48 protein-coding genes and 1 pseudogene are annotated in these 57,671 nt (G+C 46.1%); 20 read left to right on the forward strand and 29 right to left on the reverse strand.

Translation table 11 applies throughout. From position 1 onward, the window contains the following. Positions 1-204: 204 nt before the first annotated feature. Positions 205-822, reverse strand: coding sequence for a uracil-DNA glycosylase family protein (locus ACQEXU_RS17830; RefSeq protein ID WP_427011794.1), 618 nt, complete (start codon positions 820-822; stop codon positions 205-207). Next, the gene (locus tag ACQEXU_RS17835) at positions 797-1,723 is read right to left on the reverse strand and encodes a D-2-hydroxyacid dehydrogenase (RefSeq protein ID WP_427011795.1); all 927 of its coding nucleotides are present in this window, start codon (positions 1,721-1,723) and stop codon (positions 797-799) included. The genes ACQEXU_RS17830 and ACQEXU_RS17835 overlap by 26 nt, the downstream gene beginning before the upstream one ends. A gap of 69 nt (positions 1,724-1,792) precedes the next feature. On the opposite strand from ACQEXU_RS17835, the gene ACQEXU_RS17840 reads away from it, so the two are divergent. Further along, the gene (locus ACQEXU_RS17840; protein ID WP_427011796.1) at positions 1,793-2,380 is read left to right on the forward strand and encodes a YjaG family protein; all 588 of its coding nucleotides are present in this window, start codon (positions 1,793-1,795) and stop codon (positions 2,378-2,380) included. Between the two features lie 30 nt (positions 2,381-2,410). On the opposite strand, the gene ACQEXU_RS17845 is transcribed toward ACQEXU_RS17840, so the two are convergent. After that, positions 2,411-3,505 (reverse strand): CNNM domain-containing protein, encoded by a 1,095-nt coding sequence (locus ACQEXU_RS17845; RefSeq protein WP_427011797.1) that lies wholly within the window; start codon positions 3,503-3,505, stop codon positions 2,411-2,413. Between the two features lie 349 nt (positions 3,506-3,854). Between ACQEXU_RS17845 and hupA the strand changes: the two genes are divergently transcribed. Continuing rightward, positions 3,855-4,127 (forward strand): nucleoid-associated protein HU-alpha, encoded by a 273-nt coding sequence (gene hupA / locus ACQEXU_RS17850; protein ID WP_367987515.1) that lies wholly within the window; start codon positions 3,855-3,857, stop codon positions 4,125-4,127. Positions 4,128-4,177: 50 nt separating this feature from the next. Next, positions 4,178-4,873, forward strand: a complete 696-nt coding sequence (locus tag ACQEXU_RS17855) for a DUF1481 domain-containing protein (RefSeq protein WP_427011838.1) — start codon at positions 4,178-4,180, stop codon at positions 4,871-4,873. Positions 4,874-4,925: 52 nt separating this feature from the next. On the opposite strand, the gene purD is transcribed toward ACQEXU_RS17855, so the two are convergent. Together purD and purH are read right to left on the reverse strand one after the other, a co-directional pair. Beyond that, positions 4,926-6,215, reverse strand: a complete 1,290-nt coding sequence (gene purD, locus ACQEXU_RS17860) for a phosphoribosylamine--glycine ligase (protein WP_427011798.1) — start codon at positions 6,213-6,215, stop codon at positions 4,926-4,928. A gap of 283 nt (positions 6,216-6,498) precedes the next feature. Beyond that, positions 6,499-8,091, reverse strand: coding sequence for a bifunctional phosphoribosylaminoimidazolecarboxamide formyltransferase/IMP cyclohydrolase (purH, locus tag ACQEXU_RS17865; protein ID WP_427011799.1), 1,593 nt, complete (start codon positions 8,089-8,091; stop codon positions 6,499-6,501). 270 nt (positions 8,092-8,361) lie between these two features. Between purH and zntR the strand changes: the two genes are divergently transcribed. The 10 genes and pseudogenes from zntR to ACQEXU_RS17915 all read left to right on the forward strand — a co-directional run bounded on the left by zntR (position 8,362) and on the right by ACQEXU_RS17915 (position 17,979). Further along, positions 8,362-8,760, forward strand: coding sequence for a Zn(2+)-responsive transcriptional regulator (zntR, locus tag ACQEXU_RS17870; RefSeq protein ID WP_427011800.1), 399 nt, complete (start codon positions 8,362-8,364; stop codon positions 8,758-8,760). A 167-nt stretch (positions 8,761-8,927) separates the two neighbouring features. Next, positions 8,928-10,502 carry a lysine decarboxylation/transport transcriptional activator CadC gene (gene cadC, locus ACQEXU_RS17875; protein ID WP_427011801.1) on the forward strand — a complete coding sequence of 525 codons (1,575 nt, stop codon included), beginning with the start codon at positions 8,928-8,930 and terminating at the stop codon, positions 10,500-10,502. Between the two features lie 400 nt (positions 10,503-10,902). Next, complete coding sequence (locus ACQEXU_RS17880) at positions 10,903-11,625, forward strand: trypsin-like peptidase domain-containing protein (protein WP_427011802.1); 723 nt, start codon at positions 10,903-10,905, stop codon at positions 11,623-11,625. A 128-nt stretch (positions 11,626-11,753) separates the two neighbouring features. Next, positions 11,754-12,335 (forward strand): acyl-homoserine-lactone synthase, encoded by a 582-nt coding sequence (locus ACQEXU_RS17885; RefSeq protein WP_427011803.1) that lies wholly within the window; start codon positions 11,754-11,756, stop codon positions 12,333-12,335. Positions 12,336-12,540: 205 nt separating this feature from the next. Beyond that, positions 12,541-13,287, forward strand: a complete 747-nt coding sequence (locus ACQEXU_RS17890) for a LuxR family transcriptional regulator (RefSeq protein WP_427011804.1) — start codon at positions 12,541-12,543, stop codon at positions 13,285-13,287. Between the two features lie 227 nt (positions 13,288-13,514). Then, the gene (locus tag ACQEXU_RS17895) at positions 13,515-14,471 is read left to right on the forward strand and encodes a hypothetical protein (protein ID WP_427011805.1); all 957 of its coding nucleotides are present in this window, start codon (positions 13,515-13,517) and stop codon (positions 14,469-14,471) included. A 143-nt stretch (positions 14,472-14,614) separates the two neighbouring features. Next, a complete protein-coding gene (locus ACQEXU_RS17900; RefSeq protein ID WP_427011806.1) occupies positions 14,615-15,289 on the forward strand; it encodes a phosphoribosylanthranilate isomerase in 675 nt (224 codons plus the stop codon). Between the two features lie 27 nt (positions 15,290-15,316). Beyond that, positions 15,317-15,966: pseudogene (gene upp / locus ACQEXU_RS17905) on the forward strand (uracil phosphoribosyltransferase). Further along, positions 15,963-16,877, forward strand: coding sequence for an EamA family transporter (locus tag ACQEXU_RS17910; RefSeq protein WP_427011807.1), 915 nt, complete (start codon positions 15,963-15,965; stop codon positions 16,875-16,877). The pseudogene upp and the gene ACQEXU_RS17910 overlap by 4 nt, the downstream one beginning before the upstream one ends. A 16-nt stretch (positions 16,878-16,893) precedes the next feature. Then, a complete protein-coding gene (locus tag ACQEXU_RS17915; protein WP_427011808.1) occupies positions 16,894-17,979 on the forward strand; it encodes an alkene reductase in 1,086 nt (361 codons plus the stop codon). A gap of 35 nt (positions 17,980-18,014) precedes the next feature. Here the strand turns inward: ACQEXU_RS17915 and ACQEXU_RS17920 are convergent, their stop codons facing one another. Further along, entirely contained in the window at positions 18,015-18,422 is a 408-nt protein-coding gene (locus ACQEXU_RS17920; RefSeq protein WP_427011809.1) for a GNAT family N-acetyltransferase, read from the reverse strand. Positions 18,423-18,742: 320 nt separating this feature from the next. On the opposite strand from ACQEXU_RS17920, the gene ACQEXU_RS17925 reads away from it, so the two are divergent. The 4 genes from ACQEXU_RS17925 to ACQEXU_RS17940 all read left to right on the forward strand — a co-directional run bounded on the left by ACQEXU_RS17925 (position 18,743) and on the right by ACQEXU_RS17940 (position 24,680). Continuing rightward, positions 18,743-22,609 carry an amino acid adenylation domain-containing protein gene (locus tag ACQEXU_RS17925; protein WP_427011810.1) on the forward strand — a complete coding sequence of 1,289 codons (3,867 nt, stop codon included), beginning with the start codon at positions 18,743-18,745 and terminating at the stop codon, positions 22,607-22,609. 9 nt (positions 22,610-22,618) lie between these two features. Then, positions 22,619-22,855 carry a hypothetical protein gene (locus tag ACQEXU_RS17930; RefSeq protein WP_427011811.1) on the forward strand — a complete coding sequence of 79 codons (237 nt, stop codon included), beginning with the start codon at positions 22,619-22,621 and terminating at the stop codon, positions 22,853-22,855. Positions 22,856-22,857: 2 nt separating this feature from the next. Continuing rightward, positions 22,858-23,799, forward strand: coding sequence for a pseudouridine-5'-phosphate glycosidase (locus tag ACQEXU_RS17935; protein ID WP_427011812.1), 942 nt, complete (start codon positions 22,858-22,860; stop codon positions 23,797-23,799). A 92-nt stretch (positions 23,800-23,891) separates the two neighbouring features. After that, a complete protein-coding gene (locus ACQEXU_RS17940) occupies positions 23,892-24,680 on the forward strand; it encodes a 4'-phosphopantetheinyl transferase family protein (protein ID WP_427011813.1) in 789 nt (262 codons plus the stop codon). Between the two features lie 24 nt (positions 24,681-24,704). Here ACQEXU_RS17940 and ACQEXU_RS17945 read toward each other — a convergent pair whose 3' ends face one another. Both ACQEXU_RS17945 and ACQEXU_RS17950 read right to left on the reverse strand, forming a co-directional pair. Further along, positions 24,705-26,072: an MATE family efflux transporter gene (locus ACQEXU_RS17945; protein ID WP_427011814.1), complete on the reverse strand. Its 1,368-nt coding sequence runs from the start codon at positions 26,070-26,072 to the stop codon at positions 24,705-24,707. Between the two features lie 68 nt (positions 26,073-26,140). Then, positions 26,141-27,085, reverse strand: coding sequence for a phytanoyl-CoA dioxygenase family protein (locus ACQEXU_RS17950; protein WP_427011815.1), 945 nt, complete (start codon positions 27,083-27,085; stop codon positions 26,141-26,143). A 357-nt stretch (positions 27,086-27,442) separates the two neighbouring features. On the opposite strand from ACQEXU_RS17950, the gene ACQEXU_RS17955 reads away from it, so the two are divergent. Beyond that, positions 27,443-28,210 (forward strand): helix-turn-helix domain-containing protein, encoded by a 768-nt coding sequence (locus ACQEXU_RS17955; RefSeq protein WP_427011816.1) that lies wholly within the window; start codon positions 27,443-27,445, stop codon positions 28,208-28,210. 51 nt (positions 28,211-28,261) lie between these two features. Here ACQEXU_RS17955 and fis read toward each other — a convergent pair whose 3' ends face one another. From fis to ACQEXU_RS18000, 9 genes are all read right to left on the reverse strand, one after another. Further along, positions 28,262-28,558, reverse strand: a complete 297-nt coding sequence (gene fis, locus ACQEXU_RS17960; protein WP_000462885.1) for a DNA-binding transcriptional regulator Fis — start codon at positions 28,556-28,558, stop codon at positions 28,262-28,264. A 153-nt stretch (positions 28,559-28,711) separates the two neighbouring features. Further along, complete coding sequence (gene dusB / locus ACQEXU_RS17965) at positions 28,712-29,674, reverse strand: tRNA dihydrouridine synthase DusB (RefSeq protein ID WP_427011839.1); 963 nt, start codon at positions 29,672-29,674, stop codon at positions 28,712-28,714. A gap of 286 nt (positions 29,675-29,960) precedes the next feature. Beyond that, on the reverse strand, positions 29,961-30,848 hold the full coding sequence (gene prmA / locus ACQEXU_RS17970; RefSeq protein WP_427011817.1) for a 50S ribosomal protein L11 methyltransferase: 888 nt from the start codon (positions 30,846-30,848) through the stop codon (positions 29,961-29,963). A 132-nt stretch (positions 30,849-30,980) separates the two neighbouring features. Continuing rightward, a complete protein-coding gene (accC, locus tag ACQEXU_RS17975; RefSeq protein ID WP_367987498.1) occupies positions 30,981-32,324 on the reverse strand; it encodes an acetyl-CoA carboxylase biotin carboxylase subunit in 1,344 nt (447 codons plus the stop codon). A gap of 15 nt (positions 32,325-32,339) precedes the next feature. Next, the gene (gene accB, locus ACQEXU_RS17980; RefSeq protein WP_427011818.1) at positions 32,340-32,798 is read right to left on the reverse strand and encodes an acetyl-CoA carboxylase biotin carboxyl carrier protein; all 459 of its coding nucleotides are present in this window, start codon (positions 32,796-32,798) and stop codon (positions 32,340-32,342) included. A gap of 61 nt (positions 32,799-32,859) precedes the next feature. Beyond that, a complete protein-coding gene (aroQ, locus tag ACQEXU_RS17985; RefSeq protein WP_427011819.1) occupies positions 32,860-33,309 on the reverse strand; it encodes a type II 3-dehydroquinate dehydratase in 450 nt (149 codons plus the stop codon). Positions 33,310-33,662: 353 nt separating this feature from the next. Beyond that, on the reverse strand, positions 33,663-35,615 hold the full coding sequence (gene acs / locus ACQEXU_RS17990; protein ID WP_367987495.1) for an acetate--CoA ligase: 1,953 nt from the start codon (positions 35,613-35,615) through the stop codon (positions 33,663-33,665). A 199-nt stretch (positions 35,616-35,814) separates the two neighbouring features. Further along, positions 35,815-36,447, reverse strand: a complete 633-nt coding sequence (locus ACQEXU_RS17995; protein WP_427011820.1) for a 3'-5' exonuclease — start codon at positions 36,445-36,447, stop codon at positions 35,815-35,817. A gap of 8 nt (positions 36,448-36,455) precedes the next feature. Next, positions 36,456-38,282, reverse strand: a complete 1,827-nt coding sequence (locus ACQEXU_RS18000; protein ID WP_367987493.1) for a DUF294 nucleotidyltransferase-like domain-containing protein — start codon at positions 38,280-38,282, stop codon at positions 36,456-36,458. 220 nt (positions 38,283-38,502) lie between these two features. On the opposite strand from ACQEXU_RS18000, the gene ACQEXU_RS18005 reads away from it, so the two are divergent. Together ACQEXU_RS18005 and ACQEXU_RS18010 are read left to right on the forward strand one after the other, a co-directional pair. Continuing rightward, complete coding sequence (locus ACQEXU_RS18005; protein WP_367987492.1) at positions 38,503-39,693, forward strand: 3-phenylpropionate MFS transporter; 1,191 nt, start codon at positions 38,503-38,505, stop codon at positions 39,691-39,693. Between the two features lie 123 nt (positions 39,694-39,816). After that, the gene (locus ACQEXU_RS18010; protein WP_427011821.1) at positions 39,817-43,248 is read left to right on the forward strand and encodes a PAS-domain containing protein; all 3,432 of its coding nucleotides are present in this window, start codon (positions 39,817-39,819) and stop codon (positions 43,246-43,248) included. Between the two features lie 43 nt (positions 43,249-43,291). On the opposite strand, the gene ACQEXU_RS18015 is transcribed toward ACQEXU_RS18010, so the two are convergent. From ACQEXU_RS18015 to ACQEXU_RS18070, 12 genes are all read right to left on the reverse strand, one after another. Further along, positions 43,292-43,780: a hypothetical protein gene (locus ACQEXU_RS18015; RefSeq protein ID WP_427011822.1), complete on the reverse strand. Its 489-nt coding sequence runs from the start codon at positions 43,778-43,780 to the stop codon at positions 43,292-43,294. A 154-nt stretch (positions 43,781-43,934) separates the two neighbouring features. Further along, complete coding sequence (locus tag ACQEXU_RS18020) at positions 43,935-45,662, reverse strand: sodium:solute symporter family protein (protein ID WP_367987489.1); 1,728 nt, start codon at positions 45,660-45,662, stop codon at positions 43,935-43,937. A gap of 12 nt (positions 45,663-45,674) precedes the next feature. Continuing rightward, positions 45,675-45,938 carry a DUF4212 domain-containing protein gene (locus ACQEXU_RS18025; protein WP_367987488.1) on the reverse strand — a complete coding sequence of 88 codons (264 nt, stop codon included), beginning with the start codon at positions 45,936-45,938 and terminating at the stop codon, positions 45,675-45,677. Between the two features lie 302 nt (positions 45,939-46,240). Then, positions 46,241-46,876, reverse strand: a complete 636-nt coding sequence (locus ACQEXU_RS18030) for a response regulator (protein WP_367987487.1) — start codon at positions 46,874-46,876, stop codon at positions 46,241-46,243. Positions 46,877-47,096: 220 nt separating this feature from the next. After that, positions 47,097-48,893, reverse strand: a complete 1,797-nt coding sequence (locus ACQEXU_RS18035; RefSeq protein WP_427011823.1) for a protein-disulfide reductase DsbD — start codon at positions 48,891-48,893, stop codon at positions 47,097-47,099. A 178-nt stretch (positions 48,894-49,071) separates the two neighbouring features. Next, positions 49,072-49,560: an arginine repressor gene (locus tag ACQEXU_RS18040; protein ID WP_367987484.1), complete on the reverse strand. Its 489-nt coding sequence runs from the start codon at positions 49,558-49,560 to the stop codon at positions 49,072-49,074. A 296-nt stretch (positions 49,561-49,856) separates the two neighbouring features. Next, positions 49,857-50,321, reverse strand: a complete 465-nt coding sequence (gene pyrI, locus ACQEXU_RS18045) for an aspartate carbamoyltransferase regulatory subunit (RefSeq protein ID WP_367987483.1) — start codon at positions 50,319-50,321, stop codon at positions 49,857-49,859. 16 nt (positions 50,322-50,337) lie between these two features. Then, entirely contained in the window at positions 50,338-51,267 is a 930-nt protein-coding gene (pyrB, locus tag ACQEXU_RS18050; RefSeq protein ID WP_427011824.1) for an aspartate carbamoyltransferase, read from the reverse strand. A gap of 502 nt (positions 51,268-51,769) precedes the next feature. Then, positions 51,770-52,780 (reverse strand): ornithine carbamoyltransferase, encoded by a 1,011-nt coding sequence (locus tag ACQEXU_RS18055; RefSeq protein WP_427011825.1) that lies wholly within the window; start codon positions 52,778-52,780, stop codon positions 51,770-51,772. Positions 52,781-52,877: 97 nt separating this feature from the next. Then, positions 52,878-53,789: a carbamate kinase gene (gene arcC, locus ACQEXU_RS18060; RefSeq protein ID WP_427011826.1), complete on the reverse strand. Its 912-nt coding sequence runs from the start codon at positions 53,787-53,789 to the stop codon at positions 52,878-52,880. 54 nt (positions 53,790-53,843) lie between these two features. After that, positions 53,844-55,067, reverse strand: coding sequence for an arginine deiminase (gene arcA / locus ACQEXU_RS18065; protein WP_367987479.1), 1,224 nt, complete (start codon positions 55,065-55,067; stop codon positions 53,844-53,846). A gap of 749 nt (positions 55,068-55,816) precedes the next feature. After that, positions 55,817-57,265, reverse strand: a complete 1,449-nt coding sequence (locus tag ACQEXU_RS18070) for a YfcC family protein (RefSeq protein WP_367987478.1) — start codon at positions 57,263-57,265, stop codon at positions 55,817-55,819. Positions 57,266-57,671 lie beyond the last annotated feature (406 nt).

Raw genomic sequence — 57,671 nt, forward strand, 5'->3', positions numbered from 1 at the left:
GTAGTTCAGTTGGTTAGAATACCGGCCTGTCACGCCGGGGGTCGCGGGTTCGAGTCCCGTCCGCTCCGCCACTTATTTAGAAACCCAGTCTTCGGACTGGGTTTTGTCGTTTTAGGCGTATCGATTTATCTTTTAGGGAATGATGCGTCTTGAGTGTAAGCGTCCTGCTCTCTTCCCTATTTATTTCAAACCTTAACAGATATGCTATTTTTTAGGTTCATTTAGCTTTAAGTAGCTATGAACATATTCTCGAATGAAGGGGACTACTTCTGCCTCAAACCAAGGGTTTTTCTTTAACCAAAGTGTGTTTCTTGGTGAAGGATGAGGAAGAGGTAGGTACGAGGGGGCCCAGGTTTGCCACTGTTTCACCGTTTCAGTAAGCGTTTTAGGTTTCTTATTTAAATAGTAATTTTGCGCATATTGACCAATTAACAATGTCATTCCAACATGCGGCATCATCGATAGTACTTTTTGATGCCAGAGTGGAGCGCATTCTTTTCTTGGTGGTAAATCGCCATTTCTTCCTTTTCCTGGGTAACACAGGCCCATCGGCATGATAGCGATATTTTGGCTGTTGTAGAAATCGCCTTTGTCCAGCTGAAGCCAATCTCGAAGACGGTCTCCGCTTGGATCATTCCAAGGAATTGATGTTTTATGGACACGTGTTCCTGGCGCTTGGCCGATAATGAGTAATCGGGCAGTAGGGCTCGCTTGAATGACTGGGTTTGCGCCAAGAGGAAGATTTCGGTCGCATACTTTGCACATTCTGACCTGTTTTAATAGTTGTTCCAAACCTTCAATACCCTTTACTGAGATCGACATTGTGCATCAGGCTAAAGCCATCACGCCACAGCAGGTAATTTTCTGAGAAGACCTCGAATGCCTGTTCTGGGAAGCTCAATGCAGCAATATGCGGTGTAACAGTGATGTTAGGATGATTCCAAAGAACATCTTCTGGTTTAAGTGGCTCGTGGCGGAAAACGTCAAGGAAAGCATGGGCTATGTGGCCCATATCTAATGCGTGAAGAAGTTCTTGTTCCTTTAATACGCTGCCACGTCCAACATTAAATAAAACCGTACCCTGACATTCTTTAAGTATCTGGATATCAATCAGATCTTGAGTTTCACTAGTTGCAGGGAGTGTGTTGACCAGAATATTGGCATTGTTTAATGCCAATTTTAGCTCTTGAACGTGAAACACTTGCGAAAAAGGCGACTCTTTGGGAGGGATACCACTTCGGTTGATGCCGATGACTTCAAGGCCAAACACTTGCGCGACCTTAGCCAGATGGCAAGCGATAGAACCAGTACCTAGTATCACCATTATTTTATTATTTAACGACTCATAATCATGAGGCTGCCATTGTTTGTTTTGTTGCTGCTGTTGATAAGTGCTGAAGTGACGATAAAAAGCGATACAATTCCCCAGTACGTACTCAGCGATTTGCTGTCCAAAGATCCCTTTTACGTTTGTCACTTGGCAATTCTGACTAATTTTGACCTGTTGAAGTGCATCAACGCCTGCATAGATAGACTGTAGCCATTGGAGTTTAGGGAAGTCCGCAAGTCTTTGAGCAGCCAATGGCGGCGATGCAAGCAAAATAGTTGCTTCGTGAGGTGAGTCAGTAATTTTTAGATCTGGAAGCTGTGATTGCTCAAGTAACTGCCGGTACTTTTCATTTTGCTCCGTCAGTATATAAACGGTATGTGTGAAATAGTTCATTGGCTTACTTTTTTCCTTACTGGTTATCAAGTACACTTCCGCTGTATTTTCTGCAACCAACGAGTCACTATGCTACAGAATCCACTCCAGCTTCGTCTTGAAAAGTTCGAACCATGGCAACAAATTACGTTCATGGCCTGCTTATGCGAACGCATGTACCCTAACTATGCCATGTTCTGTGACAATACGGAATTCGCTGAGGCACGCATTTATCGCGATATTCTCGACAGTGTTTGGGAGCTTTTAACGGTAAAAAATGCGAAGGTGAACTTTGAACGTCAGTTAGAGAAGCTAGAAGAGATCATCCCTAGCTCGGAGGATTTTGATTTCTACGGTGTTTACCCTGCTATTGAAGCGTGTGTCGCGCTTTCAACGTTATTACATGGTTTGCTAGATCGCGATGATCTGTATGACAACATGCACAAAGTGAGTCAGCAATCGGTAGTGACTGTGGCACAACTTGAAGAAGCACAAACGGGTGTGGAAATAACTAATGACAACCAAAAAGAAAATGAAGCGCTATGTGCTGAGTGGGATGTTCAGTGGGCAATTTTTCGGCCACTTAAAGATGCGCAAGAGCGCGATATTGACCTGATCAAAGATCTTCGCTTGGAACTGAGAGAAGAAGGGGTTAGCAATATCGGTATCGCGATTTGATAGAAAGGGAGCTCAAGGCTCCCTTCTTACTTAATTCTCTGACTGCTTTTCGGCAGGTTGAAGGTCATTCTCGTCATCGTCTCGGCTTTCTATTACACCGTGTGTTTTCTTCCACTTCTCCCAGCGTTCAAAAGCAAGCTCTTGCATGTCTGTCGCTTTGTCGGCTTCATCGACAATCTCTTCGCCAAGTAGGTGTTCAAATATATCCTCTAGCGTAAGAATACCTTGTATCGTGCCATATTCGTCGACCACCATTGCCAGTTGGAGGCGGTGGGACATCATCTGATCAAATGCCTTTGGTAGTGGTAGTGTGTTAAGCAGCACGTGCACAGGGCGCATCACTGCCCCAAGTTGCTTTTCACCACAGCCAGATTGCTGAAGTTTGAACAGTTCTAATCGGTGAACAAAACCAATGATGTTATCTGTGCTTTGGCTATACACCAAAGGACGGGAAAATGGCGTGTCCCGATGTTCTCTTAGGAAGTCGTTAATTGTGATTTCTGCATCAACGCGAAAAACGACTGGACGCGGCGTCATGACTTGTGTCACGGGAACGTCTTGGATACCAAGAAGGTTATTCAGGATTTTTGACTCACCTTCTGCAAATTCACCACTTTCTTTCGCCAAAATCGCCATAGCAGATAACTCATCACGCATTTTTGGGGCTTGATGACCACTCGCTAAGCGTTTTGTGATTTGTTCTGAGAACCAGACAAAAGGCGTTAGAGCCCAAACCATCCAACGCAATGTTGTTGCTGCCGCTGGCGCTAATTGACGCCAATAAGTTGCACCAATGGTTTTTGGTACGATTTCAGAAAGCACCAAAATTCCCAAGGTCAATACGCCAGAGAATACGCCCAACCACTCGCTACCAAATACAACGGCAGCTTGTGCCCCTGCTGTCGCAGCACCGATGGTATGAGCAATGGTGTTCAATGTCAGTATCGAAGCCAGAGGTCGGTCAATATCTGCTTTCAGTTTTGTCAGCTTGTCGGCTGCCGGATGTTGCTGTTGCCTCAGCTGCGCCAAATAGCTAGGAGTGATACTTAGAAGTACCGCTTCTAGTACTGAACAAATAAAAGATACGCCAATGGCAATGCTGACGTACGCAAGTAACAGAAACATATGAGTCCTATGGAAGTTGATACCGCGACCTAACTTTGCTCCGGTGCAATTATTTGCTCTTTTTAGCAGTTACCGGTATGCCTGGGCATTATTGGTTTGGGTATATAGTGTTCGCTAACAGCCCCGAAATATCAGGCTTCTCGGTCTGTTGGCGATCCATAAATAAGGTCAATTTACCTAAAATACAAGCTTTGTTTTTAATCGGTCGAGTAACAAATTGTGAGTTATTGCTCATATTACGGTTAAAAGTACGTCATGAAAGCGAAAGATCGCTTACAAACCTTTGCCAGATGGGGCATTTATGTTTTAGAGTGAGATGAATTCGATAACATATAAGAAGGGAAACCTAATGAACAAGACCCAATTAATCGACTTTATCGCAGAGAAAGCAGATCTATCTAAAGCACAAGCTAAAGCTGCTCTTGAAGCAACTCTTGAAGGTGTGACTGATGCACTGAAAGAGGGTGACCAAGTTCAACTAATTGGTTTTGGTACATTCAAAGTAAACCACCGTGCAGCTCGTACTGGTCGTAACCCTAAGACTGGTGCTGAAATCCAAATCGCTGCTGCAAACGTTCCTGCATTCGTAGCTGGTAAAGCTCTGAAAGACGCAGTGAAATAATAATTGACGCCAGAGTGATTTATTCATTCTGGCGTACTCGTTTCTTTATGATGAAAAAAATTCTTTTACCTTCACTAATCACTTCTTTTCTTCTTGGATGTTCATCCACTGTCCCAACTTCCAATTTGTCGCAAATTTCTCAATATTCTGGTGGCCAGAACATGGGAGATGCGGTCAGCTTCTATTGGTTTAGTGAGTCTTTAGGCTCCCCATTAGCCTCTGCTGACTATGTCGCTTCAGGAGACTATGGTTGGTATCACACGGATTATCGCTGGGAAGAGAATCGTGTTCGAGAGTTGATTCGTGAAGGCGAACAAGCGAAAGGCAAGCGCGGTATGGTGCCATACCGGGTTCATGTACGCTTTAACAAAGAAGGTGAAGCGGTTTATCAGCAGTACCGTGTTGATGGGAAAGTATTACCTTTGAATCAAGAGCAGTTGCAACGTTACGTTCAAGAAGCGAATGCGACAGCGAACGTCACTAAAAAGCAGGATAAAGAAGGGCTTGAGCTGATACAGGGGTATTGGGATGGCGCTAACTTTGAAACTTGTAGTGGTCAAAGCTATGAAAAAATCGAGTTTAATCAAACATTGCCAAGTTTTGTGGTGAATCGATTGTCGAGCATAGATAGCTATGTTGCTTTCTTGGGTAAGACCCGAACCAATAAAGTCATTGTTGAAGAGTTGTTGATGTTGGCCGATGATGACCATGATTGTATAGAACCTCCCCAACTACTTGAAGAATAATAAAAGGCGCGTATAGCGCCTTTTTTCTTGAATACGTACAGAACACTTAGTGTTAGCTTTGTTGTTCGCGCTCAATCGCACGGTAACCAATGTCATTGCGATGGAACATACCATTCCAGCTTACTTGCTTTGCAAGGGCATAAGCGCGTTCTTGAGCTTCTGAGACGCTATTTCCTAATGCTGTTGCACACAATACGCGACCACCGTTAGTTACCACATCGCCCGCTGCATTGTTTGCAGTACCTGCATGGAAAATTTTCTGTCCCTCAGCTTCTGCTGTTGGTAGAGAAATAACATCGCCTTTCGCGTAGTCAGCAGGGTAACCGCCAGCCGCTAGGACAACGCCGATAGACGCGCGCGGATCCCACTTAGATTCTGCTTCATCTAGCTTCTCGTCGATCGCCATCAAGCAAAGTTCAACAAGGTCTGATTCCATACGCATCATGATAGGTTGTGTTTCTGGATCACCAAAGCGGCAGTTGTACTCGATAACTTTCGGCGTACCCTCTTTGTCGATCATCAGACCTGCGTAAAGGAAACCCGTGTATGGTGCGCCTTCGGCATCCATACCACGTACCGTAGGGTAGATCACTTCTTCTAAGATGCGCTCGTGGATTTCAGGTGTAACAACAGGAGCAGGAGAGTAAGCACCCATGCCGCCAGTATTAGGGCCTGTATCTTTATCGCCGACACGTTTGTGGTCTTGGCTGGTTGCCATTGGTAGCACACTTGCGCCATCCACCATAACGATGAAGCTTGCTTCTTCACCATCAAGGAATTCTTCAATTACCACGCGGCTGCCCGCTTCACCGAATGCGTTACCAGCCAGCATGTCTTTGATTGCGTCTTCTGCTTCTTTAAGCGTCATCGCGACAATTACGCCTTTACCTGCTGCAAGGCCGTCTGCTTTAACAACAATCGGCGCACCTTGCTCACGAACGTACGCTAGTGCAGGCTCAATCTCAGTGAAGTTTGCATAAGCAGCGGTTGGGATGTTGTGACGCGCTAGGAAGTCTTTAGTGAAGGCTTTAGATCCTTCTAGCTGTGCAGCTGCTTGAGTTGGGCCAAAGATTGCTAGACCCGCTTCACGGAAGGCATCAACCACACCAATCACAAGTGGTGCTTCTGGGCCGACAATTGTTAGCTCGATTTTCTTTTCTTGTGCGAAAGCAACCAGCTCAGAAATGTTTTCAACGCCGATGTTTACGTTCTCAAGCTTTGGCTCAAGCGCTGTACCTGCATTACCAGGTGCAACAAATACTGTCTCAACGTTTGGGTTTTGTGCTGCTTTCCAGCCTAAAGCATGCTCTCGACCGCCAGCACCAATGATTAATACATTCATTTATTTATCCTTTGATAGCTGCGCCATATTGCTAATCTCTGTGTCGAGCTTGCTCATTTATAGTTATAAATTCCGCGAGCTCTCCTGACCTTAACAATATGGCTTTGCTCTAAAATAAAAATGTTTAGATTAGGTATCTCAAAAATTACTAATACTTTTACTCAAAGTAGTTGGTGCTGTGGCTAGGCAGCAATTGAGCCCATCCCCGGGAGCATAGCCCGCTATGAGACCGGGGTGGGCAAAAGCAGCTAACGACGCCACAGTGCCAAATACGAAGAGAAAATTAGTGACGGAAGTGACGCATCCCCGTAAAGATCATCGCCATACCATGTTCATCTGCTGCAGCGATAACTTCGTCATCACGCATAGAACCACCTGGTTGAATCACACACTTGATACCAGCTTCTGCTGCTGCATCGATACCATCACGGAATGGGAAGAAAGCGTCAGAGGCCATTACGCTACCTGCAACTTCTAGACCTTCATCAGCTGCTTTGATGCCTGCAATCTTCGCTGAGTACACGCGGCTCATTTGGCCAGCACCGACACCAATGGTCATATCGCCTTTAGAGTAAACAATCGCGTTTGATTTCACGTATTTCGCTACTTTCCAGCAGAATAGGGCATCTTTCAGCTCTTCTTCTGTTGGTTGACGTTTAGAAACCACTTTAAGGTCATCGAGGCTTACCATGCCTTGGTCACGGTCTTGTACCAGCAGGCCGCCGTTAACGCGTTTAACATCAAAGCCAGTTGTCTTAGTTGTCCACTCACCACATTCTAGTAGGCGAACGTTCTTCTTAGCTGCAACTACTTCAATCGCTTCAGCTGATACAGAAGGGGCGATGATCACCTCAACGAATTGGCGCTCAACGATAGCGGTTGCTGTTTCTGCGTCTAGCTCTTGGTTGAAGGCGATGATGCCGCCGAATGCGGATGTTGGGTCAGTTTGGTAAGCGCGGTTGTATGCTTCTAGGATGTTGCTACCTAGCGCGACACCACATGGGTTCGCGTGTTTTACGATCACACAAGCTGGCTCGTCGAACTCTTTCACACACTCAAGGGCTGCGTCAGTGTCTGCGATGTTGTTGTAAGAAAGGGCTTTACCTTGGATTTGGCGAGCGGTTGAAACCGATGCTTCTTCTGGGTTTGCTTCAACATAGAATGCTGCGGCTTGGTGGCTGTTCTCACCGTAGCGCATGTCTTGTTTCTTCTCGAACTGCTGGTTGAAGGTGCGAGGGAACTTGCTCTCTTCATCACCTTCTTTGTTCTCACCGTAAGATGGAACCATAGTGCCGAAGTAGTTAGCGATCATGCCATCGTAAGCCGCAGTGTGCTCAAACGCTGCGATAGCTAGGTTGAAGCGAGTGTCTAGAGTCAGAGACTTGTCGTTTGCGTCCATTTCAGCGATAACGCGGTCGTAGTCGTGAGCGTTCACAACGATAGTTACGTCTTTGTGGTTTTTCGCCGCAGAGCGAACCATAGTTGGGCCACCGATATCGATATTTTCAACCGCGTCAGCTAAAGTGCAACCTTCTTTTGCTACCGTTTCCGCGAATGGGTATAGGTTTACCACCACCATGTCGATTGGGTTGATGCCGTGCGTTTCCATCACTTCATCATCTTGGCCACGACGACCTAGCACACCACCGTGAACCTTCGGGTGAAGCGTCTTAACGCGACCGTCCATCATTTCTGGGAAACCAGTGTAGTCAGAGACTTCGGTTACTGCGATGCCTTGCTCTGCAAGCAGGCGAGCTGTACCGCCAGTAGATAGGATATCGACACCGCGCTCAGCAAGAGCTTGTGCAAACTCAACAATACCTGTTTTGTCTGATACGCTGATAAGCGCACGGCGAATAGGACGAGCGTTGTTCATGCTTCCATTTCCTCAAATTCATGGAGTTAAACTAAAGATATTTGCCAAAAATGAACTTGTTTTTACCTCTTGGGGTAAAATATTGGCCAGTTTTGGTAAAGACCTTTTCAACATCACCGGATGGTTAGAAAGTAGGCTCCCAATTTGATGGCGCACATTCTAACTAATTTATTACAAAAAAGCTCGCGCAATCGTTTGGCATCTCAAAAATAATTGCAAAAATCTCGATTTACGACGTAAAACGTAACGAGATAGTTAATAAGGACCTTTATGTATCAGATAGGCGAACTGGCAAAGCGATGTGGTGTTACTACAGATACGCTGCGTTTTTATGAAAAGAATCAGTTAATAAACCCGGCTGGCCGCAGTGAGTCAGGTTACCGGCTCTACAGTGATGAGAATCAAAAGCAGGTTAGCTTCATTCTTAAAGCGAAGGATTTAGGGTTGAGTTTGGAAGAGATCAAAGAGCTTTTGGAGATCAAACTGGAAGCGACAGAGCATAGCTGTGCTGAGGTTAAAGCAATAACATCGGCAAAACTGGCACTGATTGATCAAAAAATTACCGAGCTCACCCGAATTCGAAGTGCATTGAAGAAGATCAATGATGCATGCTGTGGTCATGACAATGATGATGCCAGCCATTGTTCCATTTTAGCCGCGCTTGAATAATCGTTGAGCTATTGCTTGTTTTTCTTAACCTAAGATTGCATTTTTAACGGCTTGCTTTAATAGGTTCAGCGCACGATCCCTCTTATAATCTCGCCTTTGGTCGACTCGCATAATTAATCCTGCCGAATGCTGGGTCGATTCCGTCCTACAGATACGAGAGATTCATCATGGTTGGAGTCTATTTTCAGATCAACGACTGGGTATTGAGCGTTGATGAGAATAAGCTGTATCGACAGGACAGGGAGGTTTGTGTTGAACCGCGTCTTATTAACTTACTGCACTTTCTTGCGCAGCATGCCGGTGAAGTCTTTTGCCGTGAAGAGCTGATCCAGTATGTCTGGGATGGTGCTATCGTGACCGACCAAGTGGTCACTCAATCTATTTTCGAACTGCGCAAATTACTGCGTGATGGACGGGAAGAAAATCTCAACTACGTTGTTACCGTACCCAAGCGGGGGTATAAGTTGGTGGCAGATGTTGAGAGGTTGCCTGCAGAAGCATTTCATCATCGACGTGTACTGGAACCTATAGCAGAGCTGGTCACGACCCCAGAGATAGAAATACAAGCTGTTGCTGCTGGGTCAGATATAACTTTTCCAGCTGGGCCATTAACGCGCGCCGTCTGTCAGATATCGAAAGACAATCAAAAGAAAAAGCGAGAAACCGTAGGTCAGCTTAATCGCTGGTGGCTTGGTTTAATTAACTTGGTTTGGATTTCGATACTGATCATCGCGACCGGACTGTTCACCTACAAGCAATCCGAAGTCAAGATCACTCAGGTCATTGATACCCATCTTATTGAATTCAAATTTCAAGACGATTTACATCAAGATCGTCTAAGTGATGAATTGGCTGACGGGATCGCACAAAAACTGATGTCGGACGTTACTCAGGTGAGTAACTACCGAGTCATGCTACATAAAACGGCATTTACCTCAGGCATAATTCCCGGAAAATCGGTGATGGTTCGAGTGCAAAATGACGGGGCCAGCCATTTTCTTGAAGTGGAATATCGTAATAACTCGTCAGAGTCGGTCTTATTCAGCCGTCAATATGCCTTGACCCGCAGTCACCTGACTTCGGTGATGCGCCAAGCTTCAGTGGACTTAATGCATGTATTGAAAGTCGATAATATTGAGCACAAAGCCGATGTCCTCAATGCAGGGTTACCTACTGACTCAAAAGCATTGGAGTTATTTGTTCTGGCGAATCACTATCTCAATGTTTCCGATGTGGATCAGTTCCGCCATGGTATTGAGTTGATGGAGCAGATCGCAACCATAGAGCCGGACAATTTATATGTACAAGCTGAATTGCTGATCGCCTACCATGTTCAACATGCATTAGATGCTAACCAGCCATTACCGCAACAGCGGATCAACACGCTAAGTTCTGAACTCGATGCAGGCAGTTATCGCTTAGCGGGTAATATCCAACCACGGATTTTCGAAGCATTAGCATTACATGAAACGGTCAATGGGAACCAAGTGGCCGCAAAACAATACTTACAGCGGGCGTTAAAACGACGGGATTCGGTGTTGTCTTATGTGCTGAAGGGCAAACATAACGAGTTGGCCGGAGATATTGATGGAGCGAGTGAAGCATATAGTGAAGCGTTTTACATTGATACTTCAATTGAAACCTACATGTTATGCGAGAACCTTGTTTTTCCGAGTAACCTCAAAGCGATAGATTATGCGATGTATCGTTCAGTACACCCTTCCGTGGTGCGTGTTATTTAGTACGTCAGACCATGATACGGTAATTCAAAAGCTCGCGTTTATGCGGGCTTTTTTGATCTTAGCGCTAAGGAAACTCAGACAAATATAAAAAGAGTTTAAGCGCGTATGGAACCATCGGCATTTATTGTGCTGACAAATATTATCATAATGCTTTGGTTTGTTTGCTGCGTTCTTTACCTTCCTGCATGTTTAGTTTTCATCCTTTTCCTACAGCTATTTGCTTGATTCCAATGCGAAAGTTATCTGATGTTTGAGGTTTATTCCACAATAATGATTAACACTTAATTCTAAAGTTACCCTTTAGGGGTTTGATGGTTTAATTTGTATATAAACTTAATCATTATGTGTGATTGTCACGCATAGATTGGAACTGTTATTCCAAAGGATTGGAGAGTCGTTTATGCAGAAAAAACTTCAAACATACCGTAAGGCTCTGGGTTTTCTTTTATTGGGTGCTGTTGGGCTTATTTCTGGTTGCGCAGGCAGTAACGGTCAGCTAGCCAGTACGCAAAGTTCACCGACCACCATTCACTATGAATTTACGGGCATTCCACCGCTGTATTTTGGTTATGGTTCAAGTGTACCTCTGACCAAAGAACTTAGCTTAACGGCGGCGCATGTTGCGAAGCTCAATTTTGCCAATGTTGTGGCTTATCACCCAACCTGCGATCTCGCGATCATTGAATCTGATAATAGTCAGGCGGTGTTACCGACACTTGGTTTTGTGCGTCAGGGGGAGTCTGTCTTTACCTATGGTATGGATGGTTTTGGTGAGATGCTCACGGGCAAAGGCACTTATCATTTAGACCTCACCTTTGCCAATCGTCAATACTTAGAAGATTGCCCAGGTAGTGTGATGGATGCACCTATTCGCGGCGGTATGAGCGGTGGTGCAACATATAACGCGCAAGGTGAGCTGGTGGGTGTGATCACGGCGATGGCGAGTAAATGGGATACGCGCTTAGCCAATGGAAAAGAGCTGCCTTACGATAGATTGAGTTTGTTTGTTTCAATGAACTATGTTCAAGACTGGCTCAATAGTGAAGTGCAAAATTATTACTTTGATACTGCCTATGCACTCAACTGGAGTTTAGATTCGACGCAGCTTGTGAATGCTGAATAACAAAAAAGCCTGATTTTGAATCAGGCTTTTCTTTCTTAAGGTTATGTCCTGTCAAATAGTACAGCTAATTATTTTTTGTAACTCTTCCTACACTGAATTTACTTTAACTAAGCATGTAGGGAATCGTTGTGAGCAATATTCAATTCATTAAGAACACTAATCTGCAAGATCCGAGTGTATTACAATCAGCATTTCGTTTGAGAAATGAAACATTTAAGCACCGTCTTGGTTGGGAAGTTTCTTCTCATAATGGATTAGAAGTAGATCAGTTTGATGAGATGAATGTCAGTCATATTACTATGACGGATCACAATAATGAGGTCATTGGTTATTGGCGAGCACTCCCTACAACAGAACCTTATATGCTTAGTGAAATTTTCCCGCAATTATTACGAGGCGAAGAAGTCCCACAAGGAACGGACATTTGGGAAATTAGTCGCTTTAACGTAAAAAAGGGGAGCGGTAATCATTCAAATAAAGTCATTAGTCATATCTGCAGTTCGTTGGTTAAATCCTTTTATGATTTTGCTATCGATAATGGCATTTCATCTTATGTACTCGTGACCACGGTCGCCTGTGAACGAATTCTTCGTTTATTGGGGGTTGAAACTCGTCGTTTAGGAGATGGACAGGCGATGATGGTTGGTATAGAGCGCTCTGTTGCACTGTGGATTGATGTCGGAGAACACCTAAATATTCGTTGCAACTGATATTACGTGTGTTTTTTATAAAAGCACCATCAAAAAATCAAATCCTTATGATGGCATTATTAGTTTTATCAATGAGGGCGTGTCGTTGCATATTGCATAATTAATGTTTGGTGCTGATCAAAATAAAAACACAATGCCATACTTTAAATCTTGTTACGATAATGTTTACTTAAGGTTTAATGTTAATTAATGGCTAGTTGTGAGTATGGATACTGCAGAGCTTTATCAATTGATCGATGAACTTGTTGATGCAACGCAAAAAGAAAGCATTGAAGAGATTTGTCATAAATTTTGTAATTTAACAGGAATAGAATATTTCTTAATGGGGGTTGTTTCTAACCAGTCACTATACTCTCCAGAGCTGTGTGTTTTAACGAACTACCCTTCAGAGTGGATGGATCTGTATCTTAAAAAAAATAAACGAGATTCTGACCCTGTTGTTAAATACACGCTTTCAAAAAATACGCCTATCTTTTGGAATGATCTGAGTCATCACTTGGTTTCACTTTCTATAGAACAAAAATTATTAATGGCACAGGCGAAAAGCCATGGCTTGGTGACAGGGGTAAGTATTCCAATACATTCTGTTTCTGGGTATTTTTCGGTTTTCAGCTTGGCAACAAAGCGAGATGGGGAAGAAGGAAAACGGATATTAGAAGCGGCATTACCTTATGCGCATATTTTTGCTACCCATTTGTTTGAACGTTATCTAATGGTACTCACAGAACCTTTGGTTGAAAAAACGAATATCAGTTTAACGCGCAGGGAAGAAGAATGTTTATTCTGGGCTTGTGAAGGAAAAACATCATGGGAGATCTCTCAGATTTTAGAGATCAAAGAGCGAACGGTTGTATTTCATCTTAATAATGCCAGTGAGAAGCTTGGGGCAATCAATCGTCAGCATGCAGTAGTGCTAGCAATGAAAAAAGGGCTTGTTCAACCAAATATTTAGTTTCAAATGTCTGAAAGTTTGACGATCAATAGGCAGAGTCTCTCTGCCTTTTTTCTTTCCGCTTCATAAGGCCGTCTTTTTAGCCTCTTTTCCTAAATGCATTCAAAACATGAGCCGAGAACATATTTATTTCTCCGGCTTGAGTCTGACTGCCACATTCGACAGTGTTGCCGCTAATTGGATTCTTCTAGCATAGCGTTATTCATTTAAACTTAAGGCCGTTGTTGATGGAAATCGCTTATCATGAAATGCAGAGAGAAAAAAATGCACTCTCTCTTCCTGTCCCATTGTCGTTGGTGCTGGATCGTGCAATCAACACTTCTAAATTTTCAGGAGTGGCTTGGGGGGTACGTAATGGTGATGACGGTAAGCTTAATATTCGTTCAAGTATGATGGGATACTCGGCCCCTCAACTGATCGAATCCATTAAGGAAGCGGAAGCTGATAGTGAACTATTTTTATCTCATCCGCCTATTTTCCCTTTTTTTACCGATGATCGAATTAATCAAGTACTTCCTCAGTCTCAGGTTCGTGCGGTTTACTATCCTTTGTGGTCTAGTGTATTGAGTCCTGATGCTCGCCAAGCCAAAAATCACTGTGATTGGCACTTTGCTTCGGGTGTTAAACTCCAGCCGATAGAAACGGACTCTTTGGCAGAATCTCTTTTGTATGCAAGCCATGTGTTAGAAAAACATCACCGGCCATGGATAAGTTGTTTTTTATCTGGTCAGTTGAATGGCCGAGATTTAGCGGTCGATAGCCTGCTAGAAGACAGTATTTGTCAGTATCACATCAAACAACATCTTAAACAGAGTCATGCCGTTGTGGTTGATCAAACGATATCAAGCCATCATTTCTCTGGGTTACTTAATAACGCTGGCGCACAACTGCCGATCTTCAATATTGAGCGTGAATCTGAGCTGGAAAACTTGCTTCAAATGATAAGGATGCTTGGCTTAGCGAGCGTCAGTTTAATTGTTGAGCCTAAGATGCTGACTTCTTTACTTCGGCAAAATAGGGTCGACTATATTTGCTATTTTTGCCAGAGCCTTAAGAAGAAGGAGACTGATATCGAGCCATCACCTCCAGCTTTTGCTTTACCCGACAATGAAAGATGGACCATTCTAGAAACCCAATCTTTCTCGACAGGGATCGTTATCAATATGATTCGAAAAATGAACTGACTTAGGTCAGTTTTTTTGTAACTCATATTCCCCCCTGACAAATCTACCAGCTAGTTATCTCACCTTTCTAAGCCTAAATTAAATGCGGAAATCAGGAGGAATCTTGATGTCAGTAATCATAAAACGTAATACAGGAGAACGTTGTGAAGAATCTAATTCAGGTAGCAGGAATCATCGATAAAAAGGAAGCGGATCTGATTGTTTCAGAGGGTGTGGAGTGGTTGGGTTTCCCATTGCGCTTGCCATCGGGGAAAGATGATATTTCTGAGCAAAATGCCATTAACATCATTGAAAAGCTAGCGACGCCGCATGCAGGTGTGTTGATCAGCTACCTAACTGACGCGGAAGAAGTGGATGAGTTTTGCTCACTGTTGGGTGTGAAAGCGGTTCAGCTCCACGGTGATATTAGCGTGGCAGAAATGAAAAAGCTGAAGTCACTTCGCCCGGACCTGTACGTTCTGAAAAGTTTAGTCGTGAAAGAAGACAATGCTGAAGAGCTGCTGCAATTGGTTGATGATTGTGCAGATTACGTGGACATGTTCATTACCGATACGTTCGACCCAGTCACTGGAGCTAAGGGTGCAACAGGCAAAACTCACAACTGGAACGTCAGTGCAGAGTTGGTGAAGCGTTCACCAAAGCCGTTGATGTTGGCGGGTGGCCTGAGTGCGGACAACGTTGCAGACGCGATTCGCGCGGTGAAGCCTGCTGCGGTAGATGCCCATACAGCACTGGAAGGGACGGATGGTCGAAAAGATCTAGCGAAAGTCCGTCAGTTTGTGCAACAGGCCCGTTTGGCGTTCGAAGAGATCGCTTAATCAAGACCGATGAGCAAGGAGTGTGTTATGGAATCCCCAGCTAACGTGTATCCACTGGCAAAGAGTAAGCGATTACTGGCTTTAGAGCTGCGAGTACGCGACCGCGAGGCAGATAAGTCGTCCTTTACTGGTTACTCTGATCAGATTATCCGCTTGCTACTTGAAAAGGCGATGGAGTTGCTACCATACCGTGAGAAGGTCGTCATCAGTCCGGTTGGCGCCACCTTTGTCGGGCTGGAACTCGATGCTCGAGTCTGCGCGGTGTCTATTGTACGTGCTGGGGAGAGCATGGAGCCGGAGTTGACGCTCCGATTGGCAAAATGATGATTCAGCGCGACAAAGTGACCAAGCAGCCCAAATATTATTGCGCCAACCTGCCGGATGATGTGGCGCAGCGTCATGTAATGCTGCTGGAGCCGATGTTGGCCACAGGTGGTTCGGCGACGGTGGCAATTGAGGAGCTGCTGAAACGCGGAGTCCGCCAAGAGCACATTATTTTTGTGAACTTGCTTTGTTCGCCATCCGGTATCGCTGAGTTGGCCAATAAATTTCCGTTGGTGCGCTTTGTGACGGCCTCGATTGAAGAGTGCATGAATCAGCATGCGTTTATGATTCCGGGCATTGGTGATTTCGGTGATCGGTATTTCGGTACCACGGACTCAGGAGCCAGAGTATGAAATCTGTAACCTTACTGAAAACGTACCTTCTGGCGTGTCTGGTACCCGTTATCTGGGGCAGTACCTATGTCGTGACGACTGAGTTGCTTCCTGATGACATCCCATTGTTGGCCGCTGTGATCCGCGCACTGCCTGCTGGTTTGATTTTATTGCTGATGGGGGGAACCCTCCCACGTGGCGAATGGTGGTGGAAAGCTCTGGTACTTGGCTCGTTAAACATTGGTGCATTCTTCTACCTGTTGTTTGCTGCGGCCTATTTGATGCCGGGTGGCATTGCAGCGTTGCTGATGTCTTCACAGCCTCTATTTGTCTTATTGTTGGGAGGCGTGTTGCTCAAAGAGCGCATTCACAGCATCAAAATTGTCGCTTGTCTGGTTGGCACTTTTGGAGTTGGGTTACTGGTGGTTCAGCCGCACAGCGCGCTTAATCCGGCTGGAATCATCATCAGTTTATTAGGGGCACTCTCTATGGCTTTGGGGGTGGTATTAACCAAACGCTGGGGTAAACCCGAGAACGTCTCGTTGCTTGGCTTCACTGGGTGGCAACTTACCGCTGGCGGTCTTGTATTGTTACCGATTGCTCTTAGCGCTGAAGCGCTGCCTGCATCGTTGTCGGTCAGCAATGTGGTTGGTTTTTTGTACCTGAGCCTGATTGGTGCCTTGTTTGCTTACGTCATTTGGTTTCGTAGCCTGCAAACATTGCCCGCGTTCAGTGTTTCTTTTATCACCATGGCCAGCCCTTTGTCGGCTACGGTATTAGGTTACTTGATATTGGATCAACAATTTTCACTGATGCAAGCAGGGGGCGCACTACTGATTTTGGCGGCTATGGTACTGGCGCAGATAAAACCCGCAGAACGGGCAAAACCATCATCGACTGCTTTTTATCAGGCAGAAGAAAAAGTTAATTAACGTCGAGGGAAAGACAATGAAACCGATTTTTGAAGAAACACGTTATGGCGCAATTCACGCTAAGAACCGTATTGTTATGGCTCCGATGAGTCGAAATCGTGCGACGTACGATGGGGTACCGACACCCATGATGGCTACCTATTATGCACAGCGGGCCAACGCCGGACTGATTGTCGCCGAAGGTATGCAACCAGATGTGATTGGGCAAGGCTTTATGAACTCTCCCGGTATTCACAATGAAGCGCAGATCGCAGGTTGGCAACAGGTAACCGAAGCTGTCCATCGAGAAGGTGGTAAAATTGTTGCGCAGCTGATGCACGCCGGACGCATTGGTCACCCAGCGCTGTATCCTAGTGCGCACCAGTCTATTGCGCCGTCGGCTATCGCGGCAGATGGTCAGGCGTTTACACCGGAAGGTCCGGTGAATTTCCCTACTCCTCGTGCGATGACGGAAGAAGACATTGCGCTGACCATTCAAGGTTTTGCGCAAGCGGCGAAAAATGCCATCGAAGCGGGATTTGATGGGGTAGAAATTCATGCGGGTAATGGCTTCTTGCTTCATCAGTTTATGGCCAGTAACACCAACCAGCGAGAAGATGCTTATGGTGGCAGTATCGAGAACCGCATTCGATTTACGCTTGAAGTCACACACGCAGTGATTGAGGCGATTGGCGCTGAGAGAACTGGGATCCGCCTATCTCCGTCTAATCCATATAACGATATTGTGGAAGTGGACACGCCGGAGCTGTATCGAACTTTAATCACGCAGTTACCAACGTTGGCCTTTATTCACATTATGGAAGCGTGCGATCGGGAGAGTACGACACTGATTCGTGAGCTTACTTCATCTCCCTTGATTCTAAATCCGCATCAAACGCCGGAGTCTGGTGTGGTGACGGGGCAGATTGCTGAACAAGTTTTGCAGGCGAAGTTGTGTGATGGTGTTGCTATTGGCGCCTTGTTCTTGGCGAACCCCGATCTGATGCATCGCCTTAAAGTTGGCGGGCCATTTAATGAGTTGGATCCGAATACACTCTATGGTGGTGACCAGCGAGGGTACACCGATTACCCGACACTGGAAGACATATTGGAAACCGCTTAACGAAGAAAAGCGATGAGATGGCTCTCATCGCTTTTTTACTGATAGATCACCATGAAATTGTCCGCCTGACTGAACCCCAGTTTGGTGTAAAACGCTTCTTTTCCGGGACGGGAAAACAAAATCACCCGTTTGTGTCCATTAAGCTGCGTCAGAAAGTGCTGCATCACCATTTTTCCTAATCCCTGATTTTGCCTGTTCGGGCAGATGGCTACATCACAAATAATGGCGCAGTAGCAACCATCGGCGACCACGCGTCCTGCACCAATCAAGTCTTCGTCTTGATACAGAAAAACCACATAGCGGCTATTGGAGAAGGCGGTTTGCAAGAGCTCGGGCGCTTTGTTACCCATGCCTGCCCGCGCGTATAAGGCGCTGAGTGCTTGCCAGTCAACGTGCTTCGCGTCGTGGGCCCAGTTCAGTTTCTGTTGTTGCAGTGATGACATCCTATCCTCGTAATTATTAAACCTGTCATATATGTCATTCATCTTATGATGGTTTCTATTTAGAAGAATCAGTGGACTTTGTTTTCTTGAAGAATGTCATATATTTCATTGGCTTATAGCTTGTTTATTTCAGTGTTGTCCAGCTTTCTTCTATTTAATTCTATCGACCCTGATATATCTAACAACTAGTAGCGGATTGGGTAGGGGACCTATCTTAACGAGGTTGGTAATCGCTCGTTATCCCATTCCATATCGTTATTCGGAGAGAGGGAAAGCGCTTGCCGTATCAATCACAATAAAGGTTTACAGGAACTGACAGGATGGAATTGGAATACGCACATACTCTTCCGTTACCCGATAGCCGGGAAGCGCATCAGGCGGAAGCTCCCAACACTTCGTTATTAACTTTGTTAGAACGCCAGGTCGCGTTGCAGGCTCACCACATTGCGGTTGAAGATCAGCACGTGTCGCTCAGCTATCTTGCGTTTTATCAGCAAATTCAGGCCATCGCGTTTTATCTGGCAGACAAAAATGTGCAGGCGGACAGCTGCATTGGTTTGTTTACGGAAGCTTCGACGCAGATGCTGACAGGGGCTTGGGGCATTCTTGCGTCAGGTAACGCCTACTTGCCACTTTCACCGGAATATCCTGAAGAGCGCATTAAGTACATGGTGAAAGACTCCGGTATTCGCGTGATTTACACACAGGAAGCTTTGAAAGCACAACTGCAGCGCTACGCCCCTGATGGGGTGGTGATTTTCACGGATGCAGATGTTAAAGCACACGCAGAACAGGCGGGTGCCGTGCCGGACATGCCATCAACCCAGCGCCCGACATCATCAAATCTGGCCTACATCATTTATACCTCCGGCAGCACTGGCAATCCGAAAGGGGTGATGATTGAGCACGCCAGCATTGTGAACCAAATGTTGTACCTGCAAGATCGTTTCGGGTTTAACGAGCAAACCGTCATTCTTCAAAAAACGCCGATGAGCTTTGACGCCGCGCAATGGGAAATTCTGGCCCCAGTCTTTGGTGGCAAAGTGGTGGTGGGAGCACCGGGCATTTACCGTGACACGGAAGCTCTGATTGGCACCATCATCCAACGCAAGGTCACTACACTGCAGTGTGTGCCAACGCTGCTTCAGGCTTTGGTGGATGACCCCGGTTTTTACGACTGCTCTTCACTGACTCAAGTGTTCAGTGGTGGTGAAGCCTTAACGGCTCAGTTGTCTCGCCAGTTTTTCGCAGTGCATACCCAGTGCGAACTCATCAATCTGTATGGTCCGACGGAATGCACGATCAATGCGTCGACCCTGATCGTCAATGAGCAAGACGTACAAAACACTCAGGGCGCCATCGCCATCGGTTATCCAGTCAGTGACACGGCGTATTACATTCTTGATGAGCATGGCGCAGAGGTCGGCACGGGTACCATCGGTGAGCTGCATATTGGGGGCGTGCAACTGGCGCGTGGTTACCTTGGACAGCCAGAATTAACACAACAGAAATTCATTGCTAATCCGCTAAGCAGTGCCGAACAGTACCCACGTTTGTATCGGACGGGGGATCTGGCCTACTTCGATGAGAAAGGCGCCGTTCATTTTGCGGGTCGCTGTGATAATCAAGTGAAACTGCGCGGTTTTCGTATCGAGTTGGATGAAATCCGCCACGCGGTTGAAGCGCATTCGTGGGTAAAAAATGCAGCGATGCTGATTAAAGATGATGCGCGAACGGGGTTTCAGAACCTCGTGTGTTGCCTGGAGCTAGACGCGAAAGAAGCGGCATTGATGGACCAAGGCAATCACGGCAATCATCATCAATCGAAAGCCAATAAATTGCAGGTAAAAGCCCAGCTTTCTGGTGGTGGCCGACGTGACGATTGGCGCAATGAACTTGCTTGCTCTCTGCCCGGAAAAAACGGTCAGGCTCAGCGAGAAAAAGCGTTTGCTCGTAAAACTTACCGTTTTTACGATGGCGGCCCCGTCACACAAGCAGACTTGCTCGCATTACTGGCTGCGAAACCTGCGGCACCGTGCTCAACCCCTCTTCGTGATTTGAGCTGGGAAACCTTTGGTGAACTGATGGCGTATTTCAGTGAGTTCATCAGCGAAGAGCGTTTGCTGGCTAAGTACGCTTATGCGTCGCCTGGTGCGCTTTATGCCACACAAATGTATCTGGAAATCCATCATCTCTTTGGTTTGGAATCGGGCATTTATTACTACCATCCCGGTGATCACGCCCTGAGCTTGATCACGCCGCTAAGCCGCGCCAATGAAAGCCAACTGACGATTCATTTTTCCGGAAAGAACAGCGCTATTGAGCCGGTGTACAAGAACAACATTCTTGAAGTGCTGGAGATGGAAGTCGGGCACATGCTGGGTTTGTTTGATGACATTCTGCCCGCATACGGTCTGGCGGTGGTGAACTCAGCCTTTATGCCGGAAACCAAAGCTAGGCTGAATGTGGATTCACAGGATCACTATTTGGGCAGCTTTGGTCTTGGCTCGGCCAATGACGCATCGGAGCTCAGTGATGTGGAACTGCTGGTGCAGTGCCATAACGGTGCGATTGACGGATTGGCGGATGGTCAATACAGCGTCGAACAACACACATTTACTCAGATTTCTGATGCGTTGATTGAGAAAAAACACGTGATTGCCATCAATCAGGAAGTGTATCAGCGCAGCAGCTTTGGCATTGCTATGTTGTATCGTGGTCAAGATGAATGGATGCAGTTCATTCAGTTGGGCAGAAAGCTTCAGCAACTGCAGAGTAATGACATCAACATAGGGTTGATGTCGTCAGGGTACAGTTCCAAATCGGGCAACGATCTGCCTTCGGCCAAAACCATGTCTGGCATCTTGCATCAAGCCGGAAAAACCATGGCACCGTTTTACTTCTGTATTGGTGGCCGAATCAGTGATAAACAAAAAGTGCATGAGGGCATGAAAGAAGACACCGTGCACATGCGTGGCCCAACAGAAATGCTCAAGGACGACTTAGCTCTGCAACTGCCATCGTACATGATTCCGAATCAGGTCATCATTGTCGATAAGCTCCCACTGACCGTGAATGGCAAAGTGGATTACAAGGCGCTGGAATCCTGTGATGCCGTGGTGAATGCGACGACACACAAGCCGTTTGTCGCGCCGGAAGGGGAAACCGAGACGCAAATTGCTGAGTTGTGGAAAGGCGTGATGAAATGGGAATCGGTGTCGGCGACGGATGACTTTTTTGAGTGTGGAGGTAACTCCCTGACTGCGGTGTCACTGGTGAAACAACTTAATCGCACGTTTGATTTGAATCTGCCACTGCAGCTTCTTTTCGAAAAGCCAACGGTGCAAAAACTGGCGCAGTTTATCGATTCGGAAAGTGCCGCATCGTTTTCTCGTTTGATCCGCTTGCATACTGGTGAGCAAGATAATGTGTTCTGCTGGCCGGGTTTAGGGGGGTATCCGATGAACCTGCGCTTGCTCGCTAGTCAAGCCAGTGCTGGACGAAGCTTCTACGGTATTCAGGCGTATGGCATTAATGACGGCGAAGTACCTTATGCCACCATTGCTGAAATGGCGCGTCATGACATCGAAGAGATTCGGCGACATCAGCCACAAGGGCCGTACATCTTATGGGGATACTCCTTTGGCGCGAGAGTAGCGTTTGAAGTGGCGTATCAGTTAGAGCAGGCCGGAGAAACGGTGCAGGATCTGCATTTAATTGCACCGGGTTCACCCATTGTTCAAGGGCTTAAAGAGCAATGCTCAGACAAATCCCCGACCTTTGATAACCCTGCGTTTGTGTCGATTCTCTTTTCGGTTTTTGCCCACAAAATTGATGGACCGGTGCTAGAACGTTGCCTGAACGAAGTAACGACGGAATCTGAATTTGTCACCTTCATTCACGTGCGTTATCCGAATCTCGATTTGGATCTGATTCAGCGCATCATCGCCATCGTGAAACAGACATATGAGTTTGAATACACCTTCCGAGAGTTGCAGGAGCGCGCGATTCAGGCGCCCGTTTCGGTGTATCGCGCTCAGGGTGATGATTACTCTTTCCTTGAACAGAACCGTGATTTTTCCGTCATTCCCCTTCGTTTGGTCGATCTGGATTCGGACCACTACCAACTGTTAAAAGCTACAGGTGTCGGAGAGCTGACGCAGCGCCTGTACACCGATGAGAACTAAGAGGTAAACATGCCCCATATCAGTATCAAGCATTTTCCGCGTCATTTGGACGCGGATGCTCAACAAACCATGGCGCAGAACCTGACGCGAATCATCTGTTCAGCACTGGAATGCCCGCCGAATGTGGTGAGCATAGCGATGGAGCCGGTGGCAGAAGCGCAATGGCAACAAGCGGTGGTTGAGCCAGAAATTATGGCCAAACGTGCCAGCTTAATCCAATTCCCAAATTACGAACAAGGAAAGTAACGATGAACCAGTTTACGAATGCACTGCTAGTGTTTACGCAAGAAGTTAAAGACGCATTGGTGTCAGGAAAACCCATTGTGGCGCTGGAATCGAACGTGATCACACACGGGCTTGATTACCCACAAAACTACGAGACGGCAAAAGCGGTGGAGCAAGCGGTGCGCGACGGTGGTGCGGTCCCTGCGACCATTGGCATTGCAAATGGCAAGTTGTTGATCGGGATGACGGATGACCAAATCCGAGAGTTCGCCACGCAAAAAGGCATTCCGAAAGTCAGTAGCCGAGATCTCGCTCAGGTATTGGCACAAGGCGGCTTAGGGGCCACTACAGTAGCCAGCTCGCTGGTGGCGGCAGAAATGGCAGGAATCACGTTCTTTTCTTCCGCTGGCATTGGCGGGGTGCATCGTGGGGCTGAAACCAACATGGATATTTCGTCTGATTTGATTCAGTTTACGAAATCGCGGATGACGGTTGTCTGTGCGGGTGCGAAGAAGATCCTTGATCTTGGGTTAACGCTGGAGTATCTGGAAACGCACAACGTTCCTGTAATTGCGTACCAGTCTGAAGATTTTCCGGCGTTTTATTGCCAGTCGAGCGGATTCAAGAGCCCGCAAAGTGTCGACAACGCACAGACGTTGGCGGACATCATTGACACCTATCGTCAGCTACCTGGCGGCGGCAGCGTGCTGGTGACTACGCCAACCCGAGATGAAGATGCCATCGACAGCGATGAAGTGGAGCAAATCATTCAGCAAGCCGTCATCTCCGCGGAAAAAGAAGGGGTGGTTGGCAATGGCTTGACGAAATACCTGATGAAAAAAGTGGACGCCGCCACATCGGGACGCTCAGCACAAGCGAACATGGCTGTGCTGATTAATACCGCAAAGGTAGCAGGGCAGCTAGCGTACGCACATAACAAAGTGATGGATAAAAGCGCAGCGTGATGTTTTGTATTGATTGTTAAGCAATAAGCCTGAGCGGAGCACAATGACTCCGCTCTTTTATATAACAATTTTAATAATACTCAGGTAAACATGTGGTGAAAGTAACATCCAAAAAGATAGAAACAGGTTTGGCATTAGGTATAGGTGAAACACATATATGGTATTCGGACATTCACATGGTCGCCAGCAGTGGAATGCTTTCTTGTTATACCCTGTTGTTAAATTCAGATGAACGTTCCCGTTTAGAGCAACTCTGTGATAATAAGGTACGATGTCAATACCTAGTAGCGAGAGCGTTATTACGTTCTACATTGACTCTGTATTTTCCATTGGTGTCTGAAACGGATTGGCAATTTTCAACCAATGCTTATGGTAAACCATACATCACTAATGTCGGTTATGAGGACGTATTTTTTAATCTATCGCATACTGAAAAAATGGTGGTGTTAGCGATAGCCCATAAACAAGAGGTTGGAATCGACATTGAGCATTTGGATACGGCGATAGATTGTATGGAAGTTGCCAGTGCTTTTTTTCATCCTGACGAAATCGAAAGGTTAAATGTGTCTACTCCTGAACTTAAAACAAAGCATTTTATTCAAATGTGGACCTTGAAAGAAGCGTACGTTAAAGCGCGTGGAAAGGGGCTATCTCTGCCTTTAAATAGCTTTGCGGTAGACTTAACATTGCCCTATAAACTTGTGAATCACGGTACAAATGGGGCAGTTACCAAGTACTGGCATTTTTGGCAAAAACAATTGGAGCACCGACATATAGTAGCTATGGTGCAGGCCTCTGAAGAAGCATGCTTCATACCACAAGTGAAGATCAGGAAATCAATCCCCCAATTGCAAGCTCGCCAACCATATGCTGCTGATTGATTAAAAACGATGGGGAATTGCTATCTAGGTAAAAATGGGCGATGCATTTTTCCACTTGCCATACCGCCATCGTCTTAAACAGATAGCGCAGCGTAGATATTCGTCAATCAAGAGTGCAACCCAAACGCCAATTAAGCCATAGTGCAATGGTATGGCAAACAAGTAGACCAATGGTAGGCAAACACACCACATACTGATGATGGATAGCGACACGGGATAACGCGCATCACCAGAGACGACAAGACTATTGACCACCACCATATTGATGGCTCCAGCTGGGTGACGCAGTAAATCAATGGCCAAAAGAGTGGCTCCTAGAGCAAGGATATCTGGGTTATCGGTAAAGATACGAAAGGCGTAATTTGAGCCTAGCCAAATAAGCAGAAGCATTGCCGCACTGCCGGTCACACTGATAAAAATACTTTGTCGGATCTGCTGTTCGATTTGCTGATACGATCGTGCGCCCAGCAAGTGAGAGACGATGATCCGGTTCCCGACCCCGATAGCTTGGGAGAAGATCACCGGGATCAGGATCAGGTTCAGCGTGTAGATACGAGTTGAGATCGCTAATGCACCTAAAGAAATCACAGTGACGGTAATAAAAAAGCGGTTGAGTTCATAAGACATCGGCTCCATGGTCGCGGGAAGGCCAATTTTCAAGCACTGCTTTAGGTAGGTTTTCATATCGCGCCATGAGCCACTAAAGTCGAAGTTGACCTGTTTTTTAACGTGAACAAAATACATCACGAATGCTAAACCAACGAGGTAAGAAATTGCAGACGCGAGCGCAACATATTCCACCCCAGTGAGCCCCAGTCCAACATTGCCAAACAAGAACAGCATATTGAGAAGAATATTCAATCCATTTGCCAGCAAGGTGGATAGCATGTTGAGCTGGGTCCAGCCATTGACGTTTAAGATACTGCCATAGCCAATTTGAACGGCTTTGATCAACAATGCTGGGGTGAAAATCAGTAAGTATGCGGCGGTCAGGTGGTTCATTTCATTGTTCAGACCCATCCAACTACCAATATGTTGGTGCAGCATTAAATAGGCTGCCATGACGGCCAAACCCACAATGAAATTGAATACAACGGTATAGAGATAGTTTTTAGGCAACTGCTGATTGAGATTAGCTCCGAGCATCTGCCCCAAAACACCGGTTGTCCCGATAGAGAGTGAATGCAAGATCACGATAGGAATGACGATGACGGGCATTAATGTTCCGATGGCTGCCGCAGACTGCTCTGAAATCTGGTTGAGAAATAGCACATCAGTGAAGTTGATCAGATAGGTCAGCAAGACTTCGAGAAAAATGGGCCAGGTGATCCGTATCAGCCCTTTCTCCACGGCCTCAGTATTATGTAGTGGCTTCACGTCCTTATGTTTCACATTGTCTCTCTTTATTTTTTGTTATTGAAGGAGGTGCGGGGCAGTCATTTACCCCGCAATGTTCTAACTTACCAGCGGTCAACACCTAGCAGCTTTCGTCCGAGTGGGGTGAGCTCTGGTCGTTTGTAGGGCTCTGGATCCATCTGACCTTTTAAATCGCGATGACACTCTGGTGCGCGCATATCCATAAAGCATTCGATGCGTTGTGCTCGGTCTTGAATAATTTCCACCGGAATCGCTTCAGGATCTTCCGCCTTAAACATACTCACAAATTGGACGAAGCGTGGTTTGTGATAGTGGTTGCTAACGCAGCCATGGGGTAAGCGTGCATCCCAAATGATTAAGCTGCCCGCCGGTGCTTCAATCGGCACGATATCGTCACTGGAGAAGTCCATAACCTCTTCAAGGAACAGCCCCTTTCTGTGAAAGCGATTTAGCTTATCCATATGAGGGAATGTCCCTTGCTTAATTTGTTGAAAAACCTGTGGCACACACGCAAATGCACCTTGCTTGGCATTTGTATCGTTGAGGTAGATAAGCCCTTGATAAAGGTGGTTTGGTTTTTGACGGAAATCGTAATCCCAGTGCATTGGGTTGGCATCCTCACCATAGGCTTCTAAGTCGTAGCGACATGGTGGGCGAAAGGAAGCGCGATCCATGGTGACCCATAGCTGCTCTTCTTCTAAAAGGTGACGAAATGTTTGATACACACGTGGATTTTGTCGGATATCCCAAAAACTGGGATGCTGATGCATCGGAACCAAGCCAATGGCGTTGAGAGGTTCAGCTTTGTACCATGTTGAAGGTTCTGATTGTTTGACTTGCAAGAAGTCACAGATTGCCTCTATGGCATTGGCACATTGCTGATCTGAGATGACATTTTCGACAACAGAATAGCCGTTGCGCTCGAGATCATCCTTATGTTTTTGAGTGAGGAATGGGGCTTCAAAAGGTAGCGGAAAGTCTACCGAAACAGGCTCTCTTGTTGGAGAGTTTGTATTGATTAATTGCATTATAGTTTTAACCTAGATTACTGACATTGATATTTTTGTCGCTATGTTAAAAGGCTAAGCAGTTCGGTAACAGGTTGGAAAGTAACAGTTTAGTTGATAAATAGTGATCGCTTTCTTCGGTTTCGATTACCAACAAAGGCAACATTTGTCGTGAGATAAGCTGAGAATTGTCCCGCATTGATGAACTAATACCTTGCTTAACTGATTAATTAGTAAGGGAATTCATATAGTATTTGGATGGTACATTCCAAGATGTAGGGAATTCTGTTGGACTATTTTTGTTTTGAAAAGATAAACGCCATATCGTCACCGCAGCGCTTGTATATCGATAGCTCGATATTTGCTAAGCAAATGGGATTGAATCTGATTAAATACCGAAAAGCGACGGTGAGTAGCCAATCTTTAATGGCGAAAGCATTCGGTGTTTCTTTAGCGCAATATCGGAAGTATGAAAAAGGGGTCGATCTTCCTAAAATGCATTCTGTGGCGCGTTGGTCCATCATTACTGGTGCTCCAGTGTATTTACTGCTCTCTGATACTGAATACGCGCCGTATCTCAACCTGTCTCATTGTTATTGGCAGCACTCGCCATTCTTTTGCACTGTTTCGCATGCTAATGAAAACACGTTCCAGTCGCTGCTCAGTTTAAGCAAGGAGATCATGGGAAATCGAGAGGTTAGTGAACCTTACCCACACAAGGTTCCGAGTTTGCTGGATGTTTTACAGGACATTGATAGCCACTATTACGTCAAAGTCGCACGTAATATGAAGTTCATTCGCCAGCACCTTGAGCTGACTCAAGAGCAGGTGTCAGAGCTGTTGGATATCTCTGATACCACTTATCGCCAATACGAAAAAGAAGTGAATCAACCGCGCATCCCTTTCTCATTCTTTGCCTTATCCCACGCAATTTTCCAACTGGATGATCAATGGAATAAAACCGGCTCTTCAGATTTTGCTCGTTTTAATCACCGGAAGCACTGGCGTTTAGAGCAGCTTATTCCTTTGATTAACCAAGCAGACAGCGATCAACTTGAAAAGGTCAAAACCTTATTTAACTCTGTGGCGAAAGGGTTGATAGAAGAGCAGTTGCAACATTCATTAAGTGAGTATTGTCAGACATAAAAAAAACGGCGCATTACGCGCCGTCTTTTTATGTGCTACTGCAGGAACCAATTAGTTCATGCCGTATTTTTTCAGTTTCTTGCGAAGAGTACCGCGGTTGATACCCATCATAGTCGCTGCGCGAGTTTGGTTACCGCGAGTGTACTGCATGATGGTGTCTAGTAGTGGCTGTTCAACTTCAGCTAGAACTAATTCGTATAGTTCTGTTACTTCCTGGCCGTTTAGTTGTGCTAGGTAGTTTTTAAGAGATGCTTTAACAGAATCACGTAAAGGCTTTTGAGTGATTTGATCTTGTGACGTCACTGTAGTTACTGTTAATGCTTCTGAAGTCAGATTTTGTTCGAACATATTCGGTCTAGCTCTTCTCTAATTATGATGCAACGTTATGCCTGTCATATTTGTCGTTGCAGCGTTGTTGACTGAATAAATGCCTCTATTCAAATAGAAAACCTATGTTCATAGAGCTGAATTTATTTGTCGCCTCGCTGAAACTTCAACTATCTAGGCTAAATCAAAGTAACCTTCTAACGCTTCAAGTTGCAGCTCTGCTGCGTCAATAGCGTTGAAGGTACGGCGAAACTCACTCGCTTGTTCATGTTCTTTTAGGTACCAGCCAACGTGCTTACGCGCGATGCGAGGACCCAAATACTCTCCATAAAAGTCATGCAGAGCGTTTACATGGCCAAGCAGGATGTCTTTCACTTCCTCTAAAGGAAGTTCAGGCATAGTGGTGCCGTTTTCCAAATAGTGTTGGATTTCCTGAAAAATCCACGGACGACCTTGGGCAGGGCGTCCAATCATTAAAGCGTCTGCACCGGTGTACTCCAGTACAAATTTGGCTTTTTCCGGGCTATCGATATCACCGTTAGCAATAACCGGGATGGAAATCGCCTGTTTTACCGCTTTAATGCTGTCGTATTCTGCCTCTCCTTTGTACATACAGGCTTTGGTTCTGCCATGCAGAGCAAGCGCTTGTATGCCGCAGTCTTCGGCGAGTTTAGCGATTTGGACACAGTTTTTATTTTCTGTATCCCAGCCAGTTCGGGTTTTGAGTGTCACAGGGACATCCACTGCTTCTACTACTGCTTTCAGCACCTGTTCAATGATGTCTGGAAACTTGAGTAGTGCAGAGCCGGCTAGCTTCTTATTCACTTTTTTAGCTGGGCATCCCATGTTGATGTCGATGATTTGCGCACCGTTTTCAACACTGAACTGAGCAGCCTCAGCCATTAGCTTTGGATCAGAACCCGCAATCTGTACCGAGCGAATGCCCGATTCACCCTCATGTACCATGCGTTGTTTTGATTTTGATGTTTTCCACAGCTTAGGGTTCGAGGACATCATTTCACTGACGGCCATTCCCGCACCATAGCGAAGACACAACTCACGAAACGGTCTATCGGTGACGCCGGCCATTGGGGCCACGATGAGATTATTCTTAAGTTGATAGTTTCCGATTTTCAAAACATCAATCACAGTTCTGTACCAGCAAGGGCGCGCATTTTACGCATTTTTTTACTGCGTGAAAAGACTATTATTTGAGCATTTACAATTTGTTTTTGTAAATTGTATGAATTTCAAACAATTATCCGTTATCGCGATCCATGCAATTTAATAAACTGATGGCTGAAACGTAAAAATTGCCAATAACAGAGCAAAAAATGCCAATTTGTGGTAGCACAAGAAATAAGCATTTTATGCTGTCATTGGCACTAATTCGTAGCCAATTACATGGTTAGTCAGGGGTGTATTACGCGTTTTTTTGACCTGAAATTCGACACCATTCGCTTTGTTCAACGATTGGGTCAATGGTCATTTCATCGCGGTAATAGTTAGCGACATCTTCTGCTTGAGTGTCTAAGACACCAGACATTGCCAATTGGCCATTTGGTTTGACAAGGCCTTTAATGATAGGAGAAAGCTCACGTAGTGGCCCTGCAAGAATGTTGGCAACCACGACATCGGCAAGCAAACCTTCAGGTTGATCTTGTGGTAGGAATACTTCTAATTGCTTAGCAACACCATTGCGCTCTGCATTATCTTTTGAAGCCAGCAGTGCTTGCGGATCAATATCGATCCCAATGACTTTAGCGGCGCCAAGTTTGATCGCTGCGATCGCGAGGATGCCAGAGCCACAACCGAAGTCGATTACGGTTTTACCAGACAGATCCAGGCCTTCGAGCCACTCAAGACACAGTGCTGTGGTTGGGTGTGTTCCGGTACCAAATGCTAGACCAGGATCGAGCATCACATTGACAGCATCCGGCTCAGGGATATCACGCCAGCTTGGGCAGATCCACAGACGTTCACCAAACTTCATTGGGTGGAAGTTATCCATCCATTCACGTTCCCAATCTTTGTCTTCTAGTTGCTCCACTTTAAAGGCGAAGCCTTCAGGAAGTAACTGGCTGAGCTTGGCTTGTTCAATGATGAAATCAGTGTCCGCTTCCGCGTCATACAGAGCCAAGATATCGGTATCACCCCAAAGGCGAGTTTCACCCGGAAGTGGTTCAAATACTGGCGTGTCGTGAGCGTCTAGGAAAGTGACAGACAAAGCGCCCGTTTCTTCCATTAACATATCGCCGATCTGTTCAGCATTTTCATTGGTCGCATTGAGTTTGATTTGAATCCAAGGCATGAGTATGAGCTCTTAACAATTAACTTTGGCGCAGAGTGTAGCAGAAGTGCACTCGTTGTTTGAGTCTAAGGTGGTGACAAAATAAAAAATGCCCACCGAAGTGGGCATTTTGAGTAAGAATAACAGTAACGCTTACTGTAGACCGAGTTTCTTCTCTAGGTAATGAATGTTGGCACCACCGTGTTGGAAGTTTTCATCATTCATAATGCTTTCTTGTAGAGGAACGTTAGTCTTAATACCTTCAACAATCATCTCACCCAGTGCGTTTTTCATGCGTGCAATCGCAACGTCACGGTTCTCACCGAATGTGATCAGTTTACCGATCATTGAATCGTAGTGAGGTGGCACTGTGTAGCCTGTATAGATGTGCGATTCCCAACGAACACCCATGCCGCCTGGAGCGTGGAAGCGTTCAATCTTACCTGGTGATGGTAGGAAGCGCTCTGGGTCTTCTGCGTTGATACGACACTCAATCGCATGGCCACGGATCTTAATGTCATCCTGAGTGAACGACAGAGGTTGACCCGCTGCTACGCGCAGTTGTTCTTTGATAAGGTCAACGCCAGTTACCATTTCTGTTACTGGGTGCTCTACCTGAATACGAGTGTTCATTTCGATGAAGTAGAATTCGCCATTTTCGTATAGGAATTCAAAAGTACCTGCACCGCGGTAACCGATCTCGATACATGCACGAGTACAACGTTCACCGATGTACTTACGCATCTCTTCAGTGATACCTGGAGCTGGTGCTTCTTCAACAACTTTCTGGTGACGACGTTGCATTGAACAGTCACGCTCACCTAGGTGGATTGCACCACCTTGGCCGTCAGCAATCACTTGAACTTCAACGTGACGAGGGTTTTCTAGGAATTTCTCCATGTAAACCATGTCGTTGTTGAATGCCGCTTTTGCTTCAGCACGAGTCATTGCGATTGCTTCAACGAGTTCACCTTCAGAGCGAACAACACGCATACCACGACCACCGCCGCCGCCAGAAGCTTTGATTATTACTGGGTAGCCAATACGTTTAGCGTGTGCTTTGTTTTTTGCTTCGTCGTCGTCCAGTGGACCGTCAGAACCTGGTACACAAGGAACGCCCGCTTTCTTCATTGCAGTGATCGCTGATACTTTGTCACCCATCATGCGAATAGTGTCAGCTTTAGGACCAACGAAGATGAAGCCGCTGCGTTCAACTTGTTCTGCAAAATCTGCGTTTTCTGACAGGAAGCCGTAACCCGGGTGGATTGCTACTGCGCCAGTCACTTCTGCAGCAGAAATGATGCGAGGAATGTTTAGGTAGCTGTCGATACCACGAGCAGGACCGATACAGATTGCTTCGTCTGCAAGCAGTACGTGTTTTAGGTCGCGGTCAGCTGTTGAGTGAACAGCGACCGTTTTAATACCTAGTTCTTTACATGCGCGAAGAATTCGAAGTGCAATTTCACCTCGGTTCGCGATGACTAATTTATCTAGCATAAGAGAGAGCCTCTATTATTCGATAACAACAAGTGGTTGGTCGAATTCAACTGGTTGGCCGTCTTCAACTAGGATAGCGGTAACAACACCAGACTTGTCAGCTTCGATTTGGTTCATCATTTTCATTGCTTCAACGATACATAGCGTGTCGCCAGCGTTAACTGATTGACCAACTTCGATGAAAGATTTCGCGTCTGGACTTGGAGAACGGTAGAAAGTACCTACCATTGGAGAAAGAACTTGGTGGCCAGTTGGAGCCGCCGCTGCAGGTGCTGCTGCTTCTGCTACCGGTGCTGCCGCCGCAGTTGGTGCTGGTGCCGCTACAGGTGCAGGCGCGTACTGAACAGGTGCCGCCGCTGCAGCTACACCATTACGGCTGATGCGTACAGACTCTTCACCTTCAGAGATTTCTAGCTCAGCAATGCCAGACTCTTCAACTAACTCGATAAGCTTCTTGATTTTACGGATATCCATGTTTCTTTCTCTTTTATCTTGTGAATAAGACAGCCCTTACTGGGCTGCAGAGTGTGTTGTGTTACTGTGCCTGCAAATGGTTTATGGCAGCAGACAGAGCGAATTCATAACCTTGTGCGCCCAAGCCGCAAATCACTCCTTGCGCTTTATCAGACAGGTAGGAGTGATGACGAAATGGTTCACGGGCGTGCACATTCGATAAGTGCACTTCGATAAATGGGATAGCAACACCAAGCAGGGCATCACGTAATGCAACGCTGGTATGGGTAAAAGCAGCTGGATTTATAATAATAAAATCGGCTTTACCATAATTGGTATGGATTGCTTCAATCAGTTCATACTCACGATTGGACTGAAGATGTTCTAATTCAACATCGGCCTGATCCGCTTGTTCTTTTAGCTTGTCAATGATCTGATCAAGAGTTTGAGAACCGTAATGTGCCGGTTCACGTAACCCTAAAAGATTAAGATTAGGACCATTTAGGACAAGAATTCGTGATTTTGCAGCCATTGTGTCGACAACTTCCTATTTCGTGATACGAACTGGAATATTCCCATATTATCGGGTATTCAGGCTAATTTTTTGTATTAAAAGTTAGCCAATATTACTAAATAGACCCAGATTATAGCTAATTCAACGCAAATCGCAGCAAATTACTGGTCTAATCTCCCGATTGTAGAGCTGATTTTTGTAACCAAGATAACAAAAAAACAATTAACCATGACTAATGTGTGGTTAAAAATGTGCGAAAGTGGGAATTATTCTTAAGGAGTAGACAGTTAGTGTCAGCATGACGGTAAATTGCGGAAATAAAAAACCGCCACATGAAGTGGCGGCATGACAGGAGCGTGATGCTCTTTGATTTAAACCAGTTCGGCTTTCTCTGCGATCAGTTTATCAACCACACTTGGGTCTGCTAGCGTTGAAGTATCACCCAAGTTACTGGTATCACCGGTTGCGATCTTACGTAGGATACGGCGCATGATCTTACCTGAACGAGTTTTTGGTAGAGAGTCAGTCCAGTGCAGGACGTCTGGTGTCGCAATTGGACCTATTTCTTTACGTACCCAATCTTTTACTTCCTTATGCAGCTCTGCGCTTGGGATCTCGCCATCATTCAGAGTGATGTAAGCGTAGATCGCCTGACCTTTAATATCGTGTGGGATCCCGACGATTGCTGCTTCGGCAATTTTGGAGTGTGCTACTAGTGCCGATTCTATTTCAGCCGTACCCATACGGTGACCTGAGACATTCAATACATCATCAACACGACCTGTGATCCAGTAGTATCCGTCTTCATCACGGCGCGCACCGTCACTGGTAAAATACATGCCTTTAAAGGTTGAGAAGTAAGTCTGTTCAAAGCGTTCATGGTCACCATAAACCGTGCGCATTTGGCCAGGCCATGAATCAAGAATAACCAAGTTTCCTTCTGCTGCGGTCTCTTCGATGATGTTGCCCATGTTATCGACAAGTGCTGGCTGAACACCAAAGAAAGGACGTGTTGCTGAGCCCGGTTTTAGATCCGTCGCCCCTGGTAGTGGCGCAATCAAAATACCACCCGTTTCGGTTTGCCACCATGTATCAACAATCGGAGATTGCTCATTACCTATGGTTTTGTAGTACCACTCCCACGCTTCAGGGTTGATGGGTTCACCAACCGAACCCATGACACGTAGGCTAGAACGAGATGTTCCTTCAACAGCTTCATTACCTTTTGCCATCAGAGCGCGAATCGCGGTTGGAGCCGTATAAAGGATGTTCACTTGGTGTTTATCGACCACTTCACTCATGCGAGCGGTGCTTGGGTAGTTTGGCACGCCTTCAAACAAAATAGTTTTTGCGCCATTGGCGAGTGGACCGTAGATGAGGTAAGTGTGGCCTGTGATCCAGCCAACATCAGCAGTACACCAGAATGTTTCCCCTTCTTGATAATCGAAAACATACTTAAACGTCATTGTAGCGTAAACCAAATAGCCACCCGTTGTGTGCAGTACGCCTTTTGGCTTGCCTGTCGACCCTGACGTATACAGAATGAACAGTGGATCTTCTGCTTTCATCTCTTCTGGTGGGCAATCTTCAGAAACATTCGCAGTCGCTTCATGCCACCAAACATCGCGGTGTGAATGCCACTCAACGTCACCACCGGTGCGTTTCAGCACCACAACTTTGTTGATGGTTTTGACTTCTGGGTTGGTTAGCGCTTCATCTACGTTCTTTTTCAAAGGAACGGCACGGCCACCACGAACCCCTTCGTCGGCGGTGATCACGACTTTCGCATCAGAATCGATGATACGACCGGACAGTGCTTCTGGTGAGAAACCACCGAAGACCACCGTATGTACAGCGCCAATACGAGTACATGCCAACATGGCAATCGCTGCTTCAGGCACCATTGGCATATAAAGGCAAACCACGTCGCCTTTGTGTACCCCTTGCTCTTTTAGTGCGTTCGAGAACTTACACACTTCTTTGTGCAGCTCATTAAATGTCAGTGTTTTATCGTCTGCTGGGTCGTCACCTTCCCAGATGATAGCAACATCATCGCCACGCTCCGCGAGATGGCGGTCGATACAGTTTGCTGACACATTTAGAGTGCCGTCTTCAAACCAGCGAATATCAACGTGACCTGTATCGAATGAGGTATTTTTGACTTGGGTGAACGGTTTAATCCAATCAACAATTTTTCCATGCTCGGCCCAGAAGCCCTCTGGATCACGCACAGACTGTTGGTACATGGCTAGATAAGTTTCATTATCCGCGTGGGTGTTTGCTTTAATATTTTCTTTTACCGGATAAACGTGGGCTTCACTCATTGCTTCTCTCCTTGTGCCGAATGCCTTGTGAACTGAGCAAGTTTCCTGATGGCTTGATGCGCATCCTCGGAATGTCCATATGGGTATAACTCTCTGCCACACGGCATGAATCCACAATTAGACTTTAGGATGAGAGAGAGGAATATGCTGGAAATATAAAGAGTTATGCTTTGTTCTGAGACGCAGATCGGATCTGTTGTTAGCGGGTATAAGGGAAGTTTATGTGGGGAAGATCACCTTTTGTCAGGCGGACAAAGACCAAAGCGGCGGCAATGGCATCTTGCAGTGCATCGTGTTTGTTTTGTAGTGGTAGGTCGAGATGTTTACAAATTGCGTCCAGACTTAAATCAAAATAGGCATTGGGTAGATGACGTTCGAGCTTGTCATGATAAATCTGACTCACTTCTACCAAGGGGTTAGGTAATGGGAAGCCTAAATGACGACGACAAGCGAGATCGAGGATCTTTTTGTCATAACGAATGTGGTAGCCGACTAAAGGACGATTGCCAATAAATGCCAGTAGTTGAATTAAGGCTTGTTTCTCATCAATTCCATCTACTAGGTCTTGGTGCCGTATATGGTGGATTTTGACTGAGCCAGAGTCGAGTGATTGCGGCGCGCGCAGATGGACTTCAAATGGGGCGCTGGTGATGATGCGATTATCGATAATTTTGGTGGCGGCAATGGTTACCAGTTCGGCTCGGTTAGGGTCCAAGCTGGTGGTTTCACAATCGAGTGAGACATACTCACCCTTAGCAACGACTCCAAATAATGGGCGATATGGTGAGTTTTTGAGTTTGAGGTACCAAAGTTTTCTTGTTAGCCAATTCATAAAATACCTCAATCACGAATTTGATAGTGATAACCAAGGAACTGTTTGAATTTCTTCACGACGTGCAGACTATGACGCAGTAAGTCACGTTCAGTTCGTTCCAGTGTTTTGAGGTCGATGCGGTTGTGACTGTGTTGATGAGACAGTTGTTGTGCAAGGCGCAGCTTGAAAAAGAGTTTCAGTGCTTCGCTGAGATTATCGGCAGTGTCTGGTTCAAGAATTCGTTTCTGGCGCAATACTTCAATTCGGTCGAAGGTGTTTTTTTCACTCACCGCATATTCCAATGCGAGTGCACGGATGCCATGTACTATCGGGAAAATCCCGCCACGTTTGAGATCCAGTCCTTCTTTGTCTTTTTTGACGTTACCAAACAGTGTCAATGGAATTGAGAATTGCAGCGCAGGGCGGGTGAATTCTTGTAGTACCAGCATTTTATTGGTCATTAACTGGTGCAGGTGTTGACTGATCGGGGTCAGCAAGTCTCTGTTACCTGCGACTGCGTGGGCGTCTGCTACGATGGCGAGATCCATCACCTGATCGGGTGCGGCGGCCTGCACCCAGCCAGAGATGGTGGACATCCATTCATGTTGAGATTTAACCCATTTAGGATTGTTGACCATGACATTACCTGGGCAAAGCGGGTAACCCAATTGTTGAAGCGTATGGGTAAAGTTATCCATGATCTGAGCACACTGCGGCCACTCTAAAACGTCTTCGATGATCAGTGCATTGTCTTGGTCAGTTTTTAAAATTTGCTCCCCTCGGCCTTCTGAGCCTAAAACGATCAAACAACAGTGATCGTGAAGGGCCGGGGGAACAATGAGTTCAAAAGCTTTCTCGATAATTTGTTCATTAACAGCAGAAATGAGTTCCATGATAAAGCGTGTGCGGATGCCGTTAGAGAGTAGGCTTTCAACGAGTTGGCGCTGTTTGTTCGAGGCCAATGCCAATTCCTCAATGCTGCTGGCCCTTGCAATGCTCAGAGTTAATACATGGGAATGGGTTGAGAAAGCACTGAGGATCTGGGTCATATCGAGCATGCCCACAGCTTCTTTACCATCACAGACCATAACGCGCTTCATCCGATTTCGAGTCATGGTGATCATGGCATTGAATAGGAAGTCACCATCATCGACATGAAAAACTGGAAACGTTGCTATCTCTCCTACGGGAGTATCAAGAGGGTGCTGATCCAGCATCACCGCATGCAACATATTGGTTCGCGTGACGATGCCATACGGGAGCTCATTGGGGTGTTGCAAGATACGCGGATCATTCGAATCCAGCTCTATCAAGGCGGAATCGACACCGTTCTCTTTTAACTGGCGCGTGACGGCATTGATCGGCTCTTGATGGGAAAGGATCATCGGTGGGTGATAAATACTTTTATCCACCTTAGTTAAAATAAACTCGGCTAGATTTTGCTGTTGTTGCGCGGCTTCGATTAACTCTTGTCGGCGTGCTAGGTTGTTGTCGAAATACGCAGCGAATTGGCCGTTTTCATTATATAGCTCGAGAAAAATCGACTTAGGCAGCAAATAGGATAAGGTATCTTCTAGCGCTATATAATGGTGCCGGCTTGCGCCTTCAAAAAGGGAACGGACATCAAATAAATCATCATTGGCGTAGTGGGCGAAGACTTCTTTTCCAGTTTCATCGCGTTCTTCGACGGCGCCTTTGATCAGAATGTGTAGATGTTGACTTTCTGCACCGGTCATCAGGATCACGTCTTTTTCCCGATAGTAGGCGACATCCAACGACGAACGCAGCTTAGTTTGTTGTGCCTGCGTGAGTCGATCGAATGGAGGGGACTGCATGTTAAATTTATCTGGCATTCTACACGCTCCGGTGATGTAACGACCGTTTCCATTAGTGTGACAAATTATGCTTGTCTTACCAGACGACTTTGGTCGAATTAGTCGCGTAAAAAAGGCAAAAAAATAGTGTTTGTCTGAATAAGGAAACACTCATCTGAGTTTTATTCCCTTTTTATCCACTTGCACAAAGAGGATAATACCGCCGTTTTTTATTCGTATAATTTATGTAGGTTGGCTGATGTTCTCTCCTTCTCCGTATGGCTGGATATCCCAGTACTTTCTCGGCTTCTTTTTTTCCTATGGCGTGTATTTGCCATTTTGGGCGCTGTGGTTTGAAGACCAAGGCGTATCAGCCACTGATATTGGTGTGCTAATCGGTATTGGCTTTGCGACGCGTTGTGTGGCGAATATGTTGATCACGCCACGTATTCACAAAGTAGAACATCTGATGCCTGCGTTGCGTTGGTTTAGTCTCGCGTCGCTGATTTTCATCGCATTCCACTTCTTCACCGGTGGTAGTTTCTGGCTAATGGCATTGGCTACGATTTTATACAACATGTGTGTTGGCCCGATTGTTCCGCTGTCAGACTCAATGGCGAACTACTATTCCCGCTTAAAAATGCTGGACTATGGCCGCACTCGTTTGTGGGGTTCCGTTGCCTTTATCGCAGGTTCGACGGTAGTTGGTTTTATGGTGGCGAAATACGGCACAGACATGATCATCTACACGGCGTTAGCGGGTGTTGCATTTTCTATTCTGGCGTCATTGCGCAACACCAACCCAATGCCGAAAAGTGCTGCTGAAGGTAATGTAGAGCGTCCGAAGTTATCCCAGCTTCTACGTGAATGGCCGATTGTAAAGTTCCTGATCTTGGTTGCTTTGATCCAAGGTAGTCACGCGGCTTACTACAGCTTCAGCTCCATTTACTGGAAAGAAGCAGGTCATTCAGAAGACATCATCGGTTACCTATGGAGCCTTGGTGTGGTGTCTGAAGTGGCTATTTTTGCCTTGAGTAAGCGTCTATTTGGCGGCTGGTCAATGCGTGCGCTGTTTGTGGCTGCATCGATTGGTGTGATCGCTCGTTGGGGGCTGATTGCCTCGACAACTGCGTTACCTGCACTGGTTGTGATTCAGTTACTGCATGGTGTGACGTTTGCAATGGCGCATATCGCAGCGATTCAGTACATTCAAAACTCAGGAGAGCGCAAGATTGTGGCTCTACAGTCACTCTACAATGCCATTCCGCTTGGCGCGTTTATCGCGTTAATGACAACCTTGAGTGGTTGGGGTTATGAGCACTATGGCTCTAGTGTTTTCTGGGCGATGGCGGCAATGGGTGTGATTGCACTGTTCATCAAAGTGGACCCGCAACCTTCGTCAGTCAGTGATATTGATCTGACAAAAGCGGAGCCGAAAGCACAGAATTAAGCTCAACCATCTGAGATTAAAAACTAACCTTTGTCTCAGTTGCAAATAAATAGTTAAATGAAACCTCTCCCTTACGCTGAGATTTGGGAGAGGTTTTTTTATGGAAGAAAACTGGGGTATCAAATGCAAGGATGGATAGTGATTCCCGTATCACTGCTTTATTTGGGCGTGCTGTTTTTTATCGCTTGGTATGGCGATAAACGGAAAGGATGGTTAGCGAAATGGCGACCATGGATCTACAGTTTATCGATCGCTGTGTATTGTACCTCGTGGACGTTTTACGGCACGGTAGGGCAAGCCAGCTCCAACCCTTGGTCTTTCCTGCCTATTTATATTGCCCCGATTTTAGTCTTTACTTTTGGTTGGCGCGTGTTAGCACGTCTTATCTTAGTCGCCAAACGAGAGCACATTACCTCTATTGCTGACTTTATCGCTGCCCGCTATGGCAAATCTCAAGGGTTAGCGGTTGTGATCACCTTGATTGCGGTGGTTGGCATCTTACCTTATATCGCCTTACAGCTGCGTGGTATTACCATGGGGCTGGAGATCATTGCTCCAGAATTACCCGTTCAGTTTGAACAGAGCGGTTTCGATGTTTCTTGGTTTGTGGTGTTGGCACTGGCGGTTTTTACCATGTTATTTGGTACGCGCCATATTGATAATACCGAACATCACCGCGGGATGATGATGGCCATTGCGTTTGAATCCATCATCAAGCTGGTGGCGTTTTTGGTGGTCGGCTGCTTTATTCTCTATCTCGCTTTAGAACGTCCTGACGTTGAACTGTCTCAAATTGCCGCTCAAACTTATCAGTCGCCGAATGTGGCAACCTTGCTGATCCACACCTTATTGACCATGATGGCGATCGTCTGTTTACCGCGCCAATTCCATACCATGGTGGTGGAGAATGAACGCGCTCAGGATTTACATACAGCACGTTGGCTGTTCCCGTTGTATCTGGTGTTGATGGGGCTGTTTGTATTGCCCATTGCATGGGTTGGACAAGCGCTGCTAGGTTCAGGTTCTGCCGACACTTATGTGATCAGCTTACCGATGTCGGTCGGCGCCAATGATATTGCACTGTTAGCATTTTTAGGTGGTACATCAGCGGCCAGTGGTATGGTGATTGTGTCAACCATCGCGCTTGCCATCATGGTTTCGAACGATTTAGTGATGCCGTTGCTGCTGCGCCGGATGCGTTTATCTCAACGCAATCATCGTCATTTTTCTGGTCTGTTACTGGTGATCCGTCGTGGCTTAATCTTGTTGCTTTTACTGGGAGCGTGGGGCTTTTATCAGGCCTTGGGTAGCATTCACTCGCTGTCGGCGATTGGTTTTCTCTCTTTTGCCGCGATTACCCAATTCGCTCCGGCATTGTTGGGAGGCATGTACTGGCGCCAAGGGAACCGAAAAGGAGTTTATGTCGGCTTAGCTTTCGGCTTTACCTTGTGGCTTATCACCCTAATGAGTCAGACCGATATGCTGGCAGGGGATGCCAGTAATAACTTCCTGCTTTGGCTTATCACGCCACCACCATTTTTCCATGAAATGGGAATCCAAAGCTCAGACTGGGGCATGCTGCTAAGTATTACCCTCAACGCTGTCTGCTATATCATGGTTTCTATGTTTACTCGTTCCAGTTTAAGTGAGCGGCTGCAATCGGCATCGTTTATTGGTACGCCACTGCCTGAAAGTGAGAACATGAGCCTATACCAAAGCCGCGTGACAGTTGGGGAATTGGAAATGTTAGCGTCGCGCTTTGTCGGGCGTAATCGGGTACGTAATGCGTTCAACCAGTACTGGGGACAACAACGGGAAACCATGCTGCCTAACCAGCAAGCGCCATCGACCTTGATCCGTCATACTGAGCGGGTATTGGCTGGGGTGTTTGGCGCGTCTTCGGCTAAGTTGGTGCTTACGTCTGCACTGCAAGGGCGCAATATGCAGCTTGAAGAAGTCGCCACTATTGTCGATGAAGCCTCTGAGTTGTACGACTTTAGCCGTGGGTTATTGCAAGGTGCGATTGAGCATATTGGTCAAGGCATTGCAGTGGTGGACAAGCAATTACGCCTTGTCGCCTGGAATCAACGTTATCTCGAGCTATTCACCTTCCCTGTGGGCTTGATCCAAGTAGGACGGCCGATCGCAGATGTGATCCGACACAATGCACAGCAAGGGTTATGTGGACCGGGCGATCCTGAAGATCATGTGCGACGTCGAATTTTCCATTTAGAGCAAGGGACGAGGCATATCTCGTCCCGAGTGCGGCCTGATGGTCGCGTGATTGAAGTGCAGGGGAATCCTATGCCCGGTGGTGGCTTCGTTATGAGCTTTACTGATATCACGGTTTTCCGAGACGCAGAAAAGGCGCTCAAAGAGGCCAATGAAACCTTGGAAGAACGTGTCCATGCTCGGACTCAAGAACTTGAGCAGTTGAACAAGCAGTTGGTTGCCGCAACGCAGCGTTCTGAACATGAATCGCAATCCAAATCTCGTTTCTTAGCGGCTGTGAGTCATGACTTAATGCAACCTCTCAATGCAGCTCGCCTGTTTGCTTCATCGCTGTCTGAAGTCGCGACGGATGATGAAACGCGCAAGTTATCTACCCATATTGAAAGTGCGCTAGGGGCTGCGGAGGACTTGATTGGTGATTTGCTCGATATTTCGCGGCTTGAGTCAGGGAAGTTAGATATCAACGTACATGGTTTTGCTCTCAATGATGTGATGGCAAATCTCAACGCCGAGTTTAGCGCGTTGGCTAAACAACAAGGGATTGAGTTCACCATGATCCCAAACCGATTATTTGTTCAATCCGATCCTAAGTTGCTGCGCCGTGTGGTGCAGAACTTTTTGACCAACGCATTTCGTTACAGCCCAAAAGGCAAGGTTGTACTCGGTGCGCGCCGTTACCAAGGTAAGGTGAGAATCGATGTGTGGGACAATGGCATGGGCATTGATGAAGACAAGCAACAAGAGATTTTTGAAGAGTTTAACCGTGGGACTCAGGTGCGCTCAGACCAAGGACTTGGGCTGGGCTTAGCCATTTCGAAAGGGATCGCCCATGTGTTAGGTCATCAAATCACTATGCGTTCATGGCCAAAGCAAGGCAGTGTATTCTCATTGGTGCTGAATCGAGTCGATGAGATCGTGCCTCAACCTGTGGTGAATACGCCAGCGGCCAGTTCTGATCTGAGTCATTTGAAAGTGCTGTGTGTCGATAATGAAGCGGATATTCTGGTTGGGATGGAGAACTTATTGGCACGCTGGGGTTGTGATGTGCGAACCGCCATGGATATCGTGCAGAGCCTCAAAGCCATTGATGAAGAGTGGTTGCCTGATGTGATTTTGTCTGACTACCGTCTTGATAATGGACGAACTGGGTTAGAGGTACTTCAGCAGTGCAAGCTACGTTTCGGTGACCGTTTTATCGGTGTGATCATCAGTGCTGATCGAACGAAAGATATGATGGATGGCATTGAATCTAACGGATTTAGCTTTATCCCTAAGCCAGTAAAACCATTGAAATTGCGGGCGATACTCAATCGGGTAGCATAAAACAAAAAAGAGCCGCATTTGCGGCTCTTTTTATTCAACAACACTATTCGGCTTTGTTAAGTAAGGTTTCATAAACCACAAACTTGGTTTGTGTATCACCATAGTACAAGGTGTTGTTAGATTGGATCACTACACGCAGCCAGCTTTGATCGGATGCTGGAGCTGCAAGGGTCAGTTGCCAATGTTTACCCGTACTGTCGCTGGCTACCATATCAACCGGATTGCCACGCTCATCTTCAGAATTGACCAGTGACAGCTTAATGCCTTCCAGTGAGTGAGCCGATCTTAGTGACAGTTTAAGTTCTGTCTCCGTCAACTTTTCAGAGCGAAACTGCACTTTAAAATCACCGTTTTCCATGTCGCATAATCCGCTGGTATAGCGGCAATTCGACTTGCTGACCAACTTGTAACTTTCCCCTTCTTTTGCAGCATGAGGTTTTTCGCTTAGCGCAATATCAGTGCCGAAATAAGCGATCAGTGAGAGGACTGGGGCAATCAATAAAGCAACCACGATGTGCTTGTTTTTAAACATATAGGCTTCCTTGCAACGACAACATTAATACCCATTTGGATAAGCGACTGTTTATTATTTTCAATGGCTTATCTCAATCTGTATCCGTTAAAGATAACGTATTGAGGTGAATAAAAAAGCCCCCGAAGGGGCTTTTGTGGGTTTGATTGTAAACTTAGTGGTCTACTGCATCACCAGCCCCAGCTGGAACGCGGACGTGTTCAACCAGATCTTTTACTTCTTGTGGTGTTTCAGCCGTTACTTTCGAAACTGCAAACGCTACAGCGAAGTTAAATACTGCACCAATCGCACCAAAGGCGTTTGGCTCAATACCTAGGAACCAGTTGCTGCCCCAGCTTTGTAGGTATTTCCAGTCAGCTACAAATAGGATGCCTTTGTGCTGGAACACGTAGAACAACGTGATAGTAATACCAGCAATCATACCTGCAATCGCACCTTCCTTGTTGATGTTCTTACTGAAGATCCCCATCATCAAGGCTGGGAAGATGGAGGATGCTGCCAGACCAAAGGCCAGTGCTACCGTACCTGCGGCAAAACCGGGTGGATTGAGTCCGAGATAGCCTGCCACAGCAATGGCGACGGCCATGGAAATCCGGCTGGCGAGTAGCTCTTTCTTCTCCGAAATATTCGGATTAATGACCCCTTTGATTAAGTCATGAGATATGGCTGATGAAATCGCGAGTAACAAGCCGGCTGCGGTTGAGAGTGCGGCAGCTAAGCCACCTGCAGCAACCAGTGCAATGACCCAGTTAGGCAGTTTTGCGATCTCTGGGTTCGCCAGAACCATGATGTCGCGGTCTACTTTTAGCTCATTTGTTTCTGCATTTGAGGTGTATTGAATCGCACCATCGCCGTTTTTATCTTCAAAGCCAAGTAGGCCTGTTGTTTCCCAGTTCTTGAACCAATCAGGACGCTCATCATAGATGAGGTGTTGCCCTGGCGCTGGGTTCACCGTATCCATTAGGTTTAGACGTGCCATCGCTGACACAGCCGGTGCTGTCGTATAGAGAATAGCGATGAATACTAATGCCCAACCTGCTGAGGTACGTGCATCACGCACTTTCGGCACGGTAAAGAAACGGATGATAACGTGAGGAAGACCCGCCGTACCAATCATCAGTGACATGGTGTACACGAACATGTTTAACGTATCGCCCCGAACTGCGGTGGTGTACTCAGTAAATCCGAGTTCGGTGACGACTTGATCGAGCCGATCAAGCAGATAAACATCACTGCCCGTCATAGTACTACCCAAGCCGATTTGTGGAATTGGGTTACCAGTAAGCTGAAGCGAGATAAATACTGCTGGAATAGTGTAAGCAAGAATGAGGACACAGTATTGCGCAATCTGGGTGTAAGTGATGCCTTTCATGCCGCCCATAACCGCGTAGATGAAGACGATACACATACCGATCAGAAGACCTGTCGAGTAATCCACTTCAAGGAAACGGCCGAATGCAACGCCGACACCTTTCATCTGTCCGATAACGTAAGTTACCGAGGCGATGATCAGACAAGCTACTGCTACAACACGTGCCGCATTTGAGTAAAAGCGCTCACCCACGAATTCTGGTACGGTAAATTTACCAAACTTACGTAGGTAAGGAGCGAGCAATAGTGCCAGCAATACATAACCGCCAGTCCAACCCATAAGGAAGACACTACCACCGTATCCCATGAAGGCAATCAAGCCTGCCATTGAGATGAATGATGCTGCTGACATCCAGTCAGCTGCGGTTGCCATACCATTGGCGATAGGGTTGACGCCCCCACCTGCAACGTAGAATTCTTTGGTTGATCCCGCGCGGGCCCAAATAGCGATACCGATATACAAGATAAAGGTTGCGCCTACAACGAGATACGTAATCGTTTTCAAATCCATCTGACCAGCTCCTTACTCGTCTACATTAAATTCGCGGTCTAGTTGGCGCATTTTCCACGCGTAGTAGAAAATAATGCCTAAGAAGGTGTAGATAGAGCCTTGCTGAGCAAACCAGAAGCCCAGTTTATAGCCGCCAATTTGAATCTGGTTGAGGACATCTACGAATAAAATACCGCAGCCGAAAGATACGACAAACCAGATCACCATGAGGTTGATCATCAGTTTTACGTTCTTATCCCAGTAGGCCTTGGCTCGTTCCTGACTTTCAAACGCCATTGCCGTCTCCTTACGATGTTTGGTTGTTAATAAAATGTTTCAGTATTTACAATAGCAAGGTGTTGGCAAGAACTCTTTTCAACTTTAGTCGTGGCGTTAAAAACTAAAAGCGACCGAATATCGGACGCTTAGCGTTTTATGTAGAGAAAAGTGTGATGTTAATGGTGTGTTAAATTAGCCAAAGGTCTAACGTTTTAAGCACATATATTGTGCTTTTTCATCATAAGCGGTCAGTATTTGATTGACGGAGAATGAATAAAGGCCGCATTTGCGGCCTTTAAAATATGAAGCAAGGGTGGAGCTTACTGCTCAGGTTCCATTTGCTGCAGTAAGATGACTGCTTGAGTGCGATTCTTAACGCCAAGCTTACGGAAAATAGCTGTCATGTGCGCTTTGATGGTGGCTTCAGAGACATTTAACTCATAGGCGATTTGCTTATTGAGTAGGCCATCGGACAACATGCCCAATACTTTATATTGCTGCGGGGTTAATGCCGCCAGCTTATCGGCAAGTTCATTACATGCAGCGCTGTTGGTGATGGAGCCTTCAGGGAAGAAGGGTTCACCATTGAGTACCTGATTCAAGGCACTAACCAGCTCTCGCATATCACTGGATTTTGGAATAAAACCAAATGCACCATGGCTTTTAACTTGCGTAACTACCGCTGGCTCTTCGCTGGCAGAAACCACGACGATGGGCAAGTCAGGGTATTCGGCGCGTAGCTGAATTAGGCCAGACATGCCATTGGCACCCGGCATTTTTAAATCAAGCAGCAGCAAATCCGGCTCTTCTTCTTTAGCTAACAAGTTGAGTAAAGCTTCCAGTGAATCCGCTTCTAACAGGTTGGCACCACTAACCGCCATATGTACTGATTGAAACAGCGCATTGCGAAATAGGGGGTGATCATCTGCAATAATGATGGTGTAACTCGAGTCCATGAAATCTACACTTTTAACAGATTGTTAAGATTAGTATTACCATTTGCTGATAAATACAACAACCGGTATCAAAAGATTATTAGTGGTTTCTTCACAAAATGTGAAAGAGCCGAGCATAACTATGTATCCATAATGTTGAGTCGCTGAGGCGATTATCTCAGGTATATTTATGTCATTAAAAAAGCCGCATATTGTCATGCGGCTTTTTGGGTTGATAACGTTACTTGTCTAGAAAATGCTCAATATGGGAAAGGAAAGGCTTGGCTTCCATAAAGCCAGTGATGCGTGCTCCAGCAACACGGTTGCCTTCTTTATCCCAAAACTCGATGGTTGGTAGACCCAGCACATTCATGTGTTGCAGTAGCGCGATGTCTTTAGCTTGGTTTTTCGTCACGTCGGCTTGCAGCAAGACAAAGTTTTGCAACTTAGCGGCGACATCTGGTTGGTGGAAGGTGTACTTTTCAAACTCTTTACACGCCACACACCAATCAGCATAAAAATCGAGCATGACGGGCTTGCCTGATTCTTTTGCCGCTTGCAGTTGCAGCTCTAAATCATCGACTGTATTAATTCGAATAAACTCAACCGACGTTTGTTGAGAATGCGTTTGTGGTCCAAACCAATAATTAATGATGGGTTGGGCAGAGACAAACAGACCGAGTACCGCAATGATCCCCACCGCACTCTGTTTCCAGCCACCAAATGGCAGATTGTTCTTGCTGTGATAGAGCCAACCGAAAGCCACAATTCCGAGGGCTGACCATAATCCTGTTGCCCAAACTTCAGGTAGGATGCGTTCAAGTAAGAAAATTGGAGCCGCGAGTAAGACGAAACCAAACAGGGTTTTCACTTTGTCCATCCAACTGCCTGCTTTTGGTAGCAGTTTGTTGCCAAATACTGCGGCCAGCATCAAAGGAATACCCATACCTATTGCCAGTGCATACAGAGCAACACCACCGGTCAGCAAATCGCCACTTTGTGCGACGTAAAGTAGCGCTCCTGAGAGTGGGGCAGTGGTACAAGGTGAACACACCAAGCCAGAGATCGCGCCCATGGCAAAAACGCCTGCGGTATTGCCCCCTTTTTGTTGGTTACTGAGGTTATTGAGCCAAGTCTGGGCGCTGCTTGGTAGTTGCAGGGTGTATAAGCCAAACATCGAAGCCGCTAACGCCACAAACAGTACGCTTAAGCCAATGAGAACGTATGGATGCTGCATGGCTGCTTGGAATTGTAGCCCAGCGGATGCAACCACTAAACCCAGTAAGGTGTAGGTTAATGCCATGCCTTGCACATAAATAAAGGCAAGACCAAGTGCACGGCGATGAGAGAGTTTACCGCTACCGAGCACGATGCTGGTTAAAATCGGGTACATCGGTAGTACGCAAGGCGTAAAGGCAAGGCCGATGCCTAAGGCCAGAAACATTAGCGGCGTCCACCAGTTATCCGCTAATTTTGAAGCCAGATTAGACTCTTGAGATTGGTTTGGTAACGAACTGGTCGGTTGCTCTTTGATTTGCTCAGCTTGTTGCGGTGCGCGAGTCTCTTCTCTAGCCGTTGCTGAAGGTTCGCCAATACTTTTTAGATTGATGACTCTTACTTCTGGCGGGTAACAGAAACCGGCTTTTGCGCAGCCTTGATACTGAACAATGAGTTTACCTTCCTGATTAACCTGCTTTAACGGCACTTCTACAAAAAGCGGTGTGGTGTAGATGTTTACATCACCGAAGAATTCATCATGGTAGGGTTCGCCATCTCGGTAATTGAAGTCACCCAGTACGGCGTTTTCAGCGCTAATAGCGATTTTATCTTGATACAGGTAGTACTCAGGGAGAATTTGCCAGTCGATAAAAATGTGTTCGCCTTTTTGATAAGCGTTAAATGAGAAAGCTTCGTCAACTGGAACAAACGTTTGAGTTTTTGGAGCAAAACTTGGCGTCGAGTTGTTACCAAAAATCGCCATCGCTGGTGTTGAGAGCAGCGAGAAAAACAGAATTAGTAGTGAAGTTGCAGTGCGCATACCGTAATTACTTGAGTTTAGTTTTAGCCATATTAACTCAATCAGACAGGCATTGTGGTGAAGAAGTTTCAGCCAGAGAGAGATATTTATCAATCAGCGACTATGTGATGAAAAATTTGTGTTGGTGCTCACTCATGAGAGGTACTGGCCTTTAGTGATGAAAAGGCCAGTATTTTGATTAGGCAACGCCAAGGCGCGTGCGAACAACACGTTCACAAGCATCTATGTTGCTGATGTCTTTAGGAATGATCAAAACAGTGTCGTTTCCGCCGACGGTGCCAAGGATTTCGGTGTGCGGGTCAATATCGACTAAGCGAGCGACCAGTTGCGCGCTACCGGGGTGGGTTTTTACCACGACCATCGCTTGGTTATGGGTGATGAATTCTATTTGAGAGGCGATGGAAGATTCTACGCGTACAGGGGCCGTTTCGACGGTAATACAGTAGACTTTTTTACCGCAGGCATTTTGCACTTTCACCACACCTAATTGAGAGAGTAGGCGTGAAACGGTGGATTGGCTTATTCCTTCAAAACCAATATCAATGAGCGCTTCGCGAAGCTCGTTTTGAGTACAAAAACTTTGTTGTTGTAACAAGCGTTTGCAGGCAGCAGTTAGGGTCTTATCTTCAGCATGAATGGCTTCAGCTCGATGCAGAGTTTCACTCACGGGAACTCCTTACTAGTGACGTCTGGGTACATCTTCCCTGTTCAATCAAGCACTCCCAAAACCTTAGAGTGCACGTTCAGTTGACGAATAACCACTTCTCTGGTGGTTTTGTTCTGGATATGAGTTTATCACTAAAATTTGTGGGGTATTTTGAAAGGGATCACCAAATAATAATCCAGATTAATGGTTGTTATTTGGTTTATTATTCTGCAATGAATGCGTAACTATTTATAAGGTTGAATAAATATCCATGTTTATTCAAGAGGAAAGCGGGCCCTTGATAGGCCCACCTGTTGTTAACGCGTTTCTGTCACGATTTCACGTGAGAATACTTTTTCACAGTAGTGGCATTTGAGCTGAGTTTGCTGCTGTTTTTGAATGACTTTAAAGCGGCTTTCAACAGGCTCGCCGTGTGAAATACAGTTGCTGTTGGGACATTCAAAAATGCTGACAATCTGCTCAGGCAGACTTAATGTTAGCTTGTTGACCACCTTGTACTCTTCAATTTGATTGACCGTTGCGTTTGGCGCATACAGTGCCAAGCGATTGGCTTGTTCTTCGGTTAAGTACAGGTTTTCGATTTTGATCAGATCTTTCGCGCCAAGTGCCGACGAAGGCAGGTTCAAACCGATGGTAATCCGTTCATTTGCTTTGTGCATTTTGAAGAGCTTGAGCACTTTAATCCCGATATTCGCAGGAATATGGTCAATCACTGAGCCGTTGCGGATCGCTTCTACCTGAAGTTGAGTTTCTTTCACCATGATGTCTCTCCTGCAATTAAATAGTTTCGTTCAGAACCAGTGCCAATAGGGCTTCACGCGCATACACGCCATTTTCGGCTTGCTCAAAATAATAAGCGTGAGGGGTCTTATCGACATCGGTGGTGATTTCATCAACGCGTGGCAGTGGATGCAGCACTTTTAGGTTTCCACGCGCTTCTTTAAGTGTTTCTGCGGTAAGAATGAAAGCTGATTTGATGTGAGCGTATTCCGATTCATCAAAGCGTTCTTTTTGTACCCGCGTCATGTAAAGCACATCTAACTCAGGGACCACTTCTTCAATGTTGTTATGGGTGCTAAAGCGAATACCGGCTTCCTCAAGCTCTTCGCAAATGTACTCTGGCATCGCTAATGCTTCTGGGGCGATAAAGAAGAAACGCACGTTATTAAACTTAGCCAGCGCTTGGGTCAGTGAATGCACTGTACGGCCGTATTTCAAATCGCCGACGAAAGCGACGTTAAGGTTATCGAGCGTGCCTTGCGTTTCATAAATAGAAAATAGGTCGAGCAGGGTTTGAGTTGGGTGCTGGTTTGCACCATCTCCCCCATTCACTATAGGTACACCGTTTGAAAACTCAGAAGCCAGTCGCGCAGCCCCTTCTTGTGGGTGGCGCATGACAAATGCATCCACATAAGACGAGATAACTTGAACTGAGTCTGCCAGTGTTTCGCCTTTTTTAGCCAGCGAGGTGTTACCGCCATTATCAAAACCAATCACGGTTCCGCCGAGGCGCTGTACTGCGGTTTCAAACGACAAGCGGGTACGGGTCGATGGCTCGAAGAAGCAGCTTGCCACCACTTTGTTTTTCAACAGTTCTGGGTTGGGTTCTGCTTTTAGTTTTGCTGCGGTATCGACGATCAGTTCCAGTTCGCTACGGCTAAGTTCGGGAATGGAAATGATGTGCTTATTGAATAATGAGTGCGCCATTGGTGTCTTCCTTTGCCTCGTGTCATACAAAATTTGGACAAAAAAAAGCCCCCTAATAATAGGAGGCTTGGATTTGGTCAACGGAGAAAAATAAAACAGCGACTGTGCCCGCTAGAGGGTGCAGTGCAAAGCAACAATGTGGTGCCGATGGCTGTTTCATTTCCATACTCCGTAGACAAATTGCGGAGGATTATACGGACAAAAATCGTCAGCGCAAGCGTTTGCGAAAACTATCCAGAAAATGGATTTTTATGCGAAGTTTGCATAATTTAACCACTTTTTCTCGCGCATTGTGATGACTTGGTTGTGAAGGAGAATGGATTGGGATTTGAGAAAATAACGTGAAAAAAAATGCGAGCTTTATTCAGAGCGAAGTTCTTTATTACGCTCATCATGCCACTCGCATTTCCCTGCAGAAATACTCTGAATTGCTGAAACGGTTGTGATCTTGAGAGGAAATACCGTTCCAGCGATGTTGAGTATCAATACCTAGCTGCTGATATTAGTCACCTAGCGTTGCAACCATGATTGCTTTGATGGTATGCATGCGGTTTTCTGCTTCATCGAAGACGATAGAGTGCTCAGATTCGACCACTTCATCTGTCACTTCACAACCCTCTTTTAGCATTGGGTAATCTTGTGCTAACTGTTTACCGACAGTGGTATCTTCGCCATGGAATGCTGGCAAGCAGTGCATGAATTTCACATTTGGGTTGCCTGTTGCTTTGATCATGTCCATGTTCACTTGGTATGGCAGCATGAGGTTGATACGCTCAGCCCAAGCTTCTTTCGCTTCACCCATAGATACCCATACATCAGTGTAGAGGTAGTCACAGCCTTGAACACCTTCTTTCACATCATCTGTGAGGGTGATTTTCGCCCCTGTTTTTTCAGCGATTTCGCGGCACTGAGCAACTAGTGCTTCTTCAGGCCAGAACTGTTTTGGTGCCACTAGACGGATGTCCATGCCCATTTTCGCAGCGCCAACCATCAGTGAGTTACCCATGTTATTGCGTGCATCACCTAGGTAAGCAAACTTCATTTCGTGCAGTTGTTTGCCACGGCCGTGCTCCATCATAGTTAAGAAGTCAGCCAAGATTTGTGTTGGGTGGAATTCATCAGTTAAGCCATTCCATACTGGAACACCAGCGTAAGCGCCAAGCTCTTCTACGATTTCCTGACCAAAACCGCGGTATTCAATACCATCGTACATGCGACCTAAAACGCGCGCGGTGTCTTTCATTGATTCTTTATGGCCAATTTGAGAACCAGAAGGGCCTAAGTAAGAAACTTGGGCGCCTTGGTCAAAGGCCGCAACTTCGAAGGCACAACGAGTACGAGTTGATGTTTTCTCGAAGATCAGAGCAATGTTTTTCCCTTTTAGACGCGGTTGCTCATAGCCGTTGTATTTCGCTTTTTTCAACTCTGCAGAAAGATCCAAAAGGTGTTGGATTTCGCGAGGAGTAAAGTCTAATAGTTTTAGGAAGTTACGGTTGCGTAGGTTGAAAGCCATGATGTTTTCCTTCTGTTCAATGAGCGCTTTCCGTTCTTAGTTGCAGGGAAAGAGGTAAGAAAGCGCAGTAAATTTGGATGAAATAAATTAAGTTCAATTAATCGCGAGTAATGTTGGTGCCCGCGGTGCCTTGTAGAATGCGTAGGCCATCTTCGAGTGAGCCGATCCCCACCACTTTGCCGCCTTGCTTAATGAATTCGCAGGAGGCCTCAATTTTTGGTCCCATCGATCCCGCATCAAATTCGTATTTAGCGAGCTCACTTGGGTTGGTATTACGCAGCGCATGCTGTGTTGGTTTGCCCCAATCGAGGTACACCGCATCCGCATCCGTTAGGATAAGTAGCGCGTCCGCATCGAGCTGTTTGGCAAGGAAAGCAGCCGACATGTCTTTGTCTATCACCGCTTCTACGCCAACAAGCTTGCCATTTTCACGTTTTACTGGGATGCCACCGCCACCGGTACAAATCACTAGATGACCTTCATCGATCAATTTCGTGATGGCGTCATGTTCGATGATGCCAGTTGGCTGTGGGCTAGGGACCACGCGGCGGAAATGCTTGCCGTCAGGTTTGACCGTCCAGTGATATTTTTCAGCCATTTCACGAGCTTCGGCTTCTTCATAAATTGGACCGATTGGTTTGGTTGGGTCGGCAAACGCGGGATCGCTTGGGTCGACCGTCATTTGTGTCAACATGCAGGTCACGTTGATATTCGGCATTTGATTTTTGAATTCTTGCATCAGCATGTAGCCGATCATGCCTTGTGTTTCACTGCCCAAAACATCGAGTGGGTATGGATTTACCTTTTTATATTCAAGGCCTTGAAGCGCAAGTAGACCAACTTGAGGGCCATTGCCGTGCACTAAGACGACGTTGTACTCCTGAGCAATGGCAGAAATGGTTTTGACAGCAATTTCAATATTGTGGCGTTGAACGTCTGCTTCCAACGGTTCCCCGCGACGAAGAAGAGCGTTACCACCAAGTGCTACGACGACAGTTTGCTTAGTCATGATCTGTTCTCTTTATCTTGTCTGGCCGGGTTGCCCCGGCCATAGGGTTATTGGTTAGATTCCGTCACGCTCGATTGGGCAGCTCATGCAGCGTGCGCCGCCGCGGCCACGACCGAGTTCATCACCTGGGATAGGTAGCACAGTGATGCCAGCTTTGTCGTATTTCTCGTTGGTGTACACGTTGCCTTCATAGCCGATCACCACACCCGGTCTCACGGTAAGCACGTTGTTTGCATCATTCCATTGCTCACGCTCGGCGTTGAAGTTGTCGCCACCTGTGGTGATTAAGTTGAGCTTGTCGACGCCTAATGCTTTTTCAATTGCAGTGACGAAGTAGCCTTCTTCTTTCACATTGACCGCACCTGATTCATCGCCGGTTAAGCTCCAGCATTTCACGTCTTTGCGCACAACTTCTGGGTAAACAGAGAAGGTGTCTTCACGCATGTGAGTCATCACGGTATCAAGGTGCATGCAAGAGCGGTGTTTTGGTAGCTCCATTGCGATGACTTGTTTAGCTTGTCCGTGTTTGAACAGGCCAGATGCTAGATGCTCAACGCCTTGTGCTGTGGTGCGCTCAGACATACCAATCAGTACCGTGCCACGGCCAATGACTAGTACGTCGCCGCCTTCAATAGTGGAGTTGTCGTAGTTGATGTGTTCATCGTCGCCAAAGTACTTAATGAAGTCTTGTCCTGCGAATGTTGGGTGCCAGCGATAAATTGCACGAACATGGTTGGTTTCGCGTTGACGTGCAGGTTTTGCCATTGGGTTGATGGAAACGCCGCCATACACCCAGCAAGAGGTATCACGAGTAAATAGATGGTTTGGTAGTGGCTCAATGATGAAGTCAGTTGGTGCATGAAGTCCTTGCATCATTGCTGAAGATTTCATTGGCATATCAGCATAAGACAAGCCACCAGTTAGAATTTTTGCTAATTCCAAGTTAGGTAGGTCACCTAAGTAGCAGCGTACGTCGTTAGCAAATGTTTTGCCTAAACGGTAGTCAGACACTTGTTGGCGAAGCAACCATTCTTTCGCTTCTGGAACGGCTAATGTGTCGGCCAGTAAATCGGTGAGTAGTAAAACTTCAACACCCTGATCGCGTAGGGTTTGTGTAAATACATCATGTTCTTTACCCGCACGCTCTACAGCCAGTACGTCATCAAACAGCAAATCGTGGCAGTTAGACGGTGTTAAGTGAGTGAGAGCGCGTCTCGGGCGGTGAACCAATACGCGACGTAATTGACCGATTTCAGAACCTACGTATAACTTACTCATGATCGTATCTCTCTTATATTTCAATTAGTCTTTTATTCAAAAACTAATAATTAATTTTGTAGGGGAAGAGGTGTGAATTAATTTATTCACTTATCTGTTCTGAAATTTATATTACGCCTGTTTGGGGAGGAATCTTAGAGGTCAATCACAGAACGTTTTTTCTTGTTAAACCCAGTAATGACGGGGCTTTTAACAATATCTATTCAAAAGAAAAGTTGGTTTTTAAACTGTAGATACTTACTTTGAAGGGAATTTTATTCATCCATTATTCGAACAATTCAGTTTGAGCAGTTAATCTATGAAAAAGTATTCCTTATTATTTTAAAAATAAAAGAGAGTTTTGGCTGTCTTTATGCACTAGATCTTCTTAGATATATTCATTTGAGGTGGATTTTAATTATCTTTTAACAAATATTTTATCTATAAAAACCACTTGGATCACACAGAGTATTGGCTATTTCCTTAATGAAATAACGTGATGTTTAATTAATTGCTCTCACTGTATTTCATCTCTATTTTTGTTTGTTGTTTAGTTAGCCATAAAAAGTCACTAAATATCCAATTATTTGGATAAACCAGCGCATAGTATAGGAATACTTATGACATCAATGCTGTGGGTACAGCGTGAGAAGCTTTTGGACACCTATGATCCAAAAGGGGGGGAGTGTGGTAGAAAGCCCACGGCATGATGGAAAATGAGATAGAAAAAAAGCCGCAGAATGCGGCTTTTGAAGCAGGAGACGTGCGTATTAAAGAACCGCACCGAGGCTGAGCGCAATAATGCAGAATAGCAATAGGATACCCAGCAGTGGTGCTACCCATTTGACGTAACGGACATAAGGAACCCGCGCGATAGCAAGGCCACCCATGACCACGGCGGATGTTGGCGTTACAAGGTTGACCAAACCAGAAGCGGATTGATACGCGGTGACGACAAGATCGCGACCCACACCCGCGAAGTCAGCCAGTGGCGCCATGATAGGCATGGTTAGTACCGCTAAACCTGAGCTAGAAGGCACGAGGAAAGAAAGCAGTACTTCTAGGAAGAACATCACGTTAATGAAGATGACGGATGATAAGCCAGTGACCATCTGTTCAGCAGAGAACAAAATGGTGTCGGTGATCATACCGCGGTCCATGACCACCACAATACCACGAGCAATACCGATGATCAGCGCAACGCCAAGTAGGTCACGAGCTCCGTCGATGAAGCTGGTCGTAAACTCTTCTTCACTCATACGAGCGACCAAACCAATTAAAATCGTAGCGGCTAGGAACATGGCTGAGATTTCTGCCATCCACCATCCGGCAACGGATACACCGTAAATCATGACGGCAAAAGCCAAACCGAAGATGGTTAAGATAAGCTTACGGGTACCAGTGAACTCTAAGCTCTCGCCAGTTTGGTTACCAAGGAAGTGCGCTTTGTTCTCTTCGTATTTGTCGTACACAATGGATTTAGTTTGGTCTTCTCGCACCATGCGAGCATAGCGCATAACATAAGCCACACAGATCACCCAACCAATGACCAATACAGCTGCACGCAGAAGGATACCATCTGTAAATGGAATGCCCGCAGCGTTCGCCGCAATTACCGTTGCAAATGGGTTGATGGTTGAACCAAGAGTACCAATACCAGCGCCAAGTAAAACCGTCGCAGCAGCAACCAGTGGGTCAAAGCGAGCTGCCATCATCACGGGCACCAAAAGGGTGTAGAAAGGCAGTGACTCTTCGGCCATCCCGTAGATGGTGCCCCCTGCGGCAAACAGTGCCATCAATATGGGGATCATCATTTCTTCGCGACCTTTGAGTCGGTCGGTAACACGCTCGATCCCGGCGTCAATCGCGCCAGTCTTGGTTACTAAGCCAAGGAAACCACCGATAACCAAAATAAACAGCGACACGTCAATCGCAGCCGCTTCGTAAGTATTGTGATCATAGAAGCCATCAATTGGCGCAAGTAGCACATCAATGACACCTTGAGGGTTACCCTCAACGGCTTTATAGGTCCCGGTAATCGGAACTTCACGACCAAGATCTTCGTTCATTGCACGATCGTACTGACCGGCAGGAACGATCCAAGTCATCAGAGCGACGAGCGCAATGAGGATAAACAAAATGGTGTAGGCTGAAGGGAACTTGAAGTTGGCAAAGAAGCCGCCTTTTTTCTCTTCGGTAGGTACTGTTTGGGTTGTCATGGCTATCTCCTTACTTCTATTAATTTTGTTATCAATAGAAGTGAATCAGCGACTCATTGAATTGTTATAAAAATATTTAGGTTAAAATCAATAACCTTAAATCATTAATTTATTGGACTTTAAATAATTCGGCCTTGATAGAATATTGGCTTACTGAAGGTATTGTATTCATTGAAGGTCAGTTTAAATCTGGCTGCGTTCACAAAATAAAAGACTAATATTAAGCAACAATAAAGGTGTGGTTAATTTATCGGGGTAATTCTTTATAGAAAAGGGATTAATATGCTGTTGTCTTTCATGTCGGAATGGGCAGGAAACTAGCCATTATTGAATATGGCTAATAGATATGGAATTTTATTCAGTTATTTGATTTTTTTTATTTCTCTATTTTTTGGCGACTCTTTTG

This window comes from Vibrio sp. TRT 21S02, assembly GCF_050113675.1.
GTDB lineage: Bacteria > Pseudomonadota > Gammaproteobacteria > Enterobacterales > Vibrionaceae > Vibrio.

Coding starts and splice junctions, on each gene's coding strand:
- ACQEXU_RS17830 (WP_427011794.1), bottom strand. CDS start 822: ATGTCGATCTCAGTAAAGGGTATTGAAGGTTTGGAACAACTATTAAAA.
- ACQEXU_RS17835 (WP_427011795.1), bottom strand. CDS start 1,723: ATGAACTATTTCACACATACCGTTTATATACTGACGGAGCAAAATGAA.
- ACQEXU_RS17840 (WP_427011796.1), top strand. CDS start 1,793: ATGCTACAGAATCCACTCCAGCTTCGTCTTGAAAAGTTCGAACCATGG.
- ACQEXU_RS17845 (WP_427011797.1), bottom strand. CDS start 3,505: ATGTTTCTGTTACTTGCGTACGTCAGCATTGCCATTGGCGTATCTTTT.
- hupA (WP_367987515.1), top strand. CDS start 3,855: ATGAACAAGACCCAATTAATCGACTTTATCGCAGAGAAAGCAGATCTA.
- ACQEXU_RS17855 (WP_427011838.1), top strand. CDS start 4,178: ATGAAAAAAATTCTTTTACCTTCACTAATCACTTCTTTTCTTCTTGGA.
- purD (WP_427011798.1), bottom strand. CDS start 6,215: ATGAATGTATTAATCATTGGTGCTGGCGGTCGAGAGCATGCTTTAGGC.
- purH (WP_427011799.1), bottom strand. CDS start 8,091: ATGAACAACGCTCGTCCTATTCGCCGTGCGCTTATCAGCGTATCAGAC.
- zntR (WP_427011800.1), top strand. CDS start 8,362: ATGTATCAGATAGGCGAACTGGCAAAGCGATGTGGTGTTACTACAGAT.
- cadC (WP_427011801.1), top strand. CDS start 8,928: ATGGTTGGAGTCTATTTTCAGATCAACGACTGGGTATTGAGCGTTGAT.
- ACQEXU_RS17880 (WP_427011802.1), top strand. CDS start 10,903: ATGCAGAAAAAACTTCAAACATACCGTAAGGCTCTGGGTTTTCTTTTA.
- ACQEXU_RS17890 (WP_427011804.1), top strand. CDS start 12,541: ATGGATACTGCAGAGCTTTATCAATTGATCGATGAACTTGTTGATGCA.
- ACQEXU_RS17895 (WP_427011805.1), top strand. CDS start 13,515: ATGGAAATCGCTTATCATGAAATGCAGAGAGAAAAAAATGCACTCTCT.
- ACQEXU_RS17910 (WP_427011807.1), top strand. CDS start 15,963: ATGAAATCTGTAACCTTACTGAAAACGTACCTTCTGGCGTGTCTGGTA.
- ACQEXU_RS17915 (WP_427011808.1), top strand. CDS start 16,894: ATGAAACCGATTTTTGAAGAAACACGTTATGGCGCAATTCACGCTAAG.
- ACQEXU_RS17920 (WP_427011809.1), bottom strand. CDS start 18,422: ATGTCATCACTGCAACAACAGAAACTGAACTGGGCCCACGACGCGAAG.
- ACQEXU_RS17925 (WP_427011810.1), top strand. CDS start 18,743: ATGGAATTGGAATACGCACATACTCTTCCGTTACCCGATAGCCGGGAA.
- ACQEXU_RS17930 (WP_427011811.1), top strand. CDS start 22,619: ATGCCCCATATCAGTATCAAGCATTTTCCGCGTCATTTGGACGCGGAT.
- ACQEXU_RS17935 (WP_427011812.1), top strand. CDS start 22,858: ATGAACCAGTTTACGAATGCACTGCTAGTGTTTACGCAAGAAGTTAAA.
- ACQEXU_RS17950 (WP_427011815.1), bottom strand. CDS start 27,085: ATGCAATTAATCAATACAAACTCTCCAACAAGAGAGCCTGTTTCGGTA.
- fis (WP_000462885.1), bottom strand. CDS start 28,558: ATGTTCGAACAAAATCTGACTTCAGAAGCATTAACAGTAACTACAGTG.
- prmA (WP_427011817.1), bottom strand. CDS start 30,848: ATGCCTTGGATTCAAATCAAACTCAATGCGACCAATGAAAATGCTGAA.
- accC (WP_367987498.1), bottom strand. CDS start 32,324: ATGCTAGATAAATTAGTCATCGCGAACCGAGGTGAAATTGCACTTCGA.
- accB (WP_427011818.1), bottom strand. CDS start 32,798: ATGGATATCCGTAAAATCAAGAAGCTTATCGAGTTAGTTGAAGAGTCT.
- aroQ (WP_427011819.1), bottom strand. CDS start 33,309: ATGGCTGCAAAATCACGAATTCTTGTCCTAAATGGTCCTAATCTTAAT.
- acs (WP_367987495.1), bottom strand. CDS start 35,615: ATGAGTGAAGCCCACGTTTATCCGGTAAAAGAAAATATTAAAGCAAAC.
- ACQEXU_RS17995 (WP_427011820.1), bottom strand. CDS start 36,447: ATGAATTGGCTAACAAGAAAACTTTGGTACCTCAAACTCAAAAACTCA.
- ACQEXU_RS18000 (WP_367987493.1), bottom strand. CDS start 38,282: ATGCCAGATAAATTTAACATGCAGTCCCCTCCATTCGATCGACTCACG.
- ACQEXU_RS18005 (WP_367987492.1), top strand. CDS start 38,503: ATGTTCTCTCCTTCTCCGTATGGCTGGATATCCCAGTACTTTCTCGGC.
- ACQEXU_RS18010 (WP_427011821.1), top strand. CDS start 39,817: ATGCAAGGATGGATAGTGATTCCCGTATCACTGCTTTATTTGGGCGTG.
- ACQEXU_RS18015 (WP_427011822.1), bottom strand. CDS start 43,780: ATGTTTAAAAACAAGCACATCGTGGTTGCTTTATTGATTGCCCCAGTC.
- ACQEXU_RS18020 (WP_367987489.1), bottom strand. CDS start 45,662: ATGGATTTGAAAACGATTACGTATCTCGTTGTAGGCGCAACCTTTATC.
- ACQEXU_RS18025 (WP_367987488.1), bottom strand. CDS start 45,938: ATGGCGTTTGAAAGTCAGGAACGAGCCAAGGCCTACTGGGATAAGAAC.
- ACQEXU_RS18030 (WP_367987487.1), bottom strand. CDS start 46,876: ATGGACTCGAGTTACACCATCATTATTGCAGATGATCACCCCCTATTT.
- ACQEXU_RS18035 (WP_427011823.1), bottom strand. CDS start 48,893: ATGCGCACTGCAACTTCACTACTAATTCTGTTTTTCTCGCTGCTCTCA.
- pyrI (WP_367987483.1), bottom strand. CDS start 50,321: ATGGTGAAAGAAACTCAACTTCAGGTAGAAGCGATCCGCAACGGCTCA.
- pyrB (WP_427011824.1), bottom strand. CDS start 51,267: ATGGCGCACTCATTATTCAATAAGCACATCATTTCCATTCCCGAACTT.
- ACQEXU_RS18055 (WP_427011825.1), bottom strand. CDS start 52,780: ATGGCTTTCAACCTACGCAACCGTAACTTCCTAAAACTATTAGACTTT.
- arcC (WP_427011826.1), bottom strand. CDS start 53,789: ATGACTAAGCAAACTGTCGTCGTAGCACTTGGTGGTAACGCTCTTCTT.
- arcA (WP_367987479.1), bottom strand. CDS start 55,067: ATGAGTAAGTTATACGTAGGTTCTGAAATCGGTCAATTACGTCGCGTA.
- ACQEXU_RS18070 (WP_367987478.1), bottom strand. CDS start 57,265: ATGACAACCCAAACAGTACCTACCGAAGAGAAAAAAGGCGGCTTCTTT.